The sequence below is a fragment of the Neolewinella maritima genome, assembly GCF_923081025.1.
Lineage (GTDB): Bacteria > Bacteroidota > Bacteroidia > Chitinophagales > Saprospiraceae > Neolewinella > Neolewinella maritima.
In genome coordinates, this window is the sequence record NZ_CAKLPZ010000004.1 from 230,686 (window position 1) to 288,356 (window position 57,671).

General features: G+C 59.7%; 47 protein-coding genes (2 of these 47 only partly in view). 13 read left to right on the forward strand and 34 right to left on the reverse strand.

The annotated features are described in order from the left end of the window. The 3 genes from MJQ68_RS15110 to rfaD all read right to left on the reverse strand — a co-directional run. Nucleotides 1–825, reverse strand: partial view of an acyltransferase family protein gene (locus MJQ68_RS15110; RefSeq protein ID WP_238751969.1) — the 5' portion only. Its footprint begins 300 nt before the window's first position; 825 of the gene's 1,125 nt are visible here — the first part of the coding sequence; it begins with the start codon at nt 823–825; the stop codon falls past the left edge of the window. After that, nucleotides 825–1,835, reverse strand: a complete 1,011-nt coding sequence (fbp, locus tag MJQ68_RS15115) for a class 1 fructose-bisphosphatase (RefSeq protein WP_238751970.1) — start codon at nt 1,833–1,835, stop codon at nt 825–827. The genes MJQ68_RS15110 and fbp overlap by 1 nt, the downstream gene beginning before the upstream one ends. A gap of 74 nt (nt 1,836–1,909) precedes the next feature. Next, the gene (gene rfaD / locus MJQ68_RS15120) at nt 1,910–2,878 is read right to left on the reverse strand and encodes an ADP-glyceromanno-heptose 6-epimerase (RefSeq protein ID WP_238751971.1); all 969 of its coding nucleotides are present in this window, start codon (nt 2,876–2,878) and stop codon (nt 1,910–1,912) included. An 81-nt stretch (nt 2,879–2,959) separates the two neighbouring features. On the opposite strand from rfaD, the gene MJQ68_RS15125 reads away from it, so the two are divergent. The 3 genes from MJQ68_RS15125 to MJQ68_RS15135 all read left to right on the forward strand — a co-directional run bounded on the left by MJQ68_RS15125 (nt 2,960) and on the right by MJQ68_RS15135 (nt 5,236). Then, nucleotides 2,960–3,325 carry a gliding motility protein GldC gene (locus MJQ68_RS15125; protein ID WP_238751972.1) on the forward strand — a complete coding sequence of 122 codons (366 nt, stop codon included), beginning with the start codon at nt 2,960–2,962 and terminating at the stop codon, nt 3,323–3,325. Between the two features lie 48 nt (nt 3,326–3,373). After that, the gene (xylA, locus tag MJQ68_RS15130; RefSeq protein ID WP_238751973.1) at nt 3,374–4,687 is read left to right on the forward strand and encodes a xylose isomerase; all 1,314 of its coding nucleotides are present in this window, start codon (nt 3,374–3,376) and stop codon (nt 4,685–4,687) included. A 111-nt stretch (nt 4,688–4,798) separates the two neighbouring features. Next, nucleotides 4,799–5,236 carry an energy transducer TonB gene (locus tag MJQ68_RS15135; protein ID WP_238751974.1) on the forward strand — a complete coding sequence of 146 codons (438 nt, stop codon included), beginning with the start codon at nt 4,799–4,801 and terminating at the stop codon, nt 5,234–5,236. 4 nt (nt 5,237–5,240) lie between these two features. Here MJQ68_RS15135 and kdsA read toward each other — a convergent pair whose 3' ends face one another. Beyond that, nucleotides 5,241–6,029 (reverse strand): 3-deoxy-8-phosphooctulonate synthase, encoded by a 789-nt coding sequence (gene kdsA / locus MJQ68_RS15140; RefSeq protein WP_238751975.1) that lies wholly within the window; start codon nt 6,027–6,029, stop codon nt 5,241–5,243. Nucleotides 6,030–6,073: 44 nt separating this feature from the next. Further along, nucleotides 6,074–7,456 (reverse strand): phosphoglucosamine mutase, encoded by a 1,383-nt coding sequence (gene glmM, locus MJQ68_RS15145; protein ID WP_238751976.1) that lies wholly within the window; start codon nt 7,454–7,456, stop codon nt 6,074–6,076. A 153-nt stretch (nt 7,457–7,609) separates the two neighbouring features. Between glmM and MJQ68_RS15150 the strand changes: the two genes are divergently transcribed. Continuing rightward, a complete protein-coding gene (locus MJQ68_RS15150; RefSeq protein WP_238751977.1) occupies nt 7,610–8,923 on the forward strand; it encodes an MFS transporter in 1,314 nt (437 codons plus the stop codon). Between the two features lie 39 nt (nt 8,924–8,962). Then, nucleotides 8,963–9,637, forward strand: coding sequence for an NAD-dependent epimerase/dehydratase family protein (locus MJQ68_RS15155; protein WP_238751978.1), 675 nt, complete (start codon nt 8,963–8,965; stop codon nt 9,635–9,637). Here MJQ68_RS15155 and MJQ68_RS15160 read toward each other — a convergent pair whose 3' ends face one another. From MJQ68_RS15160 to MJQ68_RS15185, 6 genes are all read right to left on the reverse strand, one after another. Continuing rightward, nucleotides 9,638–11,740, reverse strand: a complete 2,103-nt coding sequence (locus MJQ68_RS15160) for an HD family phosphohydrolase (protein ID WP_238751979.1) — start codon at nt 11,738–11,740, stop codon at nt 9,638–9,640. It abuts the gene before it with no gap. 9 nt (nt 11,741–11,749) lie between these two features. Then, nucleotides 11,750–12,397, reverse strand: a complete 648-nt coding sequence (locus MJQ68_RS15165; RefSeq protein WP_238751980.1) for an endonuclease III domain-containing protein — start codon at nt 12,395–12,397, stop codon at nt 11,750–11,752. A 10-nt stretch (nt 12,398–12,407) separates the two neighbouring features. Further along, nucleotides 12,408–13,283: a carbon-nitrogen hydrolase gene (locus tag MJQ68_RS15170; RefSeq protein ID WP_406613038.1), complete on the reverse strand. Its 876-nt coding sequence runs from the start codon at nt 13,281–13,283 to the stop codon at nt 12,408–12,410. Nucleotides 13,284–13,287: 4 nt separating this feature from the next. After that, nucleotides 13,288–13,770, reverse strand: a complete 483-nt coding sequence (locus MJQ68_RS15175; RefSeq protein WP_238751982.1) for an Lrp/AsnC family transcriptional regulator — start codon at nt 13,768–13,770, stop codon at nt 13,288–13,290. A gap of 95 nt (nt 13,771–13,865) precedes the next feature. Beyond that, nucleotides 13,866–15,284: a Glu/Leu/Phe/Val family dehydrogenase gene (locus MJQ68_RS15180; RefSeq protein WP_238751983.1), complete on the reverse strand. Its 1,419-nt coding sequence runs from the start codon at nt 15,282–15,284 to the stop codon at nt 13,866–13,868. Then, on the reverse strand, nt 15,277–15,504 hold the full coding sequence (locus MJQ68_RS15185; protein WP_238751984.1) for a CcmD family protein: 228 nt from the start codon (nt 15,502–15,504) through the stop codon (nt 15,277–15,279). The genes MJQ68_RS15180 and MJQ68_RS15185 overlap by 8 nt, the downstream gene beginning before the upstream one ends. Nucleotides 15,505–15,649: 145 nt before the next feature. On the opposite strand from MJQ68_RS15185, the gene MJQ68_RS15190 reads away from it, so the two are divergent. Together MJQ68_RS15190 and purB are read left to right on the forward strand one after the other, a co-directional pair. After that, entirely contained in the window at nt 15,650–16,021 is a 372-nt protein-coding gene (locus MJQ68_RS15190; RefSeq protein ID WP_238751985.1) for a hypothetical protein, read from the forward strand. A 27-nt stretch (nt 16,022–16,048) separates the two neighbouring features. Further along, a complete protein-coding gene (gene purB, locus MJQ68_RS15195) occupies nt 16,049–17,389 on the forward strand; it encodes an adenylosuccinate lyase (RefSeq protein ID WP_238751986.1) in 1,341 nt (446 codons plus the stop codon). On the opposite strand, the gene MJQ68_RS15200 is transcribed toward purB, so the two are convergent. The 4 genes from MJQ68_RS15200 to lepA all read right to left on the reverse strand — a co-directional run bounded on the left by MJQ68_RS15200 (nt 17,371) and on the right by lepA (nt 23,828). Continuing rightward, the gene (locus MJQ68_RS15200; RefSeq protein ID WP_238751987.1) at nt 17,371–18,267 is read right to left on the reverse strand and encodes a glycosyltransferase family 2 protein; all 897 of its coding nucleotides are present in this window, start codon (nt 18,265–18,267) and stop codon (nt 17,371–17,373) included. The two genes, purB and MJQ68_RS15200, sit on opposite strands and share 19 nt — an antisense overlap. Then, nucleotides 18,267–19,418: a glycosyltransferase gene (locus tag MJQ68_RS15205; RefSeq protein WP_238751988.1), complete on the reverse strand. Its 1,152-nt coding sequence runs from the start codon at nt 19,416–19,418 to the stop codon at nt 18,267–18,269. Before MJQ68_RS15205 ends, MJQ68_RS15200 begins: the two co-directional genes overlap by 1 nt. Nucleotides 19,419–19,437: 19 nt before the next feature. Beyond that, complete coding sequence (locus MJQ68_RS15210; protein ID WP_238751989.1) at nt 19,438–21,969, reverse strand: transglycosylase domain-containing protein; 2,532 nt, start codon at nt 21,967–21,969, stop codon at nt 19,438–19,440. 71 nt (nt 21,970–22,040) lie between these two features. Then, a complete protein-coding gene (gene lepA, locus MJQ68_RS15215) occupies nt 22,041–23,828 on the reverse strand; it encodes a translation elongation factor 4 (protein ID WP_238751990.1) in 1,788 nt (595 codons plus the stop codon). Between the two features lie 476 nt (nt 23,829–24,304). Here lepA and MJQ68_RS15220 point away from each other — a divergent pair, with 476 nt between their 5' ends. After that, entirely contained in the window at nt 24,305–29,167 is a 4,863-nt protein-coding gene (locus tag MJQ68_RS15220) for a translocation/assembly module TamB domain-containing protein (RefSeq protein ID WP_238751991.1), read from the forward strand. A gap of 4 nt (nt 29,168–29,171) precedes the next feature. Here the strand turns inward: MJQ68_RS15220 and MJQ68_RS15225 are convergent, their stop codons facing one another. Next, nucleotides 29,172–31,136, reverse strand: coding sequence for a glycosyltransferase family 2 protein (locus MJQ68_RS15225; protein WP_238751992.1), 1,965 nt, complete (start codon nt 31,134–31,136; stop codon nt 29,172–29,174). Nucleotides 31,137–31,188: 52 nt separating this feature from the next. Between MJQ68_RS15225 and MJQ68_RS15230 the strand changes: the two genes are divergently transcribed. Further along, a complete protein-coding gene (locus MJQ68_RS15230; RefSeq protein ID WP_238751993.1) occupies nt 31,189–32,064 on the forward strand; it encodes a CPBP family intramembrane glutamic endopeptidase in 876 nt (291 codons plus the stop codon). 9 nt (nt 32,065–32,073) lie between these two features. Here MJQ68_RS15230 and MJQ68_RS15235 read toward each other — a convergent pair whose 3' ends face one another. The 5 genes from MJQ68_RS15235 to MJQ68_RS15255 form a co-directional block, all read right to left on the reverse strand. After that, nucleotides 32,074–33,270, reverse strand: coding sequence for a GlmU family protein (locus MJQ68_RS15235; RefSeq protein ID WP_238751994.1), 1,197 nt, complete (start codon nt 33,268–33,270; stop codon nt 32,074–32,076). Nucleotides 33,271–33,273: 3 nt separating this feature from the next. Beyond that, nucleotides 33,274–34,545 (reverse strand): phosphoribosylamine--glycine ligase, encoded by a 1,272-nt coding sequence (purD, locus tag MJQ68_RS15240; protein WP_238751995.1) that lies wholly within the window; start codon nt 34,543–34,545, stop codon nt 33,274–33,276. 36 nt (nt 34,546–34,581) lie between these two features. Next, nucleotides 34,582–35,205, reverse strand: coding sequence for a hypothetical protein (locus MJQ68_RS15245; RefSeq protein WP_238751996.1), 624 nt, complete (start codon nt 35,203–35,205; stop codon nt 34,582–34,584). Nucleotides 35,206–35,222: 17 nt separating this feature from the next. Next, nucleotides 35,223–35,906 (reverse strand): uracil-DNA glycosylase, encoded by a 684-nt coding sequence (gene ung, locus MJQ68_RS15250; RefSeq protein WP_238751997.1) that lies wholly within the window; start codon nt 35,904–35,906, stop codon nt 35,223–35,225. 64 nt (nt 35,907–35,970) lie between these two features. Further along, nucleotides 35,971–37,356, reverse strand: coding sequence for a Gfo/Idh/MocA family oxidoreductase (locus MJQ68_RS15255; protein ID WP_238751998.1), 1,386 nt, complete (start codon nt 37,354–37,356; stop codon nt 35,971–35,973). 680 nt (nt 37,357–38,036) lie between these two features. On the opposite strand from MJQ68_RS15255, the gene MJQ68_RS15260 reads away from it, so the two are divergent. Further along, nucleotides 38,037–38,777: a 5-oxoprolinase subunit PxpA gene (locus MJQ68_RS15260; protein ID WP_238751999.1), complete on the forward strand. Its 741-nt coding sequence runs from the start codon at nt 38,037–38,039 to the stop codon at nt 38,775–38,777. Here MJQ68_RS15260 and MJQ68_RS15265 read toward each other — a convergent pair. The 10 genes from MJQ68_RS15265 to MJQ68_RS15310 form a co-directional block, all read right to left on the reverse strand. Next, entirely contained in the window at nt 38,761–39,639 is an 879-nt protein-coding gene (locus tag MJQ68_RS15265; protein ID WP_238752000.1) for a hypothetical protein, read from the reverse strand. The genes MJQ68_RS15260 and MJQ68_RS15265 overlap by 17 nt on opposite strands. 30 nt (nt 39,640–39,669) lie before the next feature. Further along, a complete protein-coding gene (locus tag MJQ68_RS15270; protein WP_238752001.1) occupies nt 39,670–40,077 on the reverse strand; it encodes an ACT domain-containing protein in 408 nt (135 codons plus the stop codon). Then, entirely contained in the window at nt 40,074–40,961 is an 888-nt protein-coding gene (locus MJQ68_RS15275) for a sterol desaturase family protein (RefSeq protein WP_406613070.1), read from the reverse strand. The genes MJQ68_RS15270 and MJQ68_RS15275 overlap by 4 nt, the downstream gene beginning before the upstream one ends. A gap of 255 nt (nt 40,962–41,216) precedes the next feature. Next, nucleotides 41,217–42,734, reverse strand: a complete 1,518-nt coding sequence (locus MJQ68_RS15280; RefSeq protein ID WP_238752003.1) for a M28 family peptidase — start codon at nt 42,732–42,734, stop codon at nt 41,217–41,219. Nucleotides 42,735–42,798: 64 nt separating this feature from the next. Next, on the reverse strand, nt 42,799–43,881 hold the full coding sequence (gene ald, locus MJQ68_RS15285; RefSeq protein WP_238752004.1) for an alanine dehydrogenase: 1,083 nt from the start codon (nt 43,879–43,881) through the stop codon (nt 42,799–42,801). A gap of 47 nt (nt 43,882–43,928) precedes the next feature. Beyond that, a complete protein-coding gene (locus MJQ68_RS15290; protein WP_238752005.1) occupies nt 43,929–44,819 on the reverse strand; it encodes a hypothetical protein in 891 nt (296 codons plus the stop codon). A 43-nt stretch (nt 44,820–44,862) separates the two neighbouring features. Then, entirely contained in the window at nt 44,863–45,540 is a 678-nt protein-coding gene (locus MJQ68_RS15295; protein ID WP_238752006.1) for a 4-hydroxy-tetrahydrodipicolinate reductase, read from the reverse strand. Nucleotides 45,541–45,555: 15 nt separating this feature from the next. Then, nucleotides 45,556–47,049: a maltokinase N-terminal cap-like domain-containing protein gene (locus MJQ68_RS15300; protein ID WP_238752007.1), complete on the reverse strand. Its 1,494-nt coding sequence runs from the start codon at nt 47,047–47,049 to the stop codon at nt 45,556–45,558. An 81-nt stretch (nt 47,050–47,130) separates the two neighbouring features. Continuing rightward, nucleotides 47,131–47,565 carry a hypothetical protein gene (locus tag MJQ68_RS15305; RefSeq protein WP_238752008.1) on the reverse strand — a complete coding sequence of 145 codons (435 nt, stop codon included), beginning with the start codon at nt 47,563–47,565 and terminating at the stop codon, nt 47,131–47,133. Next, nucleotides 47,565–49,004: a TlpA family protein disulfide reductase gene (locus tag MJQ68_RS15310; RefSeq protein WP_238752009.1), complete on the reverse strand. Its 1,440-nt coding sequence runs from the start codon at nt 49,002–49,004 to the stop codon at nt 47,565–47,567. Before MJQ68_RS15310 ends, MJQ68_RS15305 begins: the two co-directional genes overlap by 1 nt. A gap of 121 nt (nt 49,005–49,125) precedes the next feature. Between MJQ68_RS15310 and MJQ68_RS15315 the strand changes: the two genes are divergently transcribed. Continuing rightward, nucleotides 49,126–49,602: an Hsp20/alpha crystallin family protein gene (locus MJQ68_RS15315; protein ID WP_238752010.1), complete on the forward strand. Its 477-nt coding sequence runs from the start codon at nt 49,126–49,128 to the stop codon at nt 49,600–49,602. On the opposite strand, the gene aroB is transcribed toward MJQ68_RS15315, so the two are convergent. Next, on the reverse strand, nt 49,599–50,666 hold the full coding sequence (gene aroB / locus MJQ68_RS15320; protein ID WP_238752011.1) for a 3-dehydroquinate synthase: 1,068 nt from the start codon (nt 50,664–50,666) through the stop codon (nt 49,599–49,601). The genes MJQ68_RS15315 and aroB overlap by 4 nt on opposite strands. 152 nt (nt 50,667–50,818) lie before the next feature. Further along, a complete protein-coding gene (locus tag MJQ68_RS15325; protein WP_238752012.1) occupies nt 50,819–51,619 on the reverse strand; it encodes a hypothetical protein in 801 nt (266 codons plus the stop codon). A gap of 83 nt (nt 51,620–51,702) precedes the next feature. Here MJQ68_RS15325 and MJQ68_RS15330 point away from each other — a divergent pair, with 83 nt between their 5' ends. After that, on the forward strand, nt 51,703–53,049 hold the full coding sequence (locus MJQ68_RS15330; protein ID WP_238752013.1) for a polysaccharide deacetylase family protein: 1,347 nt from the start codon (nt 51,703–51,705) through the stop codon (nt 53,047–53,049). Here MJQ68_RS15330 and bshB1 read toward each other — a convergent pair. Then, a complete protein-coding gene (gene bshB1 / locus MJQ68_RS15335; protein WP_238752014.1) occupies nt 52,987–53,718 on the reverse strand; it encodes a bacillithiol biosynthesis deacetylase BshB1 in 732 nt (243 codons plus the stop codon). The two genes, MJQ68_RS15330 and bshB1, sit on opposite strands and share 63 nt — an antisense overlap. Before the next feature lie 230 nt (nt 53,719–53,948). Here bshB1 and MJQ68_RS15340 point away from each other — a divergent pair, with 230 nt between their 5' ends. After that, nucleotides 53,949–57,671 carry the 5' portion of a BamA/TamA family outer membrane protein gene (locus MJQ68_RS15340; RefSeq protein WP_238752015.1) on the forward strand. It continues 24 nt past the right edge of the window, so 3,723 of the gene's 3,747 nt are visible here — the first part of the coding sequence; it begins with the start codon at nt 53,949–53,951; its stop codon lies beyond the right edge, outside the window.

Genomic DNA, 57,671 nt, shown 5'->3' on the forward strand with positions numbered 1-57,671 from the left:
CAGTGCCCAGCCCGCCGTAACCAGTACGAAACTACTGGTCCACAGCGCCTTATTGATTGGGAATACTAATCCCCACGCATGCCCCACTACCAGCAGTGCGCCCCCGGCAATTAGCAGCCCCCGCGTCTTATTCACCTCCTGGCGCAGCAAGAAGCGCCCGGTCAGCACCCCGATCAGGCAGGTTGCCAGGGAGGGTAGCGTACTCAGTAGCCCCTCCGGATCGTAATCCTCCTGCCAGGTGTGGGTACCCAGCAGCAGCTTATCCACGTACATCGCCCAGTTATTCGGCGCGCGGTCGTAGGTCGGCATACTCCCATCCGGCAGCGGTACGAAGCCCATCCAAAGCCAGTACCCCACTAGCAGTACGACCGTCACCACGGACAGTGGGCGCGACCGCAGGTGCAAGGAAAGTGGAGCCGCCAGCAGGAAGACCAGTCCGATGCGCTGCAGCACGCCGGGCAGTCGGATCGCCTCCCAGGCCTTGACGAAGGGTGGGCTGATCAAAAATGCACCGAGAAATATGCCTAAGCCAATCAGCTTCAGGCTGCGTACGATGACTTTACGGTAGGTATCTCCGCTAGGCGCCTTATGCCGATAGGCGAAGGCGATGCTACAGCCCACGATGAAGAGAAAAAAGGGAAAGATCAGGTCAGTAGGTGTATAGCCGTGCCAGGGGGCGTGACCCAACGGCGCGTAGATTGCTCCCCAGGTACCGGGGTTATTGACCATGATCATGGCCGCGATGGTGAGTCCGCGAAGGAGATCTACGGCCTGGATTCGGTCACGGAGTACGGCGGGGACTTCCCCCTGAGCAGCGCGCAGCATCAGTCGGTGTACTGGGCCAGGAAGCTCTCCGCCTTTTCCACCATGCGTTGACTTCCGGCAAAGAAGGGTACGCGTTCGTGGATGTCCCGCGGCTTAATGTCCAGAATGCGTTGGTAGCCGTCCGTGGCCCGGCCACCGGCCTGTTCTACGATGAAGGCGATCGGATTGCACTCATACACCAGCCGGAGCTTGCCGGCCTCCCGCTCTGAACTCTTGGGGTAGATATAGATGCCACCCTGGATCAGGTTGCGGTGAATATCACTGACCATACTGCCGATATAGCGACTGGTGTAGGGACGGTCTTCTTCCTCCCGCTGGCAGTACTTGATGTAGTCCTTTACGCCCTGGGGAAAATGTACGTAGTAGCCCTCATTGACCGAGTATACGTGTCCGCTCTGCGGCATTGTGATGTTGGGGTGCGAGAGGTAGTAGGTGCCGATGGCGGGGTTTAGTGTAAAGCCATTTACGCCGTTGCCAGTAGTGTACACCAACATGGTGGAGGTGCCGTAGATGACATAGCCGGCGGCCACCTGCATATTACCCGGCTGCAGGAAATCTTCCAGGGTGACCGGCGTACCCTCGGGGGAAATGCGCCGGTAGATACCGAAGATCGTACCTACGGATACGCCGGCATCGATGTTGGAGCTACCGTCCAGGGGGTCCATGACCACCACGTACTTATTACGGTTAGCTTGGTTGATGCCGCTGATGGTGATGTACTCTTCGTTCTCTTCGCTGACGATACCACATACGATGTTGCGATTCGTGAGCGCATTGATGAATACGTTATTGGCGAATACATCTAGTTTTTTCTGCTCCTCGCCCTGTACGTTGACATTGCCCACCGTACCGGTGATGTCTACCAGACCGGCCTGCCGAATTTCGTGGTTCACTACTTTGGCGGCCAGACGGATACAGTTCAGCAGCCGACTAAGCTCTCCAGAGGAGCCTTCAAAGTCTTTCTGGTTGCTGATGATGAATTCGCCAAGGGTGGAGGGATGTACGGGCATGGGTCGAAGGTAAAGATTAGGTGCATTACTACCGACTACTACAGTCGGGTGAAAGAAAGACCTAAGCTACGGCATCAGTAGTAGTTGCCCGGTATGAGGTAATCGCGCACGTACGCACTGACCCCATCTTCCAGGGAAGTGAAGGGCTTATCGTAGCCCGCGATCCGCAATTTTGCCATATCGGCCTGGGTATAGTACTGGTAGTTATCACGTAGGTCAGCGGGTGTATCCACGTAGGAGATGGCTACCGGCCGATCCATCGCTTTAAATGTCGCCGCGGCAAGATCGTGGAAGGTTCGCGCCTTGCCCGTACCTAGGTTGTACAGTCCGTTCGGAGCGCTTTTCTGATCCATCAGCCAGTGGCATACGCGGCACAGATCCAGGACATAGACGAAGTCGCGAGACTGCTCTCCGTCGGCGACGTCCGCCCGGTGGCTGCGAAACAGTTTCATACCTCCCGTAGCCTTCACCTGCCGGAAGGTGTGCCAAATCACGCTCGCCATGCGGCCCTTGTGGTATTCGTTCGGCCCGTAGACGTTGAAGAACTTTAGTCCGTACCACTGCGGCGGGGCTGTCGGATAAGTGAGTGCCCACTTATCTACGTCGTTTTTGCTGCGTCCATATTCGTTGAGGGGTTCTAGCTCCAGGGGATCGGTCGCGTCGGCGAAGCCGTGCTCCCCTCCCCCATAGGTCGCCGCGCTACTTGCGTACACAAGGGGGATGTTGAGCAGGGCACAGCGCTCCCAGATCTGCTTCGAGTAATCGCGATTGAGCCGATCGAAGAGGGCTACGTCAGATTCTGACGTATCCGTGCGGGCGCCGAGGTGATAGACACCCTCAAGCGGCCACTGCTCCTGATCCCAAATGGGAAACAGGGTATCGCGTTCCACCTTGACCAGGTAGTCTTTGCCCTCCAGATTGGGGGTCTTGTCGGCGTAGTGGATGAAGTCGTCGACCAAGATGAGGTCCGTTATGCCCTGCCGGTTGAGGTAGCCGACCAGCACGCTACCGATAAATCCGTTGGCGCCCGTGATGAGGTACATGGAGTAGTTTGCCGTCAAGGTACGTCCGTCGCACCTGCGTCCCCGCCCGCCCTGGCTACCTTTGCGAAAAAGTAGTACCCCATGGCCAAGCACGTAATCGTAAAGAAAAGCCGCATCACCATCGATGTGGGACTGGACGGACAGAATATGCCCGTAGAAATGAAGTGGTCGGCCAGCGACAACCCCGCCGGTCAGAAGCCGCAGGATTGCAAGGCGATGCTGCTCTCGCTCTTCGATGAGACCAGCAAGGAGACCCTCAAGATCGACCTCTGGACCCGCGAAATGCAGGTACTGGAAATGGACCGTATGTTTTACCAGACGTTACGAGGACTCTCCGACACCTACTTTCGCGCCACCCAGAATAAGGAACTGGCTAATCAGATGCAGCAGTTTACCTTTTACTTTGGTCAGGCCACCGGGGCTATTCCGAAGGAGGAAGAAAGCTAGTGCTTACCTTGATGCGACCTAGTACACTCCGATATACCTTACTAACCTATGGCTACCTACTTCGACCAGATTCCTACCATACCCTACGAAGGGCCCGAGAGCGATAACCCGCTGGCCTTTAAGTACTACCAGAAAGATCGACGGGTAGCCGGCAAGACGATGGCCGAGCACTTCAAATTTGCGATGGCCTGGTGGCACACGCTGCGCAACACCGGGGGCGACCCCTTCGGCCCGGGTACGGCGGACTACCCCTGGCTCGGTGATAAGGACCCGGTGCAGGAAGCGAAGAACGCCGTAGACGCAGGCTTCGAGATCCTCGAAAAGCTCGGACTCGACTACTTCTGTTTCCACGATATCGACCTGCTGGAGGAAGCCGGGGCCGATCTGAATACCTACGCTAAGCGGCTCGATCAGGTATCGGACTACGTGAAGCAAAAGATGGATGAGACGGGAAAGAAAGTCCTCTGGGGCACGGCTAACCTGTTCAGCAACCCCCGCTACATGAACGGGGCAAGCACCAATCCGGACTTCCGGGTAGTAGCCTACGCCGGAGCGCAGCTCAAAACAGCTATCGATACCACCATCAAGTTGGGGGGTGAGAATTACGTCTTCTGGGGCGGCCGGGAGGGCTATATGAGCCTACTCAATACCGACCTCAAGCGGGAGGTAGACCACCTCGCGCGCTTTCTAACCATGGCGCGCGACTACGCACGGGGGCAGGGCTTCAAGGGCTACTTTTTCATCGAGCCCAAGCCCTTCGAGCCCAGCAAGCATCAGTACGATTTTGACAGTGCCACGGTAGCCGGCTTTTTACGTCAGTACGACCTACTGGACGACTTCAAGCTCAACATCGAAGTAAATCATGCCACCCTAGCCCAGCACACCTTCGAGCACGAACTGGCCGTCGCAGCCAGTCAGGGCTTGCTCGGCAGTATCGATGCCAACCGCGGTGACTACCAGAATGGCTGGGACACGGACCAGTTCCCCAACAGCGTACAGGAGCTCACCGAGGCAATGATAGTCATTCTCGAGGCTGGCGGCCTACAGGGCGGCGGGGTCAACTTCGACGCTAAGACACGCCGTAATTCAACCGACCTGGAAGACATCTTCCACGCCCACATCGGCGGTATGGACGTATTCGCCCGCGCCTTACTGGCCGCGGATCGCGTGCTCACTAAATCTAAGTTTAGTGACATGCGCCGCGAGCGCTATGCCTCCTTCGACGGTGGCGACGGCAAGCGGTACGAGGACGGTGCCCTAAGCTTACAGGACCTAGCCAAGATCGGCCTGGCCGGTGGCGAGCCCCCCATGACCAGCGGTCGGCAGGAGCGGTACGAAAATATTATCGCGCAACATATGTAGGCATATGCGCCTCTTGCACTGATGAATTGTAGAGCAAGTTGATCCCGTATTGGTCGGGACCGCTACAGGGAGGTGGGTGAACATCCGAGTTCACTAGGCTGTCCAGTAGATATGAAGCACCTAGCCACTTTAGCTTTTTTCCTACTTATTCTACCCCTTAGCGCACAGCAAAACACGGTGCTGCGTGTAGCCGAGCACATGCCGCTGATGCTATCGACGGAGTGCCCGCTCGATGGTCCCTACCCCACCCGTAAGCTGTGTTCCGACCGGGCGATGATTGACTATATCTACACCAACGTGCAGTACCCTGCGGAAGCCAGTAAACTGACCGGTCCCCCGCAGATGGCGGTAATCAACTTCGTAGTGGAGCCTGATGGCTCGATCACTACTATCGAGACCTACCGCGACCCGGGCAATGGCATGGGGGCCGAGGCCCGGCGGGTCGTCGAGCAAATGGCCGAGGAAACCCAGTGGGAAGCCGGAAGCCAGGAGGGGCAGGCCGTGCGGGTTATGATGCAGGTACCCATCAAGTTCATTAAGCCGGAATAGCTCGTTAGAGGGCAGCGCGCAGTCTAACCAGCTTCGTCAGCAAATCTTCCAGCTGATCGAGCGGCAACATATTGGCCGCATCACTCTTGGCCTCGCTCGGCTTGGGGTGGGTTTCCAGAAACAGTCCGTCTACACCTACGGCTACGCCTGCCTTGGCGATGGTCTCGATCATGGCGGGGCGCCCGCCCGTGACACCACTACTTTGATTGGGCTGCTGGAGGCTATGGGTACAGTCCAGGATGACCGGTGCGCCGTACGATTGCATGGTCGGGATACCGCGGAAGTCGACCACCAGATCCGTGTAGCCAAAGGTGGCGCCCCGCTCCGTCATCCACACCTGATCGTTGCCGCTGTCAATAACCTTCTGCTGGGCGTGTTGCATGGCTGATGGACTCAGAAACTGCCCCTTCTTGATGTTGACGACCTTACCGGTCTTCGCGGCAGCTACCAGCAGGGAAGTCTGGCGGCAGAGAAAGGCTGGAATTTGTAGAATGTCTACGTACTCAGCGGCCATGGCGGCTTCTTCATCCGCGTGGATGTCGGTAGTCGTGGGCAGGTCAAAGGTCTCCCCGACCTTACGCAGGATCCTTAGCGCTTTTTCGTCGCCGATACCGGAGAAGCTATCAATGCGGCTGCGATTGGCCTTGCGGTAGCTACCCTTGAAGATGTAGGGGATATTGAGCCGGTCGGTGATCGTCTTAACGCGCTCGGCGATCCGGAGGGCCAGAGTTTCGTCTTCGATAGCGCAGGGGCCGGCGATGAGGAAGAAGTTGGGGCTTTCGGGTAGGGTCATGGGCGTACCGCAGATTTGGGTAGATTGTACATTGTGGGGCGCGATCAGGCCCCCGTCAGTTCTACGAACTTAGCCTTGACGTCTCCGGCGAGCTCGTGGGCACGCTGCTGGGTGTTGGCCTCGGCGTAGACGCGTACGATGGGCTCGGTATTGGAGCCGCGCAGGTGGACCCAGCCGTCGGCAAAGTCGAGCTTTAGTCCATCTATGTTGGTCTTGCGGACATCGGGGTACAGGGCCTCCATGGCGGAGAGTGCTTCGGCCAGATCGAGGCGGGGGTCCAGCTCGAGTTTGTCCTTGACCATCTCATAGTGTACGTAGCCGTCGCGCAGTTCGTTGATGGACTTCCCACTAGTAGCGAGGTGACTCAGCACCAGGGCCAGCCCGATAAGACTGTCGCGGCCATAGTGCAGGCGGGGGTCGATGATACCGCCATTGCCCTCTCCACCGATGGTAGCCTTCACCGCCTTCATCTTTTCTACTACATTGACCTCTCCTACCGCGGAGGCATAGTAGGTCTGTCCGTAGGTGGCCGCGATATCGGCTACCGCCCGGCTACTGCTCAGGTTGCTCACTACCGGCCCGGGCTCGTGCTGTAGTACGTAGTCCGCGACGGTGACCAGGGTATACTCTTCACCGATCCAGCGGCCTCCTGGTCCTACGAGGGCCAAGCGGTCCACGTCGGGATCTACGGCGATGCCCAGGTCGGCACCGCTGGTTTTCATCCGTTCGGTCAGGCCGGTGAGGTTGGCGGGTAGGGGCTCGGGGTTGTGGGCGAATTGTCCGTCCAGGGTACCGTTCATCACCTGGCAGGTGACACCGAGCTGGTCGCACAGCGGGGGGATCGAGATCGCACCTACACTGTTGACCGCATCGAGCACTACGCTGAAACCGGCGGTTTTGATTGCCTCCACGTTTACCAGGGGATGCTGAAGGACGGCATCGATGTGGTCCTGCAGGACGGTCTCGTCCGTGGTGAGCGTGCCGAGATCATCCACCGCGGCGTAGGTGATATCGCCAGAGTGCACACTGGCGATCAGGTCCTGGCCTGCTTCATGACTGATAAATTCCCCCTTATGATTGAGGAGTTTCAGCGCATTATACTCCTTGGGATTGTGGCTGGCGGATAGAATGATGCCGCCACCCGCGCCGCGGCTTACTACGGCCATCTCTACGGTGGGTGTAGTAGCCAGGCCACAATCGATCACGTCGATCCCCATACTCTGTAGCGTGGCGGCCGTGAGGGCCGAGACCATGGGTCCGGAGGGGCGCCCATCCCGACCGATCACTACTTTACGTGCCGCCCCGCTGCGGATGAGCCAGTCGCCGTATCCGGCTACGCTACTCACGATATCCTCCGGCGTCAGGTTGGTGCCGGCCTTGCCGCCAATGGTGCCGCGGAAACCGGAGATAGATTTAATTAAGGGCATGGGTAGTTGGTGAAAGAGTAAGGGGTATGGAACGGTTGGGGTAGGCGGTAAAGGTATATGAGATTTGCTAAGTCGGGGTACTTGCAGCGCACCTGCGGCCGCGCCCGTACCGGAGCGGTAGCGCCTAGCGATACGCCCGCTACCTTTAGCCCTATGCTGCACCCCCTGAACGACCGCCGGACCCTCAACGGCTGGGCGCTATTCGACTGGGCCAATTCGGCCTTTGCCCTGGTCATCACGACGGCCATTTTTCCGCCCTACTTCGAGGAGATGGTCGATCCGTCCTTTACGGTGCTCGGTATACCATTCACTAACAGTAGCTGGTTTGCCTACCTGATCACCTTCAGCTACCTGGTGATCGCACTGCTTTCTCCCCTACTGAGCGGCATTGCCGATGCCGGGGGGCGCCGTAAGTGGTTTCTGCAACTCTTCACGACCATGGGCGGGCTGGGGTGCCTGAGCCTGTTCTTCTTTCAGGGGATGTCGACGATGTGGCTCGGGAGTCTGGGCTTCGTGATCGGACTGATCGGCTTTGCCGGCGGACTGGTGTTCTACAATAGCTTTCTGCCCGTCATCGCTACGGAGGACCGCTTCGACCGGCTGAGTGCGCGGGGCTTTGCGATGGGGTATATCGGCAGCGTGCTGCTCCTGCTACTGAACCTGGCGATGGTGCAGGCACCGGGCTGGTTCGGTCTGCCGGAGGAAGGGACACTACGGATCCGGCTGGCCTTTCTAACGGTCGGACTCTGGTGGCTGGTGTTTGCCTACATCTCGCTGTCACGCCTGCCGGACGACGTGCGGGTCAGGGGGAACGGGCTGGGCAGTATGGCGGCTAGCGGCTGGGAGGAACTGCGTAAGGTGTGGCGACAGATGACTACCTACCCCCAGGCTAAGCGCTTCCTGCTGGCGTTCTTCTGCTACTCCGCTGGGGTGCAGACGGTCATCTTTCTGGCCAGTATTTTTGCCAAGAAGGAGCTTGGCTTCGAGACGGCGGAGCTTATCATAGTGGTACTGATCCTACAGGTCGTGGCGGTGGGTGGTGCTTACCTGGCGGCTAAATTGAGTGAGTGGCGGGGGAATAAATTTGCCCTGTACTTCGAGCTGATCATCTGGACGGCGATCTGTGTACTGGCCTACTTCGTTGCCGGCAAGACGCAGTTCTACTTCATTGCCGGTGCGGTAGGCCTGGTGATGGGTGGGGTACAGAGCTTGAGCCGGAGCACCTACGCCAAGGTCATTCCCCAGAGCGAGGAGGGCCGGGCCGCGCGCACCGATACGACCTCCTGGTTCAGCTTTTACGACGTGCTGGAAAAGGTAGCTATCGTGCTGGGGACCTTCATCTTCGGCTTTCTGGATGCCCTGACCGGTAGTATGCGACTGAGCATTCTCATTCTATCGGTCTTCTTCCTCCTGGGCATGGTGTTTCTGTCCCGCTTCCGGGTAGCGCAGCCGGCCGAAGTCGTGTGACGGGGCCAAACCTGACCGCCTCCCCGGGGTTTGGGAAGCATGAGTGAAGGAATGGAGATCGTGGCCAGCCGTAAGACGGCCCTGCTGCTGGGAGCCACCGGCCTGGTCGGTAATGAGCTACTGAACCAGCTGCTGGAGCATAAGGCCTACAGCCGCGTCATTGCTCCGACGCGCCGCAAGTTGCACCGGAGCAGTAAAAAGCTGGACAACCCACAGATCGACTTTAATAAACTGGCCCGCCACCGCGAGTTATTCCGCTGTCAGGACGTGTTCATCGCCTTCGGTACGACCATCAAGCGGGCGGGCAGCAAGGAGGCGTTTCGCCGGGTCGATTACGACTACATCGTCGAGGCCGCCCGGCTCGCACAGGCCAGTGGAGCCAACCAGTGTATGCTGGTGAGCGCAGCGGCAGCGGACAGCGAAAGTGCCTTTTTCTACAACCGGGTGAAGGGCGAGACCGAAGAAGCCGTGACGCGCCTGGATTTCTGGGCTATTCACATCTTCCGGCCCGGCGTGCTGCTCGGCAAGCGCAGTGAGTTGCGTATCGGGGAGAAGATCGCGGCGAGCGTCACCACGCTGTTCCGTCAGATCTCTCCCAAATTACTGGGTGAGTACAACCCCACTGACGCCCGGGTACTGGCCCGCAAGATGATCGAGGCGGCACAGAGCATCCTTCCGGGGGTACGGTTTCACAGCGCTCAGGACCTGCTATGATCACTCCTCCTCGGCCGCCGCAGCGTCTTCCGGGTAGGCGATGCGCAGGTGGTGGGTGGACTTGAGTACGGAGCGAAAGATGCGCCGGAGCACCTCCAGCTCACGGAAGCTCAATCGGCTCTGCACCAGCTGCCCGTTGATGAGCTTGCCGCGGATAATATTGTCGATCAGGTCGTAGAGTTCCTCCTCCGTTGGCTGTTTCAGCGACTTGGAGGCTGCTTCTACGCTATCGGCCAGCATCAGAACGGTATGCTCCCGACTGGTCGGCAGGGGACCATCGTAGCGAAACTGCGGCTCGTCCACCTCCCGCTCGGGATGATCCTTGATGTGCTGTCGGTAGAAGTACTCGGCGCGAGTCGTACCATGGTGGGTGCGGATAAAGTCTATGAGTACCTCGGGCAGACCGGCATTTTTGGCCAGGCGTACCCCCTCGGCTACGTGGTCTATGATGATCTTTGCGCTCTCGAGGGCCGTGATGCGGTCGTGGGGGTTGGGGCCGTTCTGGTTTTCGATGAAGTACTCGGGATTCTTGAGCTTACCGATGTCGTGGTACAGGGCGGCGGTGCGCACCAGCAAGGAATTGATCCCGATCTCACTGGCAACCCGTTCGGCCAGGTTGGCTACGTTCAGGCTGTGCTGCCAGGTTCCGGAGGCCTGCCGGGCCAGTCGCTCCAATAGCGGTCGGTTCATGTCGTTGAGCTCTACCAACGTGATGGGCGAGATCAGACCGAAGAGTCGTTCCAGAAGGGGGATGAGGGGATAGGCCAGCAGGACCAGGAAGACATTCAGGGCTAGCCAGAGCAGATCGATGTAGTTCAGCGTGGCGAAGCTCGCCCCCTGCACCAGCTGAATCCCGATATAGCCAAACAGGTAGTAGACAAAGAGCAGCAGCAGGCTACTGAAGAAGCGCGACCAGTCCCGTGTATCGATGTCCATAAAGATGACCACAACCCCAGCCATGATATTCAGGAATGTGAACGGATAGCCCAGCGAGGTCAGAAAGCTGGCGATCACCACGACCACTACGTGCAGGAAGAAGGCGAGCCGCTCTGTAAAGAAGATGCGCATTACGATGGGCACGATACAGAAGGGCACTACGTAGGCACTCCAGCCCGGGGCCAGCTCGATCGAGCGCACCATGAGGGCGTAGAGCAGCGGCCACATGAGGATGAACACCAGGTTCTTGTTGCGCACGTACACCAGGGGGAAAAAGGTGCGCAGGTACAGGAATAGCAGTAGGATAACCAGCCCGACCAGGATACCGTAGCCGGCGATGACGGAGAAGTAACTACTCGTACCCTGTAGGTTGTCGTTGTAGAGCCGCCGGTAGCTGATCAGCTTCTGGTATACCGACTCGGAGAGCACCTCACCCTGCCGTACCAGCACATCGCCCTGGGTGATGAGTCCGTCAAAGGGGCTCACGGCTTCCAGCGACTGCTGCCGCAGCCGGTTGGTCAGGCTGTCGTTGTAAAAGGTGTTGTACTCCAGTTTGTCCTCCAGCAGGGGTTCCAGGAAGTCGGGGGCGGCCAGGCGGGTATAGAGCAGGCTGTCGGTGAGCCACTGCCGGGCGCGGCCGGGGGTGGTAAAGACCTGCCCGATCGTACGGGTGACTACTTCGCTACCATCTACGATCTGAATCACGGAGGCCATGCCCGAGCGCGCCTCGTCTTCGGTACGTAGTCGTACGATGCCCCGCTGGTAGATGCGGTCCAGAATACCTAGTCCGTACAGCCGGTGCGCTTCGGGTTGCTGGCGGAGTCCGGCGTACGTGCTACGGGCCTCGGCGGAATCCAGGGCCAGACTAAAGTCGCGTATGTAAGCCGCCCGGGCCCGCCGGGCCACCTCCGGATCGCGCCGGTAGACGGGGGTGAGGCCGTCGATCACCGACTGCCGGTCGGCCGCCAGCCGTTCCTCCCGTTTGAGGATGGGAATATCGTAGGGCGCCGTAAGGTCAGCGTACTGCCACGTCTGGTTGAGCTCGAACTGGTAGGGAAAGCTCAGGTTATTGGGGTACAACAGGCTGATGAGCACCACGGCTACGACCCCTAGCAGGATTCGCGGTAGTCGGCGTCTCCAGGCACTGCGTTGGGTCGATCCCTCCATGCGGCGAAGTTAGCCTTTTTCCCGCTTGAGCAGTGACTTGCGGCCGTGCACGCTACAGATCGGACAGTCCCGCATCCGGTGGCCCCGTGCCGGACAGTACTCCCGCCCGAAGAAGATGATCTGTAGGTGCAGCCGGTTCCACTGCTCACGCGGAAAGAGCCGCTTAAGATCCCGCTCCGTTTGCACCACGTTTTTCCCCGTGCTCAGCGCCCAGCGATACGCCAGCCGGTGAATATGGGTATCGACCGGAAAGGCCGGCACGCCGAAGGCCTGACTCATCACTACACTAGCCGTCTTATGCCCCACCCCGGGCAGGCGCTCGAGTTCGGCGAAGCTTTGCGGGACCCGCCCGCCGTGCTCCTCATCGATGATCTTACTTAGCTCCTTGATCGCCCTGCTCTTCGTAGGGCTTAGGCCGCAGGGTTTGATGATCTCCCGAATGTCCTCCGCGGGGATGGTTTTCATCACCTCCGGTCTGTCCGTCAGAGCCCACAGCGCCGGAGTGACCTGGTTGACCCGTACATCCGTGCACTGGGCCGAGAGTAGTACGGATACCAGTAGGGTGTAGGGGTCAGTATGATCCAGTGGCACCGGTACTTCGGGGTATAGCTCCTCTAGGGTGCGGTGGATGGCGGTGGCTTTGTCTGATTTCGTCATTGTAAGTGTTCTAGTCCACCCACCGACGCAGCAGATCTCCGTATGCATCGATCCGGCGGTCGCGAAAGAAGGGCCAAATGCGTCGCACATCGGCCGTCCGCTGCCGGTCAACGGTCACTACGGCCACGTCTTCCTCGTCTTCCGGCGCACGGTACAGGAACTCTCCCTGGGGACCGGTCACGAAGCTGCTGCCCCAGAACTGGATGCCCTCCGTCACCCCACTCGGGTCCGCCTCGAAGCCCGTCCGGTTCACCGCCACTACGGGCAGCCCGTTGGCCACGGCATGGCCGCGCTGCGAGATAGTCCAGGCGTCCCGCTGCCGGCCGCGCTCGGGTGCGTCGTCTGCCAGCTCGTAGCCGATCGCCGTAGGATAGATGAGCACCTCCGCACCGGCCAGTGCCATCAGGCGGGCCGCTTCGGGATACCACTGGTCCCAGCAGACGAGCACACCCAGTTTGCCTACGCTGGTCTCGATGGGTTGAAAGCCTAGATCACCCGGCGTGAAGTAGAACTTTTCGTAGTACGCCGGGTCGTCCGGTATATGCATCTTTCGGTACCGCCCCGCGATACTGCCGTCGCGTTCGATCACCACGGCGGTATTGTGGGCCAGCCCCGGTGCACGGTGCTCGAACAGACTCAGCACCAGGACCAGGCCGAGCTCTTCAGCTAGGGTGCCGAAGTACTCCGTACTCGGTCCGGGGATGGTTTCCGCCTGATCGAATACGCGGGTTTCCTCCGTTTGGCAGAAGTAGAGCCCGGTGTGTAGTTCCTGTAGTACGACGAGGTCGGCGCCCAGTTCCTTGCACCTGCGCACCCCGGCAGTACTTTTTGCTAGGTTCTCCTTCCGGTCTGCGGTATTAGCTTGTTGAACCAGGCCGATACGCAAGTCACTAGCTTTCGGCATCGTAGTCGAAGGGCAGTCGCTTCACGTCCTTGACCGTACTGAGGGTCATCAGGGTTTTGAGGCGCTCGATCTCGTCGATCTGCTGCAGGGTCTTGAACAGCAGGCGCTCGTAAGTGGGAATATCCTTACACACGATCTTGATCAGAAAGTCGGCCTCTCCGGTGATGATGTAGCACTCGGTGATCTCCTCGATATTCTGTACCTGCTCCAGGAAGTTTTCCCGGGCCTGGTTCTTCCGCCAGTCCAGGCTCACCAGCACGAAGGTCTTGACCATCAGGCCGATGGCCTCCGGGCTTACCTGCGCGTGGTAGCTCTGAATAACGTCGTTCTGCTCCAGCTTCTTGACGCGCTCGAGCGTGGGAGCCGGGCTCAGACCGATGCGCTTGGAAAGGTCGAGATTGGTGATCTTGCTGCTATCCTGTAGAATTCTCAGGATGCTGAGGTCAATCTTGTCGAGTTTGTCGGACATATAGCGTAGGGGGAGTTGAATCGGCAAAGATAGCAGTACCGATAATTATTTTCCAACTTACTGGAAATAATCAATTTTATTCTCCCCCTACGGCATTATGGCCAAATTCCGAGACTGATGTAGTCGTTCGATATCTTACTGATGGCCAGCGCGAAGGCTGCCGTGCGCAGGTCCTTGATGTCGTCCTTGGACTTGTACAGTTCGTACATACCCTGGAAGCCCGTGATCATGGTTTCCTCCAGGCCTGAGCGGACCAGATCGATCTCGTCGGCACCGTGGATGATCATGCTGCGGTCGCGGTCGCTGATCTGCTTGCCCGTAGTCTCCTCGATCTGCTCCACAATACGGCGGTAGTTACGCTCGTCGAAGCGCTTCTGCAGCCGGCCGAACCGCATGTGGCTAAGGTTCTTCAGCCACTCGAAGTAGCTCACCGTCACGCCACCCGCGTTGAGGTAGATATCGGGCAGTACTACGATACCACGCTCGGCCAGAATGGTCGAACCGGCCGCGGTGATCGGTCCGTTGGCCGCTTCGGCGATGATCTTGGCGCGTACGTTGCCGGCGTTGTGCTCGTCGATCTGGTTCTCCAGCGCAGCCGGCACCAGGATGTCACACTCGAACTCCATGACGGAGCGGCGGTCGTCCTTACCGTAGGATTCCACCCCGGGGAAGGACAGGATGCTACCGTGCTCAGCCCGGTGGGCGATCACGGCGTGAATATCGAAGCCATCCTTGCTATAGATCGCACCCTCTACTTCCGAGACGCCGATGATCTTGACGCCTCCTTCGTCCTGGCTGATCGTAGCGGTGTGCGAGCCTACGTTACCGAGTCCCTGCACGACCATCGTCTTGCCCTCGATGCCCAGGTTCAGCCCCAGGCGGTCCATCAGCTCCTGCTGGTTGCAGGCCTCCCGGACACCGTAGAATACCCCGCGGCCGGTCGCTTCGGTGCGTCCGCGTACCCCATTCTGGCTTACGGGCTTACCGGTTACACAGCCGGCGGCATTGATGTCATCGGGGTGGAAGGAGCGGTAGGTATCGTAGATCCAGGCCATCTCCCGCGGTCCGGTGCCGTAGTCGGGGGCCGGCACGTCGATGGCCGGTCCGATGAATTTGCGGCGGATCAGCTCCGTGGTGTAGCGCCGCGTGATCTTCTCCAGGTCCGCCTCACTGTATTCCCAAGGGTTGATGCGCACGCCGCCCTTGGCACCGCCGAAGGGTACGTCTACGATCGCACATTTGTACGACATCAGGGTAGCCAGGGCGACTACCTCTTCCTGGTTGACGTGGTTGGAGTAGCGGATACCGCCCTTGGTGGGGCTGCGGTGGTGGCTGTGCTGGGCGCGGTACGCCTCGATCACTTGCACCTCCCCGTTGATCTTGACGGGGAAATAAATCTGGTAGACGGAGTTGCAGACCTTTATCTGCTTCAGGAGGCCATCGGGCAGGCCGGTGTGCGGGGCAGCATTATCGAAGTACTGTCCTACGCTATCTAAAAAAGTCTTGTCAGGCATGATCGTCAATCTGGTTTTCAATATCGGTTAGGCGTCGGTCCAGCCGCCACAGGTAGAGGGCCAGTCCGAGAAAGACAACGACGATAACGGCCACCACCACGTACATTTTCCCGATACTCCGCAGAAAGTCCGGAGCTACCGCATCGTCCGTCTGTGCAAACAGGGACAGGGCGGGGGCGCAGGTGCAGAAAAAGAGGAGCAGGCAACGCGTGCTGAGCATATCATCGGCTGGTTAAGCGACGCAATGTACGGTACGGTTGATCTAATGTTTGCTAGTGTTCGTCTACCGGACTTTCCACCCCCCTTAAATCGACCGAGATTCACCCCTCACTCCTTCCACTACTCACCCCCTTACCCCCTCCCCCATGCGACTCCTATCCCTCCCCATCGGCGACGACCTGCTCGAGGTACACAACAGTATCTGGACCGGCGTAGAATCCATCTATTTCAACGGGCAGCTAGCCAGTTCCGGCTTTAGCTTCCTGGGCCGCCATCACTACTTCACCGTAGACGCGGCGGAGGGCGACGGTATCGACAAGTTTCGGGTAGAGATCAGCATGGGCTGGTCGGGCGTATCCGTCGATGTATTCTGCAATGATCGCTGCCTGCTGGCCAGCAGTAAGACACCCATCAGCCGCGTAGATCAGCGGCTCCTTCCCGAGGGGGATAGCAAGCCCTATCACCTCAAACGCGCGGAGCGACAGGAGCAGACGCTCGACGACGAGTTCTTCGTCTAGTGTACCTTGGCGGGCTAACCTCCGCCTATGTCCTCCCCCCTGCACGCCATCAGTCCCGTAGATGGCCGCTACGCCAGCAAGACCGCCCCGCTGGCCGACTACTTCAGCGAATACGCCCTGATCAAATACCGGGTGCACGTAGAGGTCCGCTACCTCCAGGCGTTACACCGCCACGGTATCGCTCAGGTACAGGGAGCAACCGCAGATCAGATGAAGGAGCTCGATCAGATCATCGACACCTTCGGTCCGAGTGAAGCTGAAGCGATCAAGCGGACCGAGCGAATCACTAACCACGACGTCAAGGCGGTAGAGTACTTCGTCAAGGAGCAACTAGAAGCCCGTGGACTAGCGGATATCCTGGAGTTCACCCACTTCGGACTCACCAGTCAGGACATCAACAATACGGCCGTACCACTCAGTCTAAAGGAAGGCCTCCACGACGTGATCTACCCCACCTTCGAGCGGCTGCTCCAGCAACTGGACGCACTGGTAGAGGAGTGGCGCGATATCCCGATGCTGGCGCGTACCCACGGTCAGCCCGCCTCCCCCACCCTGCTGGGTAAGGAGTTTGCCGTCTGGACCACCCGCCTGCGGGAGCAACTGCGGCAATTGCGCCAGGTCCCCTTCTCGGCCAAGTTCGGTGGCGCTACCGGCAATATGAACGCCCACTACGTCAGCTACTCGCAGCACGACTGGCATGCGTTCGCCGATCAGTTCGTAGAGCGTCTAGGACTCGACCGCAGCTACCCCACTACCCAGATCGAGCACTACGACAACCTGGCGGCCCTGTTTCATGCCCTCAACCGTTGCTGTACCATCCTCATCGACCTGTGCCGTGATGCCTGGACGTACATCAGCATGGAGTACTTCCGCCAGCGTACCGTAGCCGGTGAGATCGGCAGCTCAGCCATGCCCCACAAGGTCAATCCCATCGATTTTGAGAACGCCGAGGGTAACCTGGGCATCGCCCGCGCGCTGTTTACCCACCTGGCGGACAAGCTGCCCGTCAGCCGGCTACAGCGTGACCTGACGGACTCCACCGTCCTGCGCAATATCGGCGTACCCATAGCCCACCTACTGATCGCCCTGCAGGCTACTGAGAAGGGGCTGAGTAAGCTACTGCTCAACCCCGATAAGATCGCCGCCGACCTGGAGGCCAACTGGATGGTAACCGCCGAGGCGATCCAGAACATCCTACGTCGCGAAGGCTACCCACAACCCTACGAAGCCCTCAAAGCCCTTACCCGCGGGCGGGCCAACATCGACGAAGGTATCATTCACGCATTCATCGAAGGACTGGATGTGTCCCCGGACATAAAGGCCGAACTGCGGGCCATTCGTCCGGATAACTACGTAGGACGCTTCTGACTACAGTACGTGCGCCAGGCCACCAACAGCGTGTAGACCAACTCCCGCAGGCTGTGGCTACCTACGTGCTTTAGTGACCGACGCATCCCGTAGCCGGCCTCGCTCCATTGTCCGGCACGCAGGCACTGCCGCGTCCAGTGTAAACGCTGGTGGGTAAGCTGCTTAAGGTACTGCACAGCAGAGATCTGTGCCGCTACCTCAGGTAGCGCATACAGCTCTGTAATTGCCCGCTCGCGCGCCGCAAGATCCGTACGGCGCACCAGCAGATTGGTGCGGTTGGTTTGATGCTGTACGTAGACCACCGTACGCTCCGCCATTACTGTGAGTGGATAGCGGGCGAGCAAACGCACGATCCACTCGAAATCCTCGATCGGGGAAGGTCGCGTGATCAGGGGGACGGCCTGCACCACCTCCCGCGGTATGGCAAAGGGGAGCAGGCTCACTGGACGGTCCCAGTACTGCGCCAGGAACGGTTGTCGGGAACTGTAATCCGAAGACTGCTGCACCGTACCGTCGTTGGATTCGATGCACATACCGCTCACATACAAGCGGTCGGCCCCCTGGTAGGCCGTAGCCAACCGCTGCAGGTGCTGCGGGAAATAGTAATCGTCGTCATCCAGAAAACACAGCAGCTCCCCCTGTGCACGGGCGGCGCCCAGCTTCCTGGCTGCCCCGGGTCCACTGTTCTGTTGTCGGACCACCCGGATAGCCGGCATACCGGCGAATGGGGGAATACTGACCGGGTTTGGCGATCCGTCATCGACCACGATGAGCTCCCACATCGTGTACTGCTGTTCCACTACACTGCGCACGGCTCGCTCCAGCAGTCCGGGCCGATTGTAGGTCGGAATGATCACGCTGATGAGTGGACTAGGCATCAGCGGTCTGTTTGCGTGGTGCTGTAAACCGCAGCAAGCTGCCGGCGTACCGCTTCGGTACTATACTGCGTCACGGCTTGTTCGCGCAGGGTCGCCGGGACGAACCGCTCCGGATGGCGAAGCAGCGCGATCATCGCCTGACTCAGCCCCTCAACATCTCCCGCAGCTACCGTATAGCCGTTCACCCCATCCTGGATTATTTCCGCGGCTCCGCCCACCTTGGTGGTGATACACGGTAGGCCAGATGCAAGGGCCTCCATCAAGACTACCCCCTGGGTTTCGTAATTGCTGAAGAGCACAAAGGCCTGCGCATGCTGCATGTGCCGCGCTATGCCGACCTCCGTATGGGGGCCACTGACCGTACACACATCGTGTAGCCCGCAGCTACGCACCTGCTGCCGCACACTCGCTACGTCGCCATCTCCGGCTAGGTGCAGGTGCACGGCACGGTCGGTCTGAGCGACAACCCGGGCAAACGACGAAAGTAGTCCGCTAATGTTCTTGTGCCCCTCCCGGAAGTTAGAGACGTGCAGAAAGGTGAATGTCTCTCGCGCTACCGCAGCCGGCAGAGGACGGAAGAGCTCGGTGTCGACGACATTGCTGATCACCCGGTAGTTGGCCCGCAGACCGTACGTACGCATACCTTCCCGTAGAGCAACTGAAACGGGAAGCACGAAACGTGCACGACGGCATACCCACCGGGCTAACCTGGCCTTCAGCAGGGGAAGCTTGGTAGGCATCAGATAGCGGGTAGCGTGCTCGGAGATCACAAAGGGCACGCCCCAACGCAGCGCCAATAGGCCACCTAGGATACCCCCGTCAACGACAATATGACTGTGGATCAGGTCCGGCTTCCCCAGGTACCGGCGTGCTATACTCATCGCCTGCCGGTACGCACGGGCGCGCGACCAGAGGTTGGCAAGTTGGTTAGTGTGGGGGGGGCGACCGTAATACACCTGGACGACCCGGTAGCCGTCCTCAAAGGATTGAAAACGCTCCTGCTTTCCGTAGGCTAAGTTTTGATCCTCCTGTACCGTGGCTACCACCACCTCATGGTCCCGGGCCACCAGCCGTACATGCTTCTGGATGAAGTTACCGTGGTGGGGGTGCATGCGGCTCGGCCACCAGGCGGTGATGTGCAGTATGTTCATCGCACCGGCGGCCGCGGCCCTAAAAGTCTGGACTGTTGCCGAAAGGATCGCTACTGGAGGGTCCGATCTCCATGTCTTCGTAGGGGCTCTCGTAGGTGTTGCAGTCCATCTCGATGCCGATGTCACCGGCCGGCTTGGTCCAGCCCCGCTCGGTGTTCCAGGCGACGGCTTCATCTTCCTGGGCGGCGCGCACGAAGCGGCGGAAGAAGGGCTTGGCCATATTGGAACCGGCGCCCAGCCGCAGGTTACGGAAGCGGATCCAGCGGTCGTCGCCACCCACCCAGGTGCCTACGATGAGCTCGGGCGTGAGGCCCATGTACCAGCCGTCGGTCTGGTCGTTGGTCGTGCCGGTCTTGCCACCTACGGGCCCCTTTACGCCGCCGAGGTTACCTACGGAAGCCTTGGATAGCATATTGACCATCACGTAGTTGGCCTGCGGGCTGATCGCCGGACGCTCTTCGGGCAGGTACTCATAGATCAGCTGTCCGCTGCGGTCACGGATCTCGGTGAGGTAAACGGGGCGCCGGAACACTCCGTTGTTGCCGAAGGTGGTGTAGGCCCCCGTCATCTGCTGTACGGTGAGATCCACCGAGCCCAGGGCAATGGAGGGGGCATCGGGGATACTGGCCTTCGGGATGCCCATATTCGATACCATATTGCGTATCGGCTCGGTACTGGCCAGCTCCTTCATCAGATAGGCCGAAATGGAGTTGACGGAGTTCTTGAGGCCCTGGTACAGGGTATAATCGTCGTACGAGTATCCGCCGTTGGAGTTGCGGGGCGTCCAGGGTTTGAGGAGGTGAAAGTTGCCGTCACCGGGGCCGATGGTGACCGGCTGGTCCAGCACTTTCTGGCACGGAGTGATCCCGCGCAGCGCGATGGAAGCGGCGTAGACGAAGGGCTTAAAGGTGGAGCCTACCTGCCGCTGAGTAGTCACGTGATCGTACTGGAACCACTTGAAGTCACTACCCCCCACCCAGGTACGTACGAAGCCCGTGGTGGGCTCCACGGACATGGTGCCGATTTGGAGGATCATCTTGTGGTAGCGCACGCTATCGAGCGGCGTCATCAGGGTATCGGTCTCGTTGCGGGCGTTTTCGTAGGTGAACACCCGCATCTCGGTTTCCTTATCGAACTCCTCCTCGACGGTGCGCTGCAGTTCGGTCCAGGCGGTCTGTAACTCCTTGAACTCGGGTAGCTTCATCACCGCCCGGTGTCCGGCAGCGAAATCCTGTGAAATGAGGTTGCGGGTCACCGCATCGGTGATCACGCCGGGGTTCTTGGCCTCTTCTATCATACGCTCCACTTCGCGGTCGTTGCGGCTAAAGCGGAAGTCCCGTTGCGCGGTGATCTTGCGCAGCACGGGGCTGAGGATCTGGCGGCGGTACATCTGGTAGCGGTCCGAATGCCGAATGGCATTGCGCAGGCTCTCCTGCCGCCGCTCTACCCGCACCTCGGTCTCGGAGCCGGGGTTGGTGTAGGTCCAGGGGTCCATATTCTTCCAGTGCTTGAAGAACTCAGCCTGCAGCTGCTTCATGTGGGTACGGGCCTCCTCTTCGGCGTGCCGCTGCAACTGGGGGTTGATGGTAGTCTGGAAGCTGAGCCCGTCGCGGTAGATATCGTAGGGTTCGCCGTTACTCTTGCGGTAGGCGGACTGCGACAAAATCTTCTTGGCTTCCTCGGCCAGTACCATGCGGAAGTAGGGAGCCAGTCCGTCATCGTGGCGCTGACGCGTAAAGGTGACCCCGAGGGGCAGGGTGGACAGTGAGTCGAAGGCCACCTGATCGATGCGCTCGTTGCGCAGCATCTGGGCCAGCACTTGATTACGCCGCCGCTCCGTGCGCTCGGGAAAGCGGAGTGGATTGTACAGCGAGGCGTTCTTCAGCATGCCGATCAGCATTGCGGCCTCCTGCACGTCGAGATCGGCGGGGCGCTTGCCGTCGAAGTAGTTCTCGGCTGCCGCCCGGATGCCCTGCGCTCCGTTGATGAAGTCGTAGCGGTTGAGGTACATGGCGATGATCTCCTGCTTGGTGTACTTGCGCTCCAGGCGTACGGCGATGATCCATTCCTTTAGCTTCTGGAAGCCCCGCTCGACGATATTGGCGCTCACCTGCTCCGTGAACAGCAACTTCGCCAGCTGCTGCGTGATCGTGGATCCTCCACCGGAGGAGGCATTACCTAGTATGGCCGTCTTGATCACTACCCGGGGCAGCGACTGCCAGTCGATCCCGCTGTGGTCGTAGTAGCGTTCGTCTTCGGTGCTGACCAGGGCAGCCTCCAGGTGCGGACCGAGGTCGTTGAAGTTGACCATCACGCGGTTCTCCACGAAGAAGCGGCCCAAGACGGTGCCGTCGCTGGCGAGTACCGGACTGGCCTCGTTGTTCTTGGGGTTCTCCAGCTCGGTGACCGAGGGCAGGTCCGTAAAGTTGAGCGCCGTGAATAGGACGAATAGTCCTACGGGGATGGCCAGGATGAAGAACCAGAACACCTTGAGTGCGGTGCGTAGCCAGCCGTCGGTATCCCCCAGCAGAAAGTGATTCAGTCTCGACATTCGAGGTAGTTAGGTCAGTGCAAAACGAAAAGCCCGCTCAATATATGATGTACGCGCTGCGAGCCGGCGGTTTAATCCAGCTTCAGCACCTCTAAGAACGCCTTCTGCGGCACCTCTACGTTACCGAACTGCCGCATCTTCCGCTTACCGGCCTTCTGCTTTTCGAGCAGCTTGCGCTTGCGGGAGATGTCACCGCCGTAGCACTTGGCCGTCACGTCCTTGCGCATGGCCGAGAGTGTTTCGCGGGCGATCACCTTGCCCCCGATGGCGGCCTGAATGGCGATCATGAACTGCTGCCGGGGCAGTAGCTCACGTAGTTTCTTACACATCTGCCGGCCGATCTGCACGGCCTTACTGCGGTGTACGAGGGCAGACAGCGCATCCACGTTCTCGCCGTTGAGCTTGATGTCCATCCGCACCAGGTCGGTCTCCTTGTAGTCCTTGGGCTGGTAGTCAAAGCTGGCGTAGCCGCGACTGATCGACTTGAGCCGGTCGTAGAAGTCGAAGACGATCTCAGCAAGTGGCAGCTCGAAGTGCAGCTCCACCCGCTGCGGACTCAGGTAGGTCTGCTTGGTGAGCACCCCCCGCTTGTCGATGCAGAGCGTCATGATGGCCCCGATATAGTCGGTCGTCGTGATGATCTGAGCGAAAATGATGGGCTCCTCTACGCTTTCGCGGGTGTTGGCCTCCGGCAGTTCGGCGGGGTTGCGGATCTCGGTCATCACTCCCTTGGTGTCCGTGACGCGGTAGGTCACGTTGGGCACCGTAGTGATCACGTCCATATTGAACTCCCGGAACAGCCGCTCCTGCACGATCTCCAGGTGCAGCATCCCGAGAAAGCCACAGCGGAAACCGTAGCCGAGGGCCGCACTGGTCTCGGGCTCGAAGATGAGACTGGCGTCGTTCAGCTGCAGCTTTTCGAGGCTGTCGCGCAGGGGCTCGAAGTCGTCGTTGTCCAGCGGGAAAATACCGGCAAATACCATCGGCTTCACTTCCTCGAAGCCGGAGAGCATCTCGCCGCGGCGACTGTCCAGCGTCACGGTGTCACCTACCTTGATCTCGGCCGAGGTTTTCAATCCGGTCACGATGTAGCCCACACTACCGCAGCTGATCTTCTGCTGGGGCTTCTGCGTGATCTCCATGGCACCTACCTCGTTGGCGTCGTAGACGGCGTCGGTAGCGATGAAGCGCAGCGTATCGTTCTTCTTCAGCTCGCCATTCATCACGCGCACGTAGGCGATCACGCCACGGAAGGGGTTGAATACGGAGTCGAAGATCAGGGCCTGCAGCGGCGCCTGGGGGTCTCCCTTCGGGTGGGGCACGCGATCTACTACGGCCTTCATGATCTCGGGTACACCGATGCCCGTCTTGCCGCTGGCCTCAATAATATCCTCGCGGGCGCAGCCGGTTAGCTCGATCATCTGATCGGCCATCTCTTCGATGCGGGCCGTTTCCATGTCCACCTTGTTGAGCACGGGGATGATCTCCAGATCGTGCTCCAGCGCCAGGAAGAGGTTGGAGATCGTCTGGGCCTGAATGCCTTGGGTAGCGTCTACCAGTAGCAGAGCGCCCTCGCAGGCGGCGATCGAGCGGCTCACCTCGTAGCTGAAGTCTACGTGGCCGGGCGTATCGATCATGTTGAAGGTATACTGCTCGCCGTCCGTATGCAGGTAGTGCATCTGGATGGCATGGCTCTTGATCGTGATGCCACGCTCGCGCTCCAGGTCCATATCGTCGAGCTGCTGGTCCATCTTCTCCCGTTCGTTCACCGACTGGGTAAAGTCGAGAAGCCGGTCAGACAGGGTACTTTTCCCGTGGTCGATGTGGGCGATGACGCAAAAATTACGGATATGTTTCAAGCGGCAGGGGGGCTAAGAAGGATCAAAAGGTAGGGCGGCGCGAAGATACAAAACGTGGCAGCCCGTACATGGTTGAGGGCGGGCTCGCGGGTGCGATACGGACTACTGGTAGCACCAGCCAAACCCCCTGGGCTGTCATCCAACATACCGCAACTACTAACAATGCGTTAATACTTCACCTGCTTCGCATCTCTTAGTCCTTCCAGCCGTTACCCTTACACGATCGTAATCCCCACCTGCCATGTCTAAACTATCCGATTTTCTTCAGGAGCTTTTGAACAGTCTTTTTCCAGCTCCTCAGCCAGCCCCCGTACCGGTGCGTACGCGCCCGTCACAGTCTGGCCGGCCCCGTAAGTAAGTACGGTACCCGCCCGGTTGGCTACCGGGGCGGCTCTCCGCTGCGCCATTCCCGATAACACTAGCGGCGCTCGTGATGTTACGGCTAGTGTTTACTAGACCGACTGCCGCTCCCCTTCATGTCCGAACAGCTACCTCCCACTCCCCCCAAGCCGCGCCGTGGAGGCCGCTGGTGGAAGTTGCTGCGCCGGGTAGTAGTCTGGAGTATTGTCGGAGTAATGTTCTTGCTGGGACTTCTGCAGCTTCCCGACTTCCAAAACTGGCTGGCCGACCGGGTTACCGCTAGCATTTCCAATACCCTAGAAACCGAGGTGCGCGTAGATTACGTGCGCCTTTCGTGGTTTGACGAGCTTACCATCGAAGGACTCTTCGTAGAGGATAAGTATGGCGATACCCTGCTGTACGGACAGCGCCTCGAGGCTGACCTCAATCTGCTGTCCCTGCTCGACAACGCCGTGGAGATCGAAGCACTCACCATCGCCAATACCTCCTTCACCATCCGCCGTGACCTGGGAGACGCAGAGACTAATCTGGAAACCGCCCTACAGAAGCTCTTCCCGCCCCGCGACCAGCCCGGAAAACCAATCAACCTGGCGCTTGATCGCTTGGATCTAGAGAACATCCGCTTTCTACAGAACGATAGCGTACGCGGGCAGCGCATCGAGGTGAGCCTGGAGTCGGCCGTCGTACGCATGGATCAACTGGACCTGCCCAACAAAGTGATCGCGGTAAATAGCGCGGAGATCCGTCGGCCCGTAGTGCAGCAGACCACCTTCGACCCAACCCCCCTGACGAACGTACCGGCCCTGGACGAGGCGCTACGCAGCATCGAAGCCGTCGCTACCGATAGCAACCAGGTGAGTCTACACATCCTGGCCGAGAGTATCGAGATCATCGACGGCTCCTTCATCCTGGACAACTTTCGCAAGGATCCCATCGAAATTGCCGACCTCACTTCCGTCGATTTCGCCCGCCTGAATACCCACGATCTGGACCTGGAGCTCACTGAGGTAGATTACCTGGACGGCGAGTTTCGGGCTAAGCTCAAGCACCTCAGCCTGGAGGAGCAGAGCGGGTTTGTCCTCAATCGCCTGAGTGTACAGGATCTACTGGTCACCCCTACGGAGCTACAACTATACGACCTGGTCCTGACTACGCCAGCCAGTGAGCTGTCGGACTCACTGCGCTTCACCTTCCCGGGGGGCTGGGGAGACTGGATCGACTTCAACAACGAAGTACGCATGGAGGTAGGTCTGACCCCGAGTACGTTGGCCGTACGTGACCTGCTCTATTTCGCCCGCAAGCTCCGGTTCAATCCCTTCTTCCTGGACAACCAGGACCAGAGTATTCGCCTGGGGGGCAACTTCAGTGGTCGGGTCAATAACCTGCGCGCCTCCGATGTGGTCCTGGCGCTGGACGACAACAACTACCTCGAGGGGAGCTTCAGCAGCCGTAACCTGGCCCAGCCCGGCTCGGAGGCGCTCAACCTCAAGCTGGACGTACTGAAATCTAATGTAGCTACCCTGCGCCGACTGATCCCCCGGATGAATCTGCCGCCCAACTTCGCGAAGCTCGGACGGCTTGACTTCAGTGGACGGTTCGACGGCTTCTTCACCGATTTCGCGGCAAAGGGGGATCTGCGGACCGACATCGGCCGCGCCGTGCTGGATATGCGCATGGATATCGAGGGCGGCGCACGACGGGCTGAATACAGCGGACGGCTGTCGCTGGATAATTTTGCCCTTGGCCGCTGGACGGACAACCCCCAACTGGGAAGCGTAAACTTCAGTGCAGCCATCGATGATGGGGTCAGCCTGTACCCCGAATCAGCCAGTGCAAACCTCAACGCGACGGTAGAAACCCTGGATTTCAAGGGGTATCGCTACGAAAATGCCCGCATCAACGGCCGGCTGGAGCAGCAGTTCTTTAATGGGAGCTTCGAAATTGCCGATGACAATATCGACCTGAATTTCCTGGGAGAATTGGACTTCCGCGACACCATACCCGTATTCGACTTCCTGGCGGACATTAACAAACTCGACCTACAGGCCCTCAACCTGAGTGAGCGGCCGGTCGTACTCTCCGGTGGCGTGGACCTCAACCTGCGGAATACCGTGTTCAGCGACATGGAAGGTCGGGTGGAACTGGATAGCTTCCAGATTATCCGCGATACGGCCCTGATCGAGATCGGACAACTACTGGCTTACTCCAACTTTAATGCCGAGGGTCAGAAGGTAGTCAAGCTGGAGAGTGATGTAGCGCGGGGGGAGATTATCGGACGCTTCGATATCAATGAAGTGGCCACCAGTCTGACGGACTACCTGATCACGTACTATCCGGGCTGGGCCAGCCGGCTGAAAATCCAGCCCCCCCGGTTCGTACCCGAACCCAACCGCTTTAGCTTCGATATTACGATCCTCGACTCCAAGGGACTCAACCGGCTCATTGCCCCGAAGCTCGGCCCTCTGGTAGATGTACACCTCACGGGTAGCTATGACGGCTTCGAGGATAAGCTGGATGCGGAACTGATCGCGCCACGCTTCACCTTCGATAATATCAGTCTGGTAGACCTGATCGTACGCACCAAGGGGGAGGGCTCGGAGGGGGAGCTGGACCTGGTCATCGACACCACCTTTGTGAACGGAAATCCGCTGCTGGATCAGCTTACGTTGCTCAGTCTGATCGACCGCGATACGATCAATTTCGGTATTAATTACGGGGGCAACGTCGGAGTGTTCCTCGACAAGCTGAACCTCAACGGGGAGATCACCCTGCCGGATACCGCCAATTATGCGATTCGCTTCGATGAGTCGGACCTCGTCCTGTTTCAGGAGCCCTGGACCATTCGGCGGGACAACCGGATCGTGGTCGGCCCGCAGTACATCGACACCCGCAACTTCAGCCTGCGCAGCGGGGACCGCCGTATCCGGCTGGCGAAGCAGGGGACGAGCGGACTGGAGCTAGACCTGGAAAATATGGCCCTCGGTCTGATCGATTCGGTGTGGGCCTACCAGCAGCTGGACTTCAGCGGGCGGGTCAATATTCACCTGGGGGTAGACGACGTATTCAAGCTACGGGGACTGAGTGCGGAGGTGCGCAGCGACAGCTTTCTCATCAATGGGGATAGCTACGGCGATATGCGCATGGACCTGCGCGCACCCGACGCGAAGGGGCGCCTGACCGCCTACATGAACCTCGACCGCGATACCTCCCAGCTTATCGCTGAGGCGACCTATAACCTCGGCGCGCTAAGCGAGACCCCCCGGGTAGATCAGGAGCAGGGCTACCTGGACATGACCGTAGACCTGACGGGCTATCCGCTAGAGATCGCCAGCTACTGGGTGGGCGGCTCGGTATCCAATATCGTAGGCAAGATCGACGGACAGCTCAATGTGACGGGCCCGGCGGGGAAGCCCGATGTAAAGGGCTACCTGGATGCCACTGCCGGAGCCTTTACCCTGGACTACCTACAGACGCGCTACCACTTCAACGACAGTCGGGTAAGGATCACGAACACGCTATTCGATCTGGCGGGCACGCAGTTGCTCGACCGCTACAATAACGTAGCCCGCCTCACCGGAGGCATCACCCATGAGCGGCTCAAGAACTTGGGGATCAACGCGCGACTGCAGACCGACCGCTTCCTGGCGCTCGACCTGGCGCCGGGACAGAACCCCACCTTCTACGGTCGGGCCATCGGGCGGGGCTCGGTTAGCTTTACCGGTGACTTTCGGCAGACGAACATCTACGTCCGCGCGGCGGTGGGCAACGATTCCCGACTGTCCATTCCCGTAGCGGCCGGTAGCGGGGCCGGGGCGATCGACAATGTGCGGTTCGTCAACCGCAGAGTATACCGCGAAGAACAAGAAGAAACTACCGTAGGGGATCCCATCGGGGTGAGCCTGGAGATGGAAATCGAAGTCACCGACCAGGCCATCGGCGAGATCATCTTCGACGAAGACGTGGGCGACGTACTGCGGGGGCAGGGCAATGGTAACTTGACCATCCGCATCCCCCGCGACGGCGACCTACAGATGTACGGTACGATCGCGCTGACGGAGGGAGACTACCTCTTCACCCTTTACCGGGTAGTGAATAAGGAGTTTACCGTGCGGCCGGGGGGCACGGTCACCTGGTCTGGCGATCCCTTCGCGGCACAGATCAATATCGAGGCGGACTATCAAAACCTCAAGACCCCGATCCTGCCCTTCATCCGGGAATACATTCCATCCAGCAACGTGAATAGCGATCTCCAACAGGCGGCCGGCCGTGCTACGGACGTAGACCTCACCCTGAAGCTCTCCGGTATCCTCACCCAGCCGAATATATCCTTCGACATTGCCTTCCCTTCCCTGGACGGCATCCTCGAGAATTACGCCAATAACAAACGCCGGCAGCTGCTGCTGGACCAGAGCGAGCTCAACCGCCAGGTCTTCGGACTGATCGCCGTGGGGCAATTCCTGCCATCCGATCTGAGCTTCAACGTAGCGGATGTGGCCGTAAATACCGTGAGTGAGTGGTTGGGTAGCTACCTGAGCCTGTTGCTCAACGACCTGGTGCAGGACGCCTTCGGGGAGGATGCATTCATCTCAGGTTTCGATTTTGATATCGACTACAACAACTACACCTCCACGACCGTCACGGCCGACGAAAGCGGCGTAGTCAGCGGACAGGCCGTAGAGTTCTCCTTCCGGCGCGACCTCAATAACCGGCTTACCCTACGCGGCGACGTCAACGTGCTGAACAACCGGGTGACCAACTCAGCGGCTACCACCACTGGCACCTTCGTGGGTAACGATATCGTACTGGAGTACGTGCTTAATGACAGCCGCTCACTTAAGCTGCGCGTCTACCAGCGCCGGCAGCCGGATATTGCCAACTCCCGCCGCCTGCAGTTTGGTACCGGCCTAAGCTGGAAGCGGGAGTTCGATAACCTGGATGAGTTCTTTGCCGCCTTCCGCAAGGATACGGGTAAGCGCTAAACGTCTACCGCCCCAATTGCCGCAGGTGACGCACGATCAGTCGCCAGTCCTCCCCTACCCCATAGTCCCGCGCGTACAGCAAGTTGAGATGGTGCAGGGTATCGGTAGCCAGGGATTCTGCTCCCATACCGGGCCACAGCACGCCCGTCCGCAGGGGCGGAAGAACGTCCCGTTGCGGATCATCGGGATGGTAGCCTACCCAACTTTCGCGTGCGAGTAGTACGCGCAGGGCATTGCGGAGTAGCCCGAGGGGCTGGTCGACAAACCAGACCAGCACGGGGCTCAGGAGTAGGACGCAAACTGCCCCTAGCCGGTCAAACAGCCACTTGCCCCGACGGTAGGTAGGATCGCTGATGCGAAGGTTGACATCGATCGTATACAGCGTGCCCCGGCGGTCGCGCTGGTGGCTGCCGATGATACTACCGCTGGCCTCGGGTAAAATGCGGTACTGCACGCCGGGGCCCAGATGGCTCATCCACCGTTGGATGGCCGTATTATCCAGGTCGGCGGAGCAAAAGATGAGCTCTTCGACCCGGTAGAGAGCTACGAGGGTTTCGAGGCGGGCACTGCTTCCGATCGTTTCCCCCGCACCTGCGTGCGCGCCCGTTTGCCAGGCTTCGTCGGTGGGTGCGATACGGCCCAGGTAATTGCGCACCGCTCCGGCCCGCTGCAAAAGGCTAAGCGTGCGCTGAGTCTCTGCCGTGCCCCCCACGATCACCAGGCGCCGATCATGGGCTGCCCCTACGGTACCGTGGGAGAACAGGCTGGCTACGGTACGTACCCCCAACGTCCAGGCCGTCGCCCAGGCTGCTCCCAGGACCAGCAGGGCCCGACTAGGCCGCAGCACTTCGGGAAGCAGCGCGTAGATCGCCAGAAGCAGCAGGGTACCCACGACCAGGCTGCGCAACAGCCTACCGTACGCATAGGGCCGGTCGTAGCCGCCGCCCAGAAATATGCTGCCTATCCACAGCAGGGTGTAGGCCGGAAAGTGTAGGTAATTGATGGTCTCGGGAAAGTAGGTAGGGTCACCGAATTGATAGGCCGACCAGAACTGCTTGAGCAAGCGTAAGCCCAGGTAGATACCTACTGCGTCCACAAGGGGGAAGCGAAGCCGCTGCCAGAGATTGCTGACGACCGTGAGCGTGGCGCGTACGTATACGGCCAGCTGCATCATCCACACCAGCAGACGGGCCTGCGACCCGACAAAGTGCTTGCGGGCGAAAATGATCATGGCCTGATAGAAAACCCGCACGTAGTTGAGGCTACCCCGCTTGGTGCTTTCGCCCTTGTAGTGAATAATACTAGTCTCGGGGAAATAGTAGTTCTGGTAGCCGCCCTGAAGCAGGCGGTAGCTCAGGTCGATGTCTTCGCCGTACATAAAGAAGGCTTCGTCCAGCAGGCCTACTTTCTCCAGGGCTTCGGCACGTAGCCACATGTATGCGCCGGCCAGTACCTCGATGGGGTGGGTCTCGTCGGCCGGCAGGTAGCCCAGGTGGTAGTGGTTGAAGCGGCGGGAGCGGGGAAACAAGCGGGCCAGCCCGAAGGCCTTGGTGAAGGCTACCCAGGGGGTGGGCAGGCCCCGCTTGCTCTCGGGCAGGAAGCGGCCACTGCCGTCGATCATGGTCACCCCCAGTCCGCCGAGCTCCGGATGCGCCTCGGAAAAGGCATAGCAGCGGCGGAAGGTGTCTTCCTGCACTACGGTATCGGGGTTGAGCAGGAGCATGTACTTCCCGCTGGACTGCCGCAGGGCCTGGTTGTTGGCGATCGAGAAGCCGGGATTGGCGGTATTGGCGATGACCCGCACCCAGGGGAAGCGGCGGCGCACGAGTTCTACGGACCCGTCGGCGGAGTTGTTGTCCACGACCCAGGTCTCGGTCTCCATGCCCTCCGTGGCCCGCTCCACGCTCAGCAGGCACTGCTCCAGGAAGTAGCGCACGTTATAGCTGACGATGACGATGGATAGCTGCACGGCCCGCAAAGGTAGTACTAGGGCAGTACCTTACGTCGGCCGAGCAACATCCATGACCGATCCCTTCCGCCACACGACCCTGCGCCTCTTCTTTTTTACCGTGCTGGGCCTGCTCACCATGATCCTGCTGGGGGGTGGCGTAGTGGCGCTAATGGCGCAGCACTATGGCCTGGCTATCGGTCAGGACGGCGTCCTGTTCGACACTGTAGCTGACCGACAGCACCTCCGGCTCATCCTGCTGGTCAATAACCTGGCTACCTTCGGACTATCCGCGGCCCTGGCCCTCTGGCTTACCTACCGCGACCGCTGGAACCAGGCTGCCGGCTTGGTGCGGCCCGTGCGGCCGGGGCTGATCTGGCCGTCTATCTGGACCTTCGTCATCGGGCTGCCGCTGATCGGTCTGGTCGCTTACCTGAACCTGCAGATCCCACTGCCCGACTGGATGGTACGCTCCGAAGCTACCGGCAACACCATGCTGGCCGGGGTACTCACCTTTGACCAACTACCGGAGCTGTTACTGGCGCTACTTACCGTGGCCGTAGTACCCGCGCTGTGTGAGGAGCTGATGTTCCGCGGACTATTACAGGGCCGGCTGCTGAGCGGCATCATGTCGGAGCATGCCGCAGTGTGGGCCGCCGCGGTGGTGTTTTCGGCGATTCACGTGGAGTTTGCCGGTTTTATGCCGCGGCTGCTGCTGGGGGCGCTACTGGGCTACGCCTACCGGTGGACGGGCTCGCTCTGGATCCCGATCCTGTTGCATCTGCTATTCAACGGGATACAGGTGGGGATGACCTACGCCGACGGGGAGTTCACGCCGGATACGGAGATGGATACATCCTTTATTCCGCTGTTGATCGTAGGCTCACTGAGCATGGCCGCGACGGGGTACCTGGTGTACCGGAACGAACGTAGTCTACCGGAACAGTAGGTCGAGGCCTTAGACTGTCTCCCGCAGTGAGTTGCTTTCCGCAAAGATGTGTTGGAACAAGGCCTCCTGGTCGGGTCCGAAGGTATCCCCCCGTCGTGCCATCACCCGGCTAGCGGTGACCATCGCCTTTTCCGGCCGGTAGGTGGTGAGCCCCTCCGCCCCACCCCAGCTGAAGGAGGGAAGAAATACGGGTGGGAAACCGGGACCGAACACGTTGGTCGAAAAGCCGATCACGGTACCAGTATTGAGCATCGTACCGATACCGGTTTTGGAGTGGTCTCCCATGATCATTCCGTGAAACTGTAGTCCGGTCGCCCGCCTGGCCCTGTCGGCGTACGACCAGACCTTTACCGCGCCATAGTCATTCTTCAGATTGGAGGCATCCGTGCCGGCACCGATGTTACACCATTCGCCGATCACAGCATTACCCAGGTAGCCGTCGTGCCCCTTGTTGCTGTTGGCCTGGAAAACTACATTGCTGAGTTCTCCGCCGACCTTGCAGCGGTCACCGATGGTGGTACCCCCGTACACCTTTGCGCCCATTTTGACTACGGCCCCCGCATTTACAGCGATGGGACCGCGGAACAAGCAGCCCTCGAGGATGGTAGCATCCCGGCCCAGGTAGATCGGTCCAGAACGGGTATTGAGAATAGCACCGTCAATGCTCACGCCGGGCTCGATGAACAACTGGTCTGCCGGTCCGATCAACTGATTGGTATCGGGAAGCGGGGCAGACGTACGCCCGCTGGTGATTAGCTCGAAGTCTTCCCGTAGCGCGCGCTCATTATGCAGAAATATATCCGCGGGTCGCTGGATGCGCAGCAACGGAAGGTTAGGCATATCCTTCCGCCGGGCCTTCAGGGTCTGTTGCTGGCGTAAGGCGTCTAGATCGTCCTGATCCAGGTGGCCTAGGAGAAGCTGATCCCCTTCGTAGTAGGCGGTGTGTAGCGGAATGTTTTGCAGCAGCGAGAGCAGTTCCACCGTCGGTAACAAGCTACCGTCGATCAATAGGTTAGCGGGTCCAGATTCCAGGGGAAAGATAGAACTGAGGTAGTCCTGCGTCAGGTAGCTGACGGGAGCCTGTAGGTGGCGGGACCACTTCTCGGCGATGGTCAGGCTACCTATCCGGAGGTCGGCAACGGGACGGGCGTAGGTCAGCGGCAGCAGGGCGGTGCGTACCGCGGCGTCGAATAGAATTACGTGCATAGCCTATAGGTCGAATCCGATATCGGAGCGGTAGCTGGCACCCTCAAACTGAATCAGCTTAGCGGAGGTGTAGCAGCGTGCCAGGGCTTCCTCGATGGTCTCGCCGTAGCTGGTTACCGAGAGTACCCGTCCGCCGTTGGTGACTACGCGGTCGCCATCCTCCTTGCGCGTGCCGGCGTGGAAAATCATACTATCCGTCACCTCGTCCAGGCCGGTAATGGCCTTTCCTTTCTCGTATTCCCCGGGGTATCCACCACTGGTGAGTACTACCGTAGCGGCCTGCCGATCATCGATCTTGAGTACCGCGCCACTCAGCCCACCCTCGGCGGTTTCCAGCAGTAACTGCATCAGGTCGTTCTCAAGTCGGGCTAGTACGGACTGCGTTTCCGGATCGCCCAAACGGCAGTTGTATTCTATGACCTGTGGCTCCCCGTCTACGGCGATAAGACCGATAAAGATGAAGCCGCGGTAGTCGAGTTTCCGCGCCTGAATACCGTGTAGGGTTGGCTGGATGATGGCCTGCTCGACTTTGCGCAGCATATCGGCGTCCACGAAGGGAGGGTGACTCACGCTCCCCATGCCACCAGTGTTCGGGCCGGTATCGCCCGCCCCGGCACGCTTATAGTCCTTGGCTACCGGCAGCATCCGGTAGGTCTTACCGTCAGTGAGTACGAAAACAGAGAACTCGATACCGTCCAGAAAGTCCTCCACGACAACGGTGCTACTGGCTTCGCCAAACTTCCCGTCGAGCATAGCCCGCAGTTCCTGCTGGGCGTCCTCTACATTGTCAACGATCACTACCCCCTTGCCGGCGGCTAGTCCATCGGCCTTCAGTACGAAGGGTCCATCCTGCTGGGCCAGGTAAGCTTCCCCCTCCGCTATGTTCTCAGCGGAGAAGCGTCGGTAGCCCGCCGTGGGGATGTTATACTCTTCCATGAACGCCTTGGCGTAAGCCTTACTTCCCTCCAGACGGGCGGCCTCCTTACTGGGACCGATAAAGTATACGGCCTTGAGTTGCTCGTCGGTACTGAAGTAATCCTGAATACCACGTACCAGGGGCTCTTCCGGGCCGCAGACTACCAGCCGCACATTGTGTGCCAGAACCACTTCGCGCACGGCATCAAAATCGTTGGGGTCGATAGCTAGGTTCGTACCGTACGCTTCGGTTCCCGCATTGCCGGGGGCGATAAATAGCTGGGCGCAGAGGGGGCTCTGACTGATGCGCCAGGCCAGGGCGTGCTCACGGCCACCACTGCCGAGTAAAAGAACGTTCATAAAGTCAAGGTTTAAGGGCGCGCTAAGGTAGGGCGCTTATTCCACCACGACGTGGCGGGTAGGGGTGTAGTATTCCGTCAACAGGCTCACCTTGAGGTAGTCCTGCTGGTCGCGGAAGCGTTGCTGTTTGATGAGGTAAACGGCGTAGTTGCCCGGTGCGAGATCTTCTAGTGTGGGGGTGGTCAGGGTGACGCTTCCCTGCCGGCTGGGGCCAGTCAACAGGATGCGCTGCTCGGCCCCCCGCCCCTCCGGTTGAAAGGATACGACCAGGCTTTCGTTTTCGGCTAACCCCCGCTCGGCGACCGCAAACTCGGTCGTTGCGGTACGGTGCAAAGTATCCGGCAGCGAGTCACTGTGTACGGCACTCAGCCGCAGCGAAAAGCGCGCATCTTCCTCCCCATCTTCCAGGGTGAACCGAATGGGCCGACGCAGATCCACTTCCTCTGCAAAGCGAAACCGGCGGTCCGGTAAACGGTGTAGTGGCTCCATGATTTTACCCTGAAAAATGGGCGGACGGGTAGTCGAGTCCGGCAGAATCAGGTCGGCGGTAAGCCGACGGGTATCCGACCGATAGCTCAGGTGACCGGTCACCGCCTGTACCTCCCGGATGGGTTCCGGGTCCGATGGACCGCAGCCGAGGCTGCAGAACAGGCAAAGCATGGTGTACCGGAAGGTCACTACGCCAGGCTCCAGTCGATGGGGGTCTTACCGTTGGCCTCCAGGTACTCGTTGGCCTGCTTGAAGTGCTGGTTACCGAAGAATCCCTTGTCGGCCGAAAATGGCGAGGGGTGTGCGCTTTCCAGGATCAGGTGCTTATCCCCATCGATAAGGGCAGCCTTCTTACGTGCGAACGCGCCCCACAGCATAAATACCGTGTGCTCGGTCTTGTCACTTACCGCCTTGATGCTCGCATCCGTGAAGTACTGCCAACCCGATCGCTTGTGACTGCCTGGCTGATTGCGTTCTACGGTCAGCATGGAGTTGAGGAGGAATACACCCTGCTCGGCCCACTTCGTGAGGTCGCCGTGGCCGGGCTTCTGGATGCCGAGGCTATCATCGATCTCCTTGTAAATATTGCGCAGACTGGGGGGAGGCGTCACACCCCGCGGCACGCTGAAACTGAGGCCCATCGCCTGCCCCGGGTTGTGGTAGGGGTCCTGGCCCAGGATCACCACCTTGACCTGATCCAGCGGGGTGGTATTGTACGCGTTGAAGATCAGGGAGCCGGCGGGGTAGATCGTTTTCCCGTCCACTTTCTCCTGCTTGATGAAACCGATCAGGGTATTGAAGTAGGGTTTACCGAATTCATCCTGTAGGGCGTCTTTCCAGGAGGATTCGATCTGTACGTTAGTCGTGGCCATAGCGTGGTATACATAGTTGGGGTGCGGTGGAGTAAGGAAAGTTGGGACCAAATTGTTTGCTCGCCTATACTTTCACCAGTTCATCCAGCCGCACCGCCCGCCGCTCCCTGATGCTCCGACGGGCAGCTACGCCAATCAGGATCGACAGCGCCCCATCCCGCGTCCCCGCCATATGACCCAGGGGATCGGCCGCATCGGGATGCACGAATAGGTAGTCCAGCATCCGCCGGTCTCCGCCGCCGTGGCCGTAGCGGTACTTGGGTACTTTGATGCTCTCGTGCTCGGCCTCGAAGTTGTCGTGCACTACGATCTCGTAAAATTCCGTGGGCACCTCCCCCTGCCCGGTCGCCATCTCGTCGTCGTGCAGTGCGTCCTGCTCCTGCTCGGAGTACTCCCCGCGCTGGTAGGGGATATCCTCCCAGCTATCGATACGCCCGTCGTGACCGTTGAAGGCGATGCGATAGCCCTCGTAGGGCGAATAGGTGGTCAGGGAGTAGTTCACCACCACCCCGTTGTCGTACAGGATCTGGGCGCTCATCTTGTCCCAGATATCGATGTCTTCGCGGTACACGCAGGCGTCGCGGATATAGCCGTCGATCTCCTCGTGCTGCACGTACAGCCGCATCGAGGACTCATCCTTGGTGATGTCCCAGTAGTACGGGCACTCGGTCTTGTGCGGACACGTCCGGCAGGATACCCCACGATACGGACCGTTCTTTCCGTAGTGTTCCAGGGCACCGTAGGCGGTCACCTCCACGGGGGTGGCCCCCACCCACCAGTTGAGCAGGTCGAAGTGGTGGGTCGCCTTGTGGACCCAAAGGCTTCCGCTGTTCTCCACGTAGGCGTGCCAGCGGCGGAAGTAGCTGGCTCCGTGGTAGACGTTGAGGTACCAGTGGAAGTCTACGCTCGTCACCTCCCCTACCCGCTTGTCGTGCAGCAGTTGTTTGATGGCTGTGTTGTGCGGCGTGTGGCGGTAGTTGAAGGTCACCAGTACCTCACGGCCGGTGCGGGCCTGGGTATCCAGGATGGCCTGGCACTTGGCGGCGTCCGTCGTCATCGGCTTCTCGGTGATCACGTGGGCCCCGGCCTCCATGGCGGCCACGATGTAGGTATCGTGGGTAGCGTCCATCGTAGTGACGATCACCCATTCCGGCTGGGTTTGCTGCATCATCTCCCCGAAGTCGGTGAAGGTGGGGCAGTCTACCCCCATATACTCCCGCACCGTCTCCAACCGCCCCGGATTGATATCACACAGGCCCACGAAGGTGACTTGCTCCCCGTAGTTCTCTACCAGGTTCTTTCCCCACAGCGTACTGCCCCGGATCCCGGTACCGACCAGGGCGACGCGTTTTTGGGCGGTATTTTTCCAGCGCGTAAAGGCACTGGCCTGTCCGGCCGCCAGCGCCGCGGCCAGTAGAGAACTTGATCTAAGAAACTTCCTGCGGTGCATACCTGCTGTTTACTGCATAAGATAGGGGAAGTTTTACGGGCGCGAACGCGGGTGCGGAGGATAAACCTCGAACCGGTCGGTTCCCGGCATCCCTGCCGGGGGGAGTAGCTTTATCGATTGGGCTGGTCCCAGCAGATAGGACCAGGGCATGTGAGACCAGCTAGTACCGCAGCTGGAAGCCACGAGCCTGCGCGTTGGTTCCCGGCATCCCTGCCGGGGGAGTAGCACTATCGATTGGGCTGGTCCAAGCTGAAAGGGACTAGGGCATGCGAGAGCAGCTAGCACCGCGGCTGGAAGCCACGAACCGGTCGGTTCCCGGCATCCCTGCCGGGGGAGTAGCATTATCAATTAGGCTGGTCCCAGCAGATAGGACCAGGGCATGCGAGACCAGCTAGTACCGCGGCTGGAAGCCACGAGCCGGCGCGTTGGTTCCCGGCATCCCTGCCGGGGGGAGTAGCTTTATGATTGGGCTGGTCCCAGCAGATAGGACCAGGGCATGCGAGACCAGCTAGCACCGCGGCTGGAAGCCACGAACCGGTCGGTTCCCGGCATCCCTGCCGGGGGAGTAGCACTATCGATTGGGCTGGTCCGAGCAGATAGGGACTAGGGCATGCGAGACCAGCTAGCACCGCGGCTGGAAGCCACGAAGCGACATGCCGCGAACCGGTATCTTGACCCCCATGGCCTTACTACTAAACGCAGATCTGGGTGAAAGCTGGTATGACCGACGCATCGGCAACGATGCCGGACTCATGCCCTACCTGGACCTGTGCAATATCGCTTGTGGGATGCACGGCGGGGACGCACTGACCATGCGCCGCACGATCGAGCTGGCCAAACTACACGACGTGCGGATCGGGGCACACCCCAGTTTCCCTGATCGCAAAAATTTCGGTCGCGTGGAGATGGATCTTCCCCTTCCTCGGTTGGAGGCGTTGATCCTGTATCAAGTAAGTGCACTACAGGGTATGGTCCGTGCTATTGCAGGAGAAGACCTATACCATATCAAGCCCCACGGGGCGCTCTATCATTACGCCAACCGGCACGAGGAATTGGCGCGAGGCATTGCCCGAATAGCTACCCAGCTTAGGGTGCCGTACTTAATGGGGCCGCCCACCGGAGAACTGCGCCGCGCGGCTGAGCGGGCGGGACTAGCTTTTCTTGCCGAGGGGTTTGCCGACCGGCGCTATACACCGGATCTTACCCTCCAGTCGCGCAGCGCACCGAATGCCTGTATCGATACGATCAAAGAGGCTGCGGCGCAGGCCAAACTATTAGCGGCGGGTCAGGTGCGGGCTATGGACGGCATCACTTATCCACTACAGATCAAAACGCTGTGTATACACGGCGATCATGCTGGAGCGGTGGAGCGAGCGCAGGCTATTCGCGTGGCACTAGCGGCGGCTACTCCTCCTCGATAATGGCATCATCGATGAGGCTATCACCGTCGCCGTCGTTGTCCATGAAGCCGGCGATCAGGTCACTCTTTTTTCTTGGTTCGAAGTCGGGATCGTCCTGTACGCGCATGTCCTTACCCCCCTCATTGTGGTAGTCTCCCTTAGCGAAGCGGTCGGCGCGATCGAAAAAGCTGTCGGTACCGCTGAGCGTGGAGTCTTCGGTGGTCCGCTCACCCTCCTTATTATCGAAGGCCCGCGCGCGGGCTTCGGCCTGGGCGGCGGCGGCTTTAGCTTCACGGATGGTATCCTCGAGGTCCATCTTCTCGGTCTCGCGATTGGCGTGCTCGACGAAAGCATCCGTCTTGTCCTTCAGGTCAACACCGGCCTGCGCGGCACGGTCGAGCAATTTATCGCCCAGCTTTCCAGCCTGCTCCTTAGCCTTGAGACCGGCGCGAGCGGCCGCGTCGAGGGAGGAGTCCGCCACCTGCCGCAGGGCGGAAGGTTCTTTAGGCGTGGGTGGGGTGCCTTCTTCCAGCCCGTCCTCGAAGTCGATGCTACCGGATTTGGGAGCTTCTCGCTCCGGACTCAGATCGAGGCTACCGAACCCGAGTTCTTCATCGATGATATCCTTGGCCTGCTCCGTAGTGTCTGGGGGCGTCACGGGGTCGGGCTCCCGAAAGACCGCATCACCTAGATCGTTTAATGCGTCCTTTCCTTTCTTGATGTAGTCCGGCGCGCGGTCGGCTACCACGGCAGCGGCGCGTTTACCCATTTCGAGCAGTTCGTCTCCCTGGGTAGTAAGCTCGTCTTCGACCTTACCGGCCTGGTGCTTGGCGACGGACTTAGCGCCGAAGAAGATCTTTTTAAGGTCGCTGAAGATTGGCATGCTATACAGTTGATGGTAGTACGTATAAAACTACGTGCCCTGTGTCATGTTCGTGAGCACCGTCATGGCCCGTGTTTCCTTGCTACAAGCTACGAATAGATGATCGTGGTAAGTTCCAGCGACCACATTGCAGGAAATCTCGTGAGCGGTCAGGGCATTGGCTACCGCGGCGGTGAGTCCTACAGCCGCTAAAGAGGAGTGCACCTGGAGCGTGATCCAACTGTATGCGCCGGAGTACGCCAGACCGAGCTTATCCGCGGTAGCCGCTGGCACGATCAGACTCATACCCTCTGCTTCCTGGACCATCGCCACGGTTTCACGGGGTATAGCGCTATCCGACGGCAGGGTCACAAACGCATAGCGTCCTTCGTTAAGCATCGGACACATTTCCGCGAGCAGCTTTTCCAACCGTAGCTCCCCACTATCGGGCGGGGTCATACGACTACGTTGCCCGGCGTCTCCTGGCCTACCTCCTTATCCTGTTGGGCATCACTGGCCGAGGGTACCTGACCATCTTTGTACTTGTAGAAGCCGTAATGCTTCTCCTTGTCCAGGGTAAGCCCCGGACCGTGGAAGATGATCCGCCACCATGCCTTGGGGTGTCGATACTCCATCATGTCATGAAACATGGCCATGTGCTCGTGAAAGACCAGTTTGACCGGATTGTAGCTGTTCACCGGCGTGAGGATGCCGTAGTTGGGCGTCTCTTGCTCCGGACAGAAGGTGCCAAACATCCGGTCCCAGATAATGAGGCTGGAGCCGTAGTTCTTGTCCAGGTATTTTTCCTCCGTAGCGTGGTGCACGCGGTGGTGGCTCGGGGTGACGAAGATGAATTCGATCGGTGCCCACATGCGGTCGATCAGCTCGGTATGGATCCAAAACTGGTAGAGTACCCCGATCTGCATGCAGATGAAGAACACGAAGGGATCGAAGCCCAGCAGGGCAGCGGGTACGAAGAAGATTACCTTGATGTGCTGCGTCCACCCCAGGCGGAAGGATACCGTAAAATTGTACTGCTCGGAGCTGTGGTGCGTAACGTGGGTAGCCCACCAGAAGCGCTGCTCGTGACTTACCCGGTGGGCCCAGTAGCGACAGAAGTCTACGACGATGTAGCACAGGGGAAAGCTCCACCAGCTAGTGGGTACGTACAGCGGCGTCAGATTATAGAAAAACAGGATGATACCGAAGGTAGCCGCCTTGACCAGCGCGGTACTGATCAGGTTACCCACCCCGACGCCGGCGGCCGCCAGGCCGTCCTTGATGTCATACTTGTGCTTGTCCGCATGGCTGCTGCCCGCCCGGTCGGCGATGTAGGCCTTCATCTCCTCGGCGTAGCTATTGCGCCGCTGGGTGTAGGTGATGGGGTTGTAGCCTGAGTTGCGGAAGGTGGGGGCGTAGTCGGTCAGGAAGCCCAGCTGCTCGGCGGCCTCCTCGAGTTCGTGGATATACTCGTGCCGGCGCAGGAACCATTCGATGATGGTCAGGGCCACCATGACGGGCACGGCGTAGACAATGACCGGGGGGAATTCCAGGTTCTGGATGTCGTCGAAGGTGTAGAGCGGCTTGGTCATAGGTGTTTACTTTCCGGTACCGTAGAGGGTTTTACCGGCGGCTTCGTATTTGTCACCCTCCACCCACGTCGGCACGGTGTCCCGGTTAGCGATCAGGCGGGCAGCCAGCGTGAATACTTGACAGTACACCTTGAGGTACTGCATATTGATGGTTTCCGGATTGTCAGTCACCTGATGGTAATACTGCATGATCTCGTCCGAAAAGCCGGTGGTGCCCCCACTGAACGTCAGGGCAGGGATGCCCAGTGCAGCGAAGTTCACATTATCCGAACGGTCAAACAGCCCCTGCTCCGGGGCGGGGTCGTTGATGACCGATTTGCCGAACGCAGCCGCGGCCGCCTGCACCTGAGGATCGATACCGGTGCGTCCGGCACCAATGAGCGATACCGCGGTAGTATCGTCGTAGCCCGCCCCGTCCGTATTGAAGTTAAATACGGTCTGCTCCAGCGGCACCAGGGGATGCTCCGCGTAGTACTTGCTACCCAGCAGTCCGAGCTCCTCGCCGGTCACGGCCAGAATGACGATCGACCGCCGGGGAGGTACCTCGGCAAAGGCGCGGGCGGCCGCCAGCAGACTGATGGTACCGAATGCGTTATCGCGGGCTCCGTTGAAGATGCTGTCGCCGGGCGAGTAGAATCCCCCACCCTGCGCACCCACGCCTACGTGGTCGAAGTGGGCCGTCATCAGCATGTATTCATCGGCCACGGTCGGGTCGCTGCCCCGCAGGATACCCCCTACGTTGCGGCTACCCATGTCCTCGACGCGCATTCCAGTGCTCATCACCTGACCCGGCAGACCGTTCGGTGCGTCCTGCAGATCCCGGACCGAAGCATTCGCAAAATTGACGAAGCCATAGGGGATGCTCGCAGGAGCACTATCGTCGCTGACGCTCATGCGCTCGCCCCCGAGGTAGCCGCGGAAGCCCGTCCAGGGGTACGGCAGCGCGTAGATTTCGAACACCGCCACCGCACCCGCGGCCGCGGCGAGTTCCGCCTTTTCGCTTACGCCACGGAAGATGCCCGACTGCCCGGGGTTACCCGGAATACCGGCCCGGGTGATCACGATCTTGCCGCTTACGTCCAGGTCCTCGTAGTCATTGTGGCCCATCTCCTCATCTACCCAGCCGTAGTTGGCATAGACCACCGAGGCAGTGGCCTCCGCCGCCGGTCCCCGCAGCACGATCATTTGCTGACCCACCGTATAGGTGCTGTCTCCGATGGTCAGGGACGCTTCCAGGGGAGCATTGACCCGGTTGAGGGGGACAGACTGAAAGTAGCTACTGTCCTGCGCGTTGATGGGCGCATACCCATAGCCCCGCAGCAGGGCCGCGATGTACTCAGCCGCTACCTCGTTGCCGATCGCTCCGGTACGGCGGCCCGCCAGGTAATCGGATGCCAGAAAGTGCATTTCACCGGCTAGATCGAGCTGGTTGAAGCGGAACTCGGGGAGATCACGGTCAATAGTGGAGTCCTGCGCTAGAAGGCCCAAGGGGAGTAAAATGAATAGTAGCGTATAGCGAATCACAGAACTAATGGTTTAGCGGAACAAATCCGGAGTGCTGCTCCGGACGGTAAAATCGATGCGTGGATTAGGCGAAGGCTTCGGCTACCTCTTCGTAGACAATCTCGCCGCGTACGACGTTGAGTCCTGCCTTGAGGCCGGGGTTTTCGTCCGTTGCCCGCTCCCACCCCTTCTGGGCGATCTGTAGCAGGTAGGGGAAGGTCGCGTTGGTCAGGGCCAGGGTGCTGGTGAAGGGTACCGCGCCGGGCATATTAGCCACGCAGTAGTGGATCACACCGTCGATCACGTAGGTAGGATCTTCGTGGGTGGTGGGGTGGCAGGTCTCGATGCAGCCGCCCTGGTCTACCGCCACGTCGATCACGACGGTACCGTCGCGCATTTCGCTCAGCATTTGGCGGGTGATCAGGTGGGGAGCTTTGGCCCCGGGGATGAGTACGGCACCGATGATGAGGTCGACGCGGTCCAACTCCTTACGGATGTTGTATTCGCTGCTGAACACCAGGGTCACGTTGGCGGGCAGTACGTTGGCCAGGTGGCGCAGCCGCTCCAGATTGATATCCATCAACGTGACGTTGGCGTGCAGACCGGCAGCCATCTTAGCCGCCTCGGTCCCTACGATGCCCGCACCGAGGATGAGTACCCGCGCGGGGTGTACGCCGGGTACGCCGCCGAGGAGAATGCCGCGTCCACCGGCCGGCTTTTCGAGGTACTTGGCGCCTTCCTGTACGGACATGCGACCGGCAACTTCGCTCATGGGCACCAGCAGGGGCAGGCTCCCGTTGGGTCCTTCGACGGTCTCGTAGGCCAGGCAGATCGCCTTGCTGTTGACCATAGCTTCGGTCAGGGGCCGCGAGCTGGCGAAGTGGAAATAGGTGAAGAGCAGCTGTCCCTCCCGTACCAGCTTGTACTCCGATTCGATGGGCTCCTTGACCTTGACGATGGTTTCGGCGCGGGCGTAGACCGACTCGATGTCGGGCTGAATCTGTGCGCCGGCCTCTTCGTAGTCGCTGTCCAGGTAGCCGCTGTTCACGCCGGCATTGGTCTGGACGAGGACGGTGTGGCCACGGCGGACCAGCTCAAGCGCGCCGCCGGGGGTAAGGGCTACGCGGTTCTCATTATTCTTAATCTCTTTAGGGCATCCGATGATCATGGGTCGGTGGGGCTTGGTTAGGGCGAAGGAAAGGGGTACTAGAATGATTACTCGGCCACGATGGCGAGTTGGTTTTGTCCATTGTAGGCCAGGCGGCTGATCCGCTGAAAGCCGTAGTAGCTCAGGTCGACGACCTCCCGCCACTGTCCGCTGCCGTCCCTAGGGTCGAGGCGGTAGAGCCGGCTGCCGCTGCCGGCCAGGAAGGTACCGTCGGGCAGGAGAATGAAGTCTTCCGTTTCCCGGGCCATGGGGGCGATGACGCGGGGTGCATCGTCGAGGCGGTAGAGGTTCTGCTCCACCAGGTTCCAGGGAGTGGTATTCTTATCCACGTAGACCAGGTTGCCGTTGTTGAGCCGCGTGAACGCCCGTCCGGTATTGGTGGCCAGCGTACGGGTGGCGTCGCCGTTTGTAGAGGCCAGCACCAGTTGATTGGGCTGGGCGACCATATAGAGGGCTAATTGGGCGTTGTTGAGCCATTCGTAGTAGCCTACTCCGGTCACGCCGGGGAGTACCGGCTTGCCGTTGTCGGACAGGTCGGCCGGAAATTCCCACACCCGGAGCACGGTATCCTGCCCGGTGAATTCCTGACGCACAGCCGAGATGCGGCTACCGCCCACCATCTTTTTGGGGCTGTACTCGCCGGCCTCGGTATCGGTGAGCCGCTCGCGGGTATTAGTGGTCAGATCGAAGCGGTACAGTTCTGGCTGCACCATGTCCGGCAGCTTGATCGAAGCGTAGAGCAGGTTGCGATCGGCCCAATTGGGGTGGTTGTTGTACCCCTGCGCGTTGAAGCCGCTGAGGTAGCGTGGATTGCTCAGACTTACCGAGGTATCCGCCAGCCGAATATCGAACACGTAGAGTTGCGTCGGTGGGGCCTGCCCCCGTAAGCCGCCCAGGGCGAATGCACACGAAGCAAGGCAGAGCAGAAAACGGAGCATGCGGGACAACTTAAGGCGTTAGGCGAGCAAAGATAACGCAGGGCTAGTCAGTACCCAGCAAATCGCGCATGGTGTATACGCCCTTGCGCTCCCGCAGCCAGCGCGCCGCCGCCAGTGCCCCCCGGGCGAAGCCCTCGCGGGAGTGGGCCGTATGCGCGAGTTCGAGCGTATCGATGGGCGAGCGGAGACGTAACACGTGGGTGCCGGGTACGTCAGGCTCCCGATGGGAAGTGATCGGGATGCGGTGCCCCAGTACTTCTTCAACCACCTCCGCCAGCGTAAGCGCGGTGCCCGAAGGGGCGTCTACCTTCTCGGTGTGGTGGGTCTCCTCGATGGTCGCCGTGTACCCCTGCCCCCGCAGCGCAGCGGCGAGTTGCCGGGCGGCGGAGAAATAGATATTGACCCCAATACTGAAGTTGGAGGCCCAAAAGAGTGCACCGTTCGCTGCAGTCACCCGCTCGGTCAGTTGGGGGAGCTGCTCCAGCCAGCCCGTAGTGCCCACCACAACGGGTACTCCGGCGGAAAGCACCCATTCAATATTAGCTACTGCCGCGTCCGGCCGGGAAAACTCGATGACCACGTCCGCAGTCTGCAACTGCGCTACAGTGACTGTATCCCGGTTATCCGCATCGATGCGCAGCACCACCTCGTCACCATCTTCGGTAGCCAGCCGGTCGATGTAGCGACCCATCTTACCGTAACCCAGTAGCGCGATCTTCATGGCGGCCAAAGTACGCTAGACCAGGGAGAGTACCCCGTTCAGGGGGATAGCCAGCCAGTCTGGACGGCTATTGAGCTCGTAAGCCACTTCGTAGACGGCCTTCTCAAGGATGAACAGCTCTAGCAACGCCCTTCGGTCGTCTTCGTCAGCGGGCAGGAAGGCCGCATCGCCACAGGCTACAAAGTAGGCATCCAGATAGGCCTGACTTACCGTACGGTACCAGTCCTCTGCCCGCTGACTAAGGTCACGGCCCGCATAGCGTTCTGGGTTCAGCAGCAGCTGCCCCTGGGCGGCGTAGTGGAAGGAGCGGACCATTCCCCCGACGTCCTTGAGCGGTGGCCGCTTCCGCCGCCGCTCCGGTATGGTCAGCAGGGGCTCGCCCTCGAAGTCGATGATATAGAAGTCCGTATCGGTGTACAGCACCTGCCCCAGGTGGTAGTCTCCGTGGATCCGCGTAAGCTGAGCGGTCAGCGGCCGGTCGCGCAGCGCGCTGAGCTTTTGCTCCAGTTGGGTCCGCGCGCCGAGCACACGTCCGGCCAGTGCCTGCTTATCGGCCGGAAGGCTCGAGCGCTTGTCTTCTAGTTGCGTAAACTGTCGGTCGAGCACGCGCAGAGCCGCATCGGTGATCTCGCCGCGGTAGGTAGCCGTCAGGGGCACCGGTACCAGATCCGGACGGTCCGGTCCGGCGCTAGCCAGCGCCCGGTGCATCTGGGCGGTACGCTCACCGAGTAGGCGGGCGCGGTCCAGAGTTTCTTCATCTACCGGATCGTCGCCGGCGAAGTAGCGCTGCGTCAGGTCCTGAAACAGCGACCAGGCATCTCCGCGGTTGTCCACCTTGCCGGACATCAGGCCGAGATTGAGGTAATCCTCCGCCTCCATCTCTCCTACGCCCAGACTACCGCCGTAGGGGGGGCAGTACTGAAAGTCAGTACGCTCGCTCAGGAAGCGAACCAGTTCCAGGTCGGGATTCAGCCCGGGATCGAGCTTGCGAAATAGCTTAAAAAAGAAGCTATCGTTGTAGATGATGGCCGTATTGCTCGTATCGATGGCTGGCACGATACTCTCTGCCGAGGCGCTTGCCTGCAACAGTACCCGCCCTGCCTCCGCCTTGAGTCCGGAGTCCAGTTGCTTACTCTCGTACAGCAGATCATACAACGCCGCCCGGAAATCGGCCCGCGGCACGGCGTCGGCCAACATACCGGTGCCGGTGATCTCCCCCAGGATCAGGTTGGGGTGATTGCTGCGGTAAAAGCTACGCTGTTCGGGTCCTACATTCAGCGACAGGGGAAGCTGATACAGTTCCGCACTATCATCTTCGAAATATACCCGTACCAGCGCGATACCCGTGTCCGGCCCGACACGATAGTAGGCATCCAGTCCCGTACGTTGTACGCTCTTCCCCTTACTGGTGAACCAACGCTGCTGCGGCAGGTAGGCCGGCAGTAGCATGGTAGTGAGTGCGTCGAGAAATTCAGCGTCCTCGAATAGGTCGGCAAGGCGGTGGGGCATGGCGGGAAAGTATATGGTGCAGGTACGTTGGCGACTTTAGTTTGTTTAGTCCCCCCACCCTGCTCCGGCGCACCTACTGCGCTACTGCCCTGCTTTAATGAGCGTATACATACGCTGAATATCGTAGCGGTCCGCCGGAAAGGCATAGTTGCGCCGGTCACGGGTCTGCAGCAACAGGACCCGCTCGCCCGTATTCACGCCCCGCCCGACGGCCTCCAGCCGCACGTTAGTCAGTCGCGGCAGCGGCTGTTCCTCCTTACCGATCAGGATCGTAGTGGGCGCGATCGTCACCGTAGGATACTTGAACGTAGTCCACAACGCACCCAGAAAAGCCATCAGTGCCAGTAGGCCCCCGAAGTAGGCCAGCATCGGCAGTAGCACCCGCCGCCGGGGATCCGCTCCGGCTTGTTTGCTGGCGCGTACACCAAGGTACACCATCAGTACGATCACGACAGCGCACACCGCCAGGGTAATGTACAGATCACCGAGATCCGGGATAAATGCGGCAGCCTCCATCACTTACCCGCCGCAGCGGTCGCTTTAGCCTTCTCTAGATTAGTAAGCACCTCGTCGAGCTGTTCGGCACCGATCCGCTTACTCAGGATGTTCTTGTCGCGGTCGAGCAAAAAGATCGACGGAGTAGACTTGATGTCGTATGCCTGGTAGTACCGTTGGTAAGGATCTACTACCTGCACCCAGTCGCCGGTCTCCTGCTCGTCCACGTAGTCCCAGCACTTGCCCAGCTCGTCTTCCCCTTTAGTACAGACGGAGAAGATCTTCACATCACGGTCCTTCCACTTGTCGTAGAACTCCTTCATCAGTGGGGTAGACTTTTTACAGGCCGGACAGTCGTAGCGCCAGAAATACAGCACCGTATAGTCCGCATCTACATCATACAGACTGGTGGGCTCGCCCTCCCGGGTCATCATCTGCAGATCGGGGGCGGTCTTGCCGATCAGCAGAGGACGCAGCCGGTCGGTGGTCTCGGTCATCTTTGCAAGCTGCTCTTCGTCGCTCCAGTAGGCCTTTCCCGTACGGTAGTAGGTATCCACCAGGTGGACGTACAGGGCATCCATCCCCACGATATTGCTGCTTGCCGCCTCATTCGTGAAGTGGACCGTGAAGAACTTGAAGGCCTCCCCTTGCGGGTCGAACTGTCCCAGTACGCGGTCGATGGCCTGCGCCAGCGTATCGGGATGGCGGATCTGCAGCGTGTTGACGTAGTAGTTGACCCGCTCGAAGAAAAATGGGGTACGTAGCAGGCGCTCGTCATTAAGGTCCAGCCCGTCGAAGTAGTGCGTCTGCAACCACCGCCACTGCAGTTCACGGCGCGCCTCCTCATCGGCTGCATCGGCAAAGTCCGGGGGCAGGGCCGGCCGGTTGGCCTTGATGATGGCCGCGGCAAAGGACTCCGGATGCGTATCGATCAGGTTCTGCTGGTAAGCCTTCACTTCCCGGTCCAGGGCTTCCATCTGCGCGCGCACTTCCGCCGCGGCCGCAGGTGCAAGGGTGGTATCACTGAGCTGCTCCCGTAGTGGCGTACTCTGCTGCTGCTTTTCGTCCAGGAAACCTAGATAGTCGTAGAACAGGGCATTCTCCGCGCTACCACTGGTTTCCATCTTATTCAGTTCACCGGCACGGGTTTTAAAACTCATTTCCTGATCCTCGTCGTCGCCGATCAGAAGCTGAAAGTATTCATTGTTAGGGCTCAGCACGCAGATGTAAATGCCCCGGGGCAAACTAGCCGTATCGCTAGCAAATACGTACTGGCCGGCGTCGTCGCGGTAGGCGGTGTCGATGATGTACTGATTGTCCAGCAAGTAGTAGCCCAGGGTGAGGATATCCGCATCGTAGTCATCGATCTCTACGGCAATACGGTAGCTTCCACCCTCCTGCGGCTGGGCCGCGAGTAGTCCGGAATAGAGGCAAACTAACAGGAAAAACAGGCGGAACATAGGTCGTAATTAGCGCTCACAAAGGTAAGCCGGGGTGGACAACGAACACCTATAATATTGATTCAGTTGGATTAACGTCCGTTTGGCGGACATTTTGTACATCCCTTAACTTATCCCGCCCATGCGCACCTTCACCGCCTTTACCGGTATCACACCCGAAAACAGCCGTTACCGCCATACCGATCACCTCTTCGACCTCCAGCGCCGCCGGCTCTACGGCGACCGGACCATCGACGGAGACTACGAGCTCACCGTACCCGGTGCAAACATCACCGAAGTAGACGAAGAGACCCGCGGAGGCTACCTGATCGAACTGGCCGCACCCGGCTACGAAAAAGAGGACTTCGACGTCAGCGTTCACAATGACGTCATGACCATCAAGGGGGAACTGCACCAGGACCGCGTCCGTGGTCACGAATCCTTCCACCGCCGCGAGCACAACTACCACACCTTCACGCGTAGCTTCACCCTACCCGATAGCGTAGACGAAGACAATATCACGGCCAACTACAAAAATGGCATCCTCCACGTATTCGTCCCCGTGCTGAAGCCCGTAGAAAAGACCCGTACCCCCCGCCGCATCGACGTCGGCGCCTAGGACGTACCCAGGGCATTGTAATACTCCAGCGACCGCGTGATCTGATCCGCGGTCGCTGTTTGGTTTACGACCGCTTCTCCGGGCCGCGCCAAGAAGGTAAAGTTGATCTCCCCCCGTTCGTTCTTCTTATCCTGCCGCATGAGCTGGATCAACTCGTCAAAGCAGTCCCGTGGAATGGGCTGATGACCGTACACCCGCAGGCAGTAGTCCGTTATCCGAGCCAAGTCTTCTTCGGCAAGCGTCCCACGGTCTGCACTCAGCCAGGACTCCGTAATCATCCCCACCGCCACGCCCTCCCCGTGCAGCAGTCGGTTCTCCCGGTTCAGGAAGTAGCTTTCTACGGCGTGTCCGATCGTATGCCCGAAGTTGAGGGCCTTGCGCTTGCCGTGCTCGAAGGGGTCCTCCAGCACGATATCCCGTTTGATGCGCACGCTGTGGGGAATAATATCCGTCCAGTTCACCGCAGATAGATCCGTCCACTCCCGGATCTCGTCCCACTGCTGGCGATCAGCGATCAGGCTATGCTTGATCACCTCGGCGTAGCCCGAGCGCAGCTCCCGGGCAGGAAGCGTAGCCAAGAAACGCGTATCCACCCATACGGCGATCGGGTCCTTGAATAGGCCGATACTATTCTTTACGTCGTAAAAGTCAATACCCAGCTTACCCCCCACGCTGGCATCTACCTGACTGAGCAGCGTAGTTGGTAGTTGCACAAAGTCGATGCCCCGCTTATAGGTGCTGGCGGCAAAGCCCCCCATATCACCGATCACGCCACCCCCCAGGTTCAGGCAGCACCACCGCCGCCCTACCCCGCCCCGGAACATCTCTTCCCAGATGAAGCGACAGGTATCCAGGTGCTTGAAGCGCTCGCCGGCGGGCACCTCGATGATGACGGTAGGTGTACCCGCTAGCTCGGCTTCGATCAGGGGCAGACAATCCGCACGGGTATGGTCATCCACCAGGACGACCCAGCCGGCATAGTCCCGTTTCCGTAGCCAGTCGAAGTGGGTAGCACCGATGGGTTCGATGCGAATATCATAGTCGGTACCTACGGGGAGTGTCATGCCGCGAAGGTAATTCGCCTTGGCAAAGGGGGAGGCTGTACTAGCGTAGGTCGAGTGGCCTCCGGTCCGAGACTATAACAAGTACGCAACGTGGCTTCGCCACGACAAGGGCATGGGACCCACTCGGACCGGAGGCCACTCGACCATTGACTCTACCAGCGCTTACCGATCTGCAGGTTGATGAACAGGCTCAGGTAGACGGGCGGATTAGATACCCCCGGCGTGAGGTCACTCTCGACCATAATGTCCGTATTACCGAGAAAGTAATCAGCCATAATGCCCGCCTCCAGCGACTTGGCCGTCTCGTCAAACGCGCCGAAACCGAAGTGTGCCGCCGCCTTGGCGTGTATACCGGGGCGGATCCCGATCTCGTCGAGCCCGACCGTCCAGGCCGAAGCCCCGAAGACATTGATCTGATTATCGATGAATACGTCCAGGTTATCACCCGTATAGCGCACGTCTACCGGGGCGGCATCATTGCGCTCGATCTCCAGGTAGTACGGTTTGAGTAGGCCCAGGGAGGGACCGAATTCATAGGTGTAGCCCACGGCCACGCCGCGTTCTTTGGCTTTTTCGGACAAGAACTTCTTCTTACCGAAGCCCAGACGGAATGCGTACAGTTGATTTTGCTTGCCGAATACATAGGCACGGCTGACGCGGTTGCTCACCACGTTTACGCGGTCGGGATTCTCGCGGCGCTCGCGGCTGTGACGAATATCTCCGAAGCTGAGCGTCCAGAAGCGGGTCTTATCGTAGGTGAGCAGCTTGCCGGAACGGATGCCGAAGAAGAAGTTACGGGGGGTGGCCAGGGCGACGTTGAAAGTCAGCTCGTGATTATACACAATACCGATATCCTTGGCATCGTAGATGTTGCGGTTACCGGGGAGCTCCTGCTGTGCCGCTAACCCCAGGGAAAGCAACAGACCGCAGCAGATGAGAAAGATGCTGTGCATGCCAATAAAGATATACCGAAAATACAGTGTAGCCGGCCCCTTTGTTGTTGGCCCCTACCTTTAGTGGTCCAATTGTCCTCCCCGTGTCGCCCCCCGTCATCACCGTCATCAGTCCCCACCGCCACCCGCGCCTGCGCTACGTCCTGGGGGTGATCGGTGCTGATCTGGGCTACGCGTTCCGCTTCCCCAATGATCGCTCGGTGTTCGGTACGCCCACCCCGCGCTTCGCCATTTACTATGGTGGAGATGGAGGAGGCCACCGACTCCCTCAGCACCCCTTCCTGTCCGGCCAACCCTTCGCACCCGCGGCCGCGGCAGTGGATGCGCACGATGGGCTTCCCGCATTTTGCATGACGCCCCAGGGGTCTGACTTACTGGCCTGCATCTTCTTCGCCCTGAGCCGCTACGAGGAGTATCAGCCCTTCGACGCCGATACCCACGATCGCTTTCCCGGGGCCGCATCGCACGCCGCCCGCCACGGCTACCTGCAACGGCCCGTGGTGCGGGAGTGGACCGCCGCGATCGGACGGCAACTGAAGCAGTGGTTTCCCGACCTGCCGCCGCCGCGCGTACATCCCCCGGAGTTGCGGCTGACCTACGATATCGACCTGCTGTGGGCCTATCGCTACCGGGGCTGGCGCGGCACCGCACACATTGGTAAGGACCTGTTGACCGGACATCCCCGCCGCGCACTGCGCCGCCTGGCCGCTACGGACCTCAACGATCCCTACAACACCCTGCCTCAGCTCGAACGCCTCCACCGACAGCACGGGTTGCAGGCCACCTACTTCTGGCTGCTGACGGATGGTACGGACCGGCACGACATTAATCCCTACCCCATCCCCGCCGCCCAGCGTGCGCTGATGCGATCGCTTGACCCCGCCAGTCAGCAGGGCATCCACCCCGGCTACCGCAGCAATACCGAGGGTGACCTGGTTGGCACGGAACGTACCCGCATGGAGCGGATACTGGACCGCCCCGTGCACCACTCCCGGCAGCACTTCCTGCGATTACGCTTTCCCACCACTTACCGTACGTTGCTGCAACACGGTATCACCGATGACCACAGCATGGGCTACGCCGACCGGGTGGGCTGGCGGGCGGGCACTAACCTGCCCTACCCCTGGTACGATCTGGAGCGGGAGCAGGAGACGAAGCTGACGGTTCACCCCTTCGTTGCTATGGACGTGACGCTAAAGAACTATCTCCAGCTCTCGGGCGCGGACGCCGGTGCGATGGTTCGGGAATTGCAGGAAGGAGTAACACCCTACGGTGGCCCCTTCGCCCTACTATGGCACAACAGCAGCTTTGCCGAAGACTTTGGCTGGGCGGGCTGGTGGAATATGTACCGGGACTTGGCCTCGACCCTAGTCGAGCGCCAGCAGGTCACGGACACCGGGCTGGCGGGCGATGTTGAATCCCTCGGCTAGCTCATAGCCGGCCTCCCGGCCGAGGGCACGGGCCTTGGCGTGCAGGTAATCCATGAAGTCCTTGCCGCTTATGGGTGTGCTGGGTTCGCCGGCGTAGTCGGTCGATTCGTGGGCGTTGAACTGGGAGGCGTAGCAGGCGATGGCCTCGGTCTTACGCTGGAAGTAGGCAGTGATGTCTACCACGAAATCCGGCGTGCGGTTGCGGTCCTGGATATAATGATAGACGGCGCGGGGCCGCCACTTCTCTTGTATATCCCCCTCCAGGTTGTAGGTTTCGATCTTCTGTAAGCCGCTGTAGTAGCTGGCATCCGCGATGATCTTGGCGGCGCGGCCGTGATCGGGGTGGCGGTCGCTCAGGGCATTGGCCAGGACGATATCGGGCTGGCAGTCGCGAATGACGGAGATGATCTTGAGCATGCTCTGCTTGTCGCCCTGCACGAAGCCATCGGGTAGATCGAGGTTTTCACGAAACCGAGCCCCTAGTTTCTTGGCGGCGGCGAAGGCCTCCTGGGTGCGGATCTCGGCCGTGCCCCGGGTACCGAGCTCGCCACGCGTCAGATCGAGAATACCGAAGGTGTGCCCCTGAGCGGCGTGGCGGAGCAGGGTGCCCGCACAGCTCAGTTCGATGTCATCGGGGTGTACACCTATGGCGAGGATCGTTACTTTCATAAGAGGGAGGGGCATGGAGGGGGGGGGTAAAGGTGAAGTAACCCCTCAGGAGAGTGGGAGTTTAGCACACCTATCCACCCCCCCTTCCGGCAGTTTGCCGGATGATGGGACGCTAAAGGGGGGGAAGCCTCAGTTTAAGGTACGTACGCCGACCGGCGCGGCTTGCTCGCACCGTCATTACGAACTAGAGTTACAGTAGTACAGTTATACCCTGCAACATTACTCCCAAGATGCACACAGCCTTACTTCGTACCATCACTTTTTTGGTGGTTCTTCTTTCCCTTAGCCACTGCGCAGACTATAAACTACACGAGGCCGAAATCGAGGACTTGACCAGTGATGTGGCTCCGACGGGCGAGCCGACCTATTCCACCTTTATGGTCGGAGACCTGGGCTACGACTACCAGCGGGGGCTGACCACCCTGGAGGCCATGATCAAGGCTATGCCACGGGAGAAGAAGCAAAGTTCGCTGCTGCTGCTCGGTGATATCACCGGTACGGACGGCCTGCGCAAGAACGATAACGATGATGAAATGGCCCACCTGGCCGCTATCGCCGAGCGCCTTCAGCGGGTGCCCGGCAAGGTATACTACACGCCGGGGGAGAACGAGATTGGCCGTAGCGGTCAGTTCAGCCGACTAGAGCGCGTGGAGGAGTACTTCGAGGAGAACAGCGAAAAGAAGGTCAAATTCATGCCTAACCGGGCCTGCTCGGGCCCCGATGATACCGAACTCTACGATCGCGTGGGACTGATCGGTGTCAATACGGCCTGGTACATGGCCGATTGGGACCGCGATGAGGAGGTCAGCGAAGGATGTGACTACACCAACCGCGATGCGATGACCTTCGCCCTGGCGGATGAGATCAAGGGCTACCGCGATCAGGTGAAGATCGTAATGATGCACCACCCCCTGCAGGCCAACGGCAATCGGGGCGGACAGTACAGCCTCAGGCAGCACTTGTTTCCGCTGGCGGACCTGATCCCCGGAGCCTACGTTCCCCTTCCTGTAGTGGGTAGCATCTTCCGCCTGATCCAGGGCGTGGGCGGCGGCCAGCAGGACGTGCATAATCTGCGGTACCAGGAATTCGTGCGCAAGGTCAAAGCCGGCATCGACGATGAGATCAACGTAATCTTCGTCAGCGCCCACGAACACAATATGATGCTCGTGCACGAGGGCGAATACATGCAGGTCGTAGCCGGCAGCGGCAGTACCCGCGGACCGGGCCTGGGTGGCAACGATGCGAACTACGTGCACGGAGCCATCGGCTACAGTCGGCTGGACTTCTACGAAGATGGATCGGTCTACGTCGGCTTCTACACGGTGGACGAAGACGGGCAGGAACAGCGTACGTTCTACCGCCGGATCATTGCCGACCGCTTTGCCCCCCAGGACGAGAACATCGACGCCATACCCACCGAGCAGGTGAGTGATCGGATCGTCAAAGCGTCGATCTACGCTGCCGAAGGAGATAAAAAAACGGCTACCTATAAGACCACCTTCGGGCGGCACTACCGCCCGCTGTACTATACCGATGTGGAGGTACCCGTGCTTAACATTGACACGATCTTCGGCGGGCTATCCCCCTACCGGCGTGGGGGTGGTATGACCACTATGAGTCTGCACACCGAGGGGGCCGACGGACACCTATACCAGCTGCGTTCGGTACGGAAGAACCCCGCACAGCTACTGCCTAGTCTATTGGAGAACAGCTTCGCGGCTACGGTGGCCAAGGACCAGTTTACCGCCATTCAGCCCTACGCGCCGCTGACACTGCCTATGATGCAACAGCGGCTCGGTCTGCTGGGCGCCGATCCGCTGCTCTACTACATTCCCAAGCAGCCTGGTCTGGGTAGCTTCAATACCAACTTCGGGGGTGAGATGTACTGGGTGGAGCAACGCCCGGACGAAGACTGGAGCGGCACCCGCTTCTTCGGCGGCAGCAAGGAGATCATCAGTAACAGTGATATGCGGGAGGAGCTGCGTGACAGCTGGAAGAACTATGCCGATCAGAACAACTTTGCCCGCGCCAGATTATTCGATTTTCTGATCGGTGACTGGGATCGTCACCGGGATCAGTGGCGCTGGGCCGCCTTCGAAGACGAGGATGGCCGGACGCGCTACGAAGCCGTCGGTCGCGACCGCGATCAGGTGTACAGCAACTACGACGGTGGCCTGATCGGACTGGCGCGCGTATTCGTGCCCGAGGCACGTAAACTGCGCCCCTTCACCGGCCAGCTGGATAAGGCGAAGTGGCGTGCGCTGAACGGGAAGTGGAATGATCGCGTCTTCCTCAATGCAGTCACGAAAGAAGAAATGATCGCGGAAGCCAGGTACATTCAGGATAACCTATCCGGTACCCTGCTCGACTCCGCCCTACAGAAAATGCCCCCCGAGGTACTCCCCTACACCCTGGACCAGGAGCGGGTAGGTGAAAAACTCAAGGAACGGCTAAGTCAACTGGATGAATTTGCCGAAGACTACTACGCTACGCTGGCCGAACGGGTCAATGTACTCGGTACGGATAACGACGACTACTTCCTGCTGGAAGGTCTGGAAAATGGAGATGTGCACGTACAGGTCTTCGACGCCGACAAGGAGGGTCAGCCCGATGAGAAGTTCTACGACCGGACCTTCACCCACGACGAAACGCGCTACCTCAATATGTACGGCCTGGACGGCGATGACCGCTTCGAACTTACCGGGCAGGATAGCCGCATCAACATCCGCGTGATCGGCGGTACTGATGGCGACGAAGTCACCGCCAACGGCCGCCTCGGTGCCCGGGTATATGATGAGAAGGAAGGTATGGAGCTGGCTGGTACCACCAGCCGGCTTAAGGATCGGCGCAGTGATAACCATCCGGAACTTAATGTCTATGACTTCCAGGAGTACTACCCCAACTACACGATTCCTGTGCCGTCTTTGGGCTTCAACGTGGATGACGGCTTCTTCATCGGCGGTGGATTCAGCACGACCATCACGGGCTGGAAGCCAGACCCCTACGCGCAGCGGCATTCCCTGCTGGCAACCTACAGTACCAACGATTTCTACAAGTTCACCTATGGTGGAGAGTTCAATAATGCGTTCGGGCGCAAAAAGGACCTTACGCTGGATGCACACTACTTCAGCCCGGGTTACGTAGCCAACTTTTTCGGCCTCGGCAACGAAGGCGTAGGGCAGCCCGACGACGACAACCTAGATGCGTTCGGCATCAACGAAGACCAGGTACTGGAGTACAACCGGGCCCGGCGGCAGGAGGTATACTTCAATCCCATGCTACGCCTGCGGGGCAAGCGGAACCGGACACAGTTTCTGATCGGCGGGTTCTACCACGACATCCAGCTGGATGATGCGCCGGACTTCACCCTCGTTCGTGATGAGGAGAAGGGACTGCCAGACCGGGTATTCGAGGGGCAGACCTTCGCCGGTATCGCCGCCGGACTTACTTCCAACAACCTGGCCATCCCCCTAATGGCGGATAACGGGATCAAGTACGAGCTTTTCGCCCGGCACGCCTGGAACCTGGAGGATGAGGACCGCAGCACCACCAAGTATGGCGGCAACTTCACCTTCTACCGCATGCTCACCAAGGCCATCAACTTTGCTACCCGCGTGGGCGTGGAGTTCAACGGGGGTGATCCCGAGTTCTACCAGCTCGCCTCCATGGGCGGCCGGGGTAATTACCGCGCCGCACGGGTAGACCGCTACCTAGGTAATAACATGGTATACCAGAACATCGACCTGCGCTTCGCCGGCTTCGGTATTGGCAAGGGGGAAGTGCCCACTGTGGGCGGCTTTATTCTCGGACTCGACTACGGTCGGGTATGGCTAGACGACGAAGACAGCGACACCTGGCACGTGGGCTACGGAGGTGGAGTTTGGGCCGCTCCACTGGGGGCTACTATCATTAGTCTGACGTATTTTCTGGATGAAGAGCGCGGTCGGTTTAAC

What these genes read in the sequence shown, in the direction of transcription:
- fbp (WP_238751970.1), bottom strand. Translation starts at nt 1,835, where the DNA reads ATGCCCGTACATCCCTCCACCCTTGGCGAATTCATCATCAGCAACCAG.
- rfaD (WP_238751971.1), bottom strand. Translation starts at nt 2,878, where the DNA reads ATGTACCTCATCACGGGCGCCAACGGATTTATCGGTAGCGTGCTGGTC.
- MJQ68_RS15125 (WP_238751972.1), top strand. Translation starts at nt 2,960, where the DNA reads ATGGCCAAGCACGTAATCGTAAAGAAAAGCCGCATCACCATCGATGTG.
- xylA (WP_238751973.1), top strand. Translation starts at nt 3,374, where the DNA reads ATGGCTACCTACTTCGACCAGATTCCTACCATACCCTACGAAGGGCCC.
- MJQ68_RS15135 (WP_238751974.1), top strand. Translation starts at nt 4,799, where the DNA reads ATGAAGCACCTAGCCACTTTAGCTTTTTTCCTACTTATTCTACCCCTT.
- kdsA (WP_238751975.1), bottom strand. Translation starts at nt 6,029, where the DNA reads ATGACCCTACCCGAAAGCCCCAACTTCTTCCTCATCGCCGGCCCCTGC.
- glmM (WP_238751976.1), bottom strand. Translation starts at nt 7,456, where the DNA reads ATGCCCTTAATTAAATCTATCTCCGGTTTCCGCGGCACCATTGGCGGC.
- MJQ68_RS15150 (WP_238751977.1), top strand. Translation starts at nt 7,610, where the DNA reads ATGCTGCACCCCCTGAACGACCGCCGGACCCTCAACGGCTGGGCGCTA.
- MJQ68_RS15155 (WP_238751978.1), top strand. Translation starts at nt 8,963, where the DNA reads ATGAGTGAAGGAATGGAGATCGTGGCCAGCCGTAAGACGGCCCTGCTG.
- MJQ68_RS15160 (WP_238751979.1), bottom strand. Translation starts at nt 11,740, where the DNA reads ATGGAGGGATCGACCCAACGCAGTGCCTGGAGACGCCGACTACCGCGA.
- MJQ68_RS15165 (WP_238751980.1), bottom strand. Translation starts at nt 12,397, where the DNA reads ATGACGAAATCAGACAAAGCCACCGCCATCCACCGCACCCTAGAGGAG.
- MJQ68_RS15175 (WP_238751982.1), bottom strand. Translation starts at nt 13,770, where the DNA reads ATGTCCGACAAACTCGACAAGATTGACCTCAGCATCCTGAGAATTCTA.
- MJQ68_RS15180 (WP_238751983.1), bottom strand. Translation starts at nt 15,284, where the DNA reads ATGCCTGACAAGACTTTTTTAGATAGCGTAGGACAGTACTTCGATAAT.
- MJQ68_RS15185 (WP_238751984.1), bottom strand. Translation starts at nt 15,504, where the DNA reads ATGCTCAGCACGCGTTGCCTGCTCCTCTTTTTCTGCACCTGCGCCCCC.
- MJQ68_RS15190 (WP_238751985.1), top strand. Translation starts at nt 15,650, where the DNA reads ATGCGACTCCTATCCCTCCCCATCGGCGACGACCTGCTCGAGGTACAC.
- purB (WP_238751986.1), top strand. Translation starts at nt 16,049, where the DNA reads ATGTCCTCCCCCCTGCACGCCATCAGTCCCGTAGATGGCCGCTACGCC.
- MJQ68_RS15200 (WP_238751987.1), bottom strand. Translation starts at nt 18,267, where the DNA reads ATGCCTAGTCCACTCATCAGCGTGATCATTCCGACCTACAATCGGCCC.
- MJQ68_RS15205 (WP_238751988.1), bottom strand. Translation starts at nt 19,418, where the DNA reads ATGAACATACTGCACATCACCGCCTGGTGGCCGAGCCGCATGCACCCC.
- MJQ68_RS15210 (WP_238751989.1), bottom strand. Translation starts at nt 21,969, where the DNA reads ATGTCGAGACTGAATCACTTTCTGCTGGGGGATACCGACGGCTGGCTA.
- MJQ68_RS15220 (WP_238751991.1), top strand. Translation starts at nt 24,305, where the DNA reads ATGTCCGAACAGCTACCTCCCACTCCCCCCAAGCCGCGCCGTGGAGGC.
- MJQ68_RS15230 (WP_238751993.1), top strand. Translation starts at nt 31,189, where the DNA reads ATGACCGATCCCTTCCGCCACACGACCCTGCGCCTCTTCTTTTTTACC.
- MJQ68_RS15235 (WP_238751994.1), bottom strand. Translation starts at nt 33,270, where the DNA reads ATGCACGTAATTCTATTCGACGCCGCGGTACGCACCGCCCTGCTGCCG.
- purD (WP_238751995.1), bottom strand. Translation starts at nt 34,545, where the DNA reads ATGAACGTTCTTTTACTCGGCAGTGGTGGCCGTGAGCACGCCCTGGCC.
- MJQ68_RS15245 (WP_238751996.1), bottom strand. Translation starts at nt 35,205, where the DNA reads ATGCTTTGCCTGTTCTGCAGCCTCGGCTGCGGTCCATCGGACCCGGAA.
- ung (WP_238751997.1), bottom strand. Translation starts at nt 35,906, where the DNA reads ATGGCCACGACTAACGTACAGATCGAATCCTCCTGGAAAGACGCCCTA.
- MJQ68_RS15255 (WP_238751998.1), bottom strand. Translation starts at nt 37,356, where the DNA reads ATGCACCGCAGGAAGTTTCTTAGATCAAGTTCTCTACTGGCCGCGGCG.
- MJQ68_RS15260 (WP_238751999.1), top strand. Translation starts at nt 38,037, where the DNA reads ATGGCCTTACTACTAAACGCAGATCTGGGTGAAAGCTGGTATGACCGA.
- MJQ68_RS15265 (WP_238752000.1), bottom strand. Translation starts at nt 39,639, where the DNA reads ATGCCAATCTTCAGCGACCTTAAAAAGATCTTCTTCGGCGCTAAGTCC.
- MJQ68_RS15270 (WP_238752001.1), bottom strand. Translation starts at nt 40,077, where the DNA reads ATGACCCCGCCCGATAGTGGGGAGCTACGGTTGGAAAAGCTGCTCGCG.
- MJQ68_RS15275 (WP_406613070.1), bottom strand. Translation starts at nt 40,961, where the DNA reads ATGAAGGCCTACATCGCCGACCGGGCGGGCAGCAGCCATGCGGACAAG.
- ald (WP_238752004.1), bottom strand. Translation starts at nt 43,881, where the DNA reads ATGATCATCGGATGCCCTAAAGAGATTAAGAATAATGAGAACCGCGTA.
- MJQ68_RS15290 (WP_238752005.1), bottom strand. Translation starts at nt 44,819, where the DNA reads ATGCTCCGTTTTCTGCTCTGCCTTGCTTCGTGTGCATTCGCCCTGGGC.
- MJQ68_RS15295 (WP_238752006.1), bottom strand. Translation starts at nt 45,540, where the DNA reads ATGAAGATCGCGCTACTGGGTTACGGTAAGATGGGTCGCTACATCGAC.
- MJQ68_RS15300 (WP_238752007.1), bottom strand. Translation starts at nt 47,049, where the DNA reads ATGCCCCACCGCCTTGCCGACCTATTCGAGGACGCTGAATTTCTCGAC.
- MJQ68_RS15305 (WP_238752008.1), bottom strand. Translation starts at nt 47,565, where the DNA reads ATGGAGGCTGCCGCATTTATCCCGGATCTCGGTGATCTGTACATTACC.
- MJQ68_RS15310 (WP_238752009.1), bottom strand. Translation starts at nt 49,004, where the DNA reads ATGTTCCGCCTGTTTTTCCTGTTAGTTTGCCTCTATTCCGGACTACTC.
- MJQ68_RS15315 (WP_238752010.1), top strand. Translation starts at nt 49,126, where the DNA reads ATGCGCACCTTCACCGCCTTTACCGGTATCACACCCGAAAACAGCCGT.
- aroB (WP_238752011.1), bottom strand. Translation starts at nt 50,666, where the DNA reads ATGACACTCCCCGTAGGTACCGACTATGATATTCGCATCGAACCCATC.
- MJQ68_RS15325 (WP_238752012.1), bottom strand. Translation starts at nt 51,619, where the DNA reads ATGCACAGCATCTTTCTCATCTGCTGCGGTCTGTTGCTTTCCCTGGGG.
- bshB1 (WP_238752014.1), bottom strand. Translation starts at nt 53,718, where the DNA reads ATGAAAGTAACGATCCTCGCCATAGGTGTACACCCCGATGACATCGAA.